Source organism: Methylobacterium terrae, from assembly GCF_003173755.1.
Taxonomy (GTDB): domain Bacteria; phylum Pseudomonadota; class Alphaproteobacteria; order Rhizobiales; family Beijerinckiaceae; genus Methylobacterium; species Methylobacterium terrae.
Map to the genome: position 1 here is coordinate 929,997 of NZ_CP029553.1, position 55,957 is coordinate 985,953.

50 protein-coding genes, 1 tRNA gene and 1 pseudogene (2 of these 52 only partly in view) are annotated in these 55,957 nt (G+C 71.5%); 30 read left to right on the forward strand and 22 right to left on the reverse strand.

Going from position 1 to position 55,957, the window contains the following annotated elements; all coding sequences use genetic code 11:
* Positions 1-1,106, forward strand: the 3' portion of a protein-coding gene (locus tag DK419_RS04165) for an acyl-CoA carboxylase subunit beta (RefSeq protein ID WP_109962117.1). It extends 427 nt beyond the left edge of the window; the window shows 1,106 of its 1,533 coding nt (coding positions 428-1,533); its start codon lies off the left edge, out of view; it ends in the stop codon at positions 1,104-1,106.
* A gap of 162 nt (positions 1,107-1,268) precedes the next feature.
* Here DK419_RS04165 and DK419_RS04170 read toward each other — a convergent pair whose 3' ends face one another.
* Together DK419_RS04170 and DK419_RS04175 are read right to left on the reverse strand one after the other, a co-directional pair.
* Entirely contained in the window at positions 1,269-2,729 is a 1,461-nt protein-coding gene (locus DK419_RS04170; protein WP_109957979.1) for a methyl-accepting chemotaxis protein, read from the reverse strand.
* A 526-nt stretch (positions 2,730-3,255) separates the two neighbouring features.
* Entirely contained in the window at positions 3,256-4,638 is a 1,383-nt protein-coding gene (locus DK419_RS04175) for an aminotransferase (protein WP_109957980.1), read from the reverse strand.
* Positions 4,639-4,793: 155 nt separating this feature from the next.
* On the opposite strand from DK419_RS04175, the gene DK419_RS04180 reads away from it, so the two are divergent.
* Together DK419_RS04180 and DK419_RS04185 are read left to right on the forward strand one after the other, a co-directional pair.
* Positions 4,794-5,330: a hypothetical protein gene (locus tag DK419_RS04180; protein ID WP_109957981.1), complete on the forward strand. Its 537-nt coding sequence runs from the start codon at positions 4,794-4,796 to the stop codon at positions 5,328-5,330.
* Entirely contained in the window at positions 5,327-6,106 is a 780-nt protein-coding gene (locus tag DK419_RS04185) for a FadR/GntR family transcriptional regulator (RefSeq protein WP_245442824.1), read from the forward strand. The genes DK419_RS04180 and DK419_RS04185 overlap by 4 nt, the downstream gene beginning before the upstream one ends.
* A gap of 100 nt (positions 6,107-6,206) precedes the next feature.
* Here DK419_RS04185 and DK419_RS04190 read toward each other — a convergent pair whose 3' ends face one another.
* Together DK419_RS04190 and DK419_RS04195 are read right to left on the reverse strand one after the other, a co-directional pair.
* Positions 6,207-7,334 (reverse strand): aldose epimerase family protein, encoded by a 1,128-nt coding sequence (locus DK419_RS04190; RefSeq protein ID WP_109957982.1) that lies wholly within the window; start codon positions 7,332-7,334, stop codon positions 6,207-6,209.
* 110 nt (positions 7,335-7,444) lie between these two features.
* The gene (locus tag DK419_RS04195; RefSeq protein ID WP_109957983.1) at positions 7,445-7,927 is read right to left on the reverse strand and encodes a MarR family winged helix-turn-helix transcriptional regulator; all 483 of its coding nucleotides are present in this window, start codon (positions 7,925-7,927) and stop codon (positions 7,445-7,447) included.
* A 167-nt stretch (positions 7,928-8,094) separates the two neighbouring features.
* Between DK419_RS04195 and DK419_RS04200 the strand changes: the two genes are divergently transcribed.
* The 3 genes from DK419_RS04200 to DK419_RS04210 all read left to right on the forward strand — a co-directional run bounded on the left by DK419_RS04200 (position 8,095) and on the right by DK419_RS04210 (position 11,016).
* On the forward strand, positions 8,095-9,723 hold the full coding sequence (locus DK419_RS04200) for a long-chain-fatty-acid--CoA ligase (RefSeq protein WP_109957984.1): 1,629 nt from the start codon (positions 8,095-8,097) through the stop codon (positions 9,721-9,723).
* Positions 9,724-9,860: 137 nt separating this feature from the next.
* A complete protein-coding gene (locus DK419_RS04205) occupies positions 9,861-10,247 on the forward strand; it encodes a thiol-disulfide oxidoreductase DCC family protein (RefSeq protein WP_109957985.1) in 387 nt (128 codons plus the stop codon).
* 58 nt (positions 10,248-10,305) lie between these two features.
* On the forward strand, positions 10,306-11,016 hold the full coding sequence (locus DK419_RS04210) for an SDR family NAD(P)-dependent oxidoreductase (protein WP_109957986.1): 711 nt from the start codon (positions 10,306-10,308) through the stop codon (positions 11,014-11,016).
* A 173-nt stretch (positions 11,017-11,189) separates the two neighbouring features.
* Here DK419_RS04210 and DK419_RS04215 read toward each other — a convergent pair whose 3' ends face one another.
* Entirely contained in the window at positions 11,190-11,999 is an 810-nt protein-coding gene (locus DK419_RS04215; protein ID WP_109957987.1) for a sugar phosphate isomerase/epimerase family protein, read from the reverse strand.
* Between the two features lie 112 nt (positions 12,000-12,111).
* Positions 12,112-12,804 carry a GntR family transcriptional regulator gene (locus DK419_RS04220; RefSeq protein ID WP_109962119.1) on the reverse strand — a complete coding sequence of 231 codons (693 nt, stop codon included), beginning with the start codon at positions 12,802-12,804 and terminating at the stop codon, positions 12,112-12,114.
* 431 nt (positions 12,805-13,235) lie between these two features.
* Here DK419_RS04220 and DK419_RS04225 point away from each other — a divergent pair, with 431 nt between their 5' ends.
* The 4 genes from DK419_RS04225 to DK419_RS04240 are packed head-to-tail and all read left to right on the forward strand — an operon-like array spanning position 13,236 to position 17,238.
* Positions 13,236-14,120: a dioxygenase family protein gene (locus DK419_RS04225; RefSeq protein ID WP_109957988.1), complete on the forward strand. Its 885-nt coding sequence runs from the start codon at positions 13,236-13,238 to the stop codon at positions 14,118-14,120.
* 25 nt (positions 14,121-14,145) lie between these two features.
* The gene (gene hpaH, locus DK419_RS04230) at positions 14,146-14,928 is read left to right on the forward strand and encodes a 2-oxo-hept-4-ene-1,7-dioate hydratase (RefSeq protein WP_109957989.1); all 783 of its coding nucleotides are present in this window, start codon (positions 14,146-14,148) and stop codon (positions 14,926-14,928) included.
* Between the two features lie 7 nt (positions 14,929-14,935).
* Positions 14,936-15,703 (forward strand): 4-hydroxy-2-oxoheptanedioate aldolase, encoded by a 768-nt coding sequence (hpaI, locus tag DK419_RS04235; protein ID WP_109957990.1) that lies wholly within the window; start codon positions 14,936-14,938, stop codon positions 15,701-15,703.
* 35 nt (positions 15,704-15,738) lie between these two features.
* Positions 15,739-17,238: a CoA-acylating methylmalonate-semialdehyde dehydrogenase gene (locus DK419_RS04240; protein ID WP_109957991.1), complete on the forward strand. Its 1,500-nt coding sequence runs from the start codon at positions 15,739-15,741 to the stop codon at positions 17,236-17,238.
* A gap of 658 nt (positions 17,239-17,896) precedes the next feature.
* Here DK419_RS04240 and DK419_RS04245 read toward each other — a convergent pair.
* Positions 17,897-19,963, reverse strand: a complete 2,067-nt coding sequence (locus DK419_RS04245; RefSeq protein WP_109957992.1) for a YgiQ family radical SAM protein — start codon at positions 19,961-19,963, stop codon at positions 17,897-17,899.
* 120 nt (positions 19,964-20,083) lie between these two features.
* On the opposite strand from DK419_RS04245, the pseudogene DK419_RS04250 reads away from it, so the two are divergent.
* A pseudogene (locus DK419_RS04250) lies at positions 20,084-20,548 on the forward strand (transposase); the annotation flags it as partial.
* 402 nt (positions 20,549-20,950) lie between these two features.
* Here the strand turns inward: DK419_RS04250 and DK419_RS04255 are convergent.
* The 3 genes from DK419_RS04255 to DK419_RS04265 form a co-directional block, all read right to left on the reverse strand.
* Positions 20,951-21,625: an SGNH/GDSL hydrolase family protein gene (locus DK419_RS04255; RefSeq protein ID WP_162561142.1), complete on the reverse strand. Its 675-nt coding sequence runs from the start codon at positions 21,623-21,625 to the stop codon at positions 20,951-20,953.
* Between the two features lie 360 nt (positions 21,626-21,985).
* Positions 21,986-22,357, reverse strand: a complete 372-nt coding sequence (locus DK419_RS04260) for a hypothetical protein (protein ID WP_208642280.1) — start codon at positions 22,355-22,357, stop codon at positions 21,986-21,988.
* Positions 22,358-22,560: 203 nt separating this feature from the next.
* Positions 22,561-22,635 (reverse strand) — tRNA-Gln (locus DK419_RS04265).
* A gap of 221 nt (positions 22,636-22,856) precedes the next feature.
* Here DK419_RS04265 and DK419_RS04270 point away from each other — a divergent pair.
* Entirely contained in the window at positions 22,857-23,612 is a 756-nt protein-coding gene (locus DK419_RS04270; RefSeq protein ID WP_109957994.1) for an SDR family oxidoreductase, read from the forward strand.
* Positions 23,613-23,770: 158 nt separating this feature from the next.
* On the forward strand, positions 23,771-25,384 hold the full coding sequence (locus DK419_RS04275; RefSeq protein ID WP_109957995.1) for a peptide chain release factor 3: 1,614 nt from the start codon (positions 23,771-23,773) through the stop codon (positions 25,382-25,384).
* A gap of 33 nt (positions 25,385-25,417) precedes the next feature.
* Here DK419_RS04275 and DK419_RS04280 read toward each other — a convergent pair whose 3' ends face one another.
* Positions 25,418-25,870 carry a response regulator gene (locus DK419_RS04280; RefSeq protein WP_109957996.1) on the reverse strand — a complete coding sequence of 151 codons (453 nt, stop codon included), beginning with the start codon at positions 25,868-25,870 and terminating at the stop codon, positions 25,418-25,420.
* A gap of 60 nt (positions 25,871-25,930) precedes the next feature.
* On the reverse strand, positions 25,931-26,401 hold the full coding sequence (locus DK419_RS04285) for a BLUF domain-containing protein (protein WP_109957997.1): 471 nt from the start codon (positions 26,399-26,401) through the stop codon (positions 25,931-25,933).
* A gap of 232 nt (positions 26,402-26,633) precedes the next feature.
* Here DK419_RS04285 and DK419_RS04290 point away from each other — a divergent pair, with 232 nt between their 5' ends.
* The 3 genes from DK419_RS04290 to DK419_RS04300 all read left to right on the forward strand — a co-directional run bounded on the left by DK419_RS04290 (position 26,634) and on the right by DK419_RS04300 (position 31,889).
* Positions 26,634-28,019: a flagellar hook protein FlgE gene (locus DK419_RS04290; protein ID WP_109957998.1), complete on the forward strand. Its 1,386-nt coding sequence runs from the start codon at positions 26,634-26,636 to the stop codon at positions 28,017-28,019.
* Positions 28,020-28,199: 180 nt separating this feature from the next.
* On the forward strand, positions 28,200-30,080 hold the full coding sequence (flgK, locus tag DK419_RS04295; RefSeq protein WP_109957999.1) for a flagellar hook-associated protein FlgK: 1,881 nt from the start codon (positions 28,200-28,202) through the stop codon (positions 30,078-30,080).
* Between the two features lie 15 nt (positions 30,081-30,095).
* Positions 30,096-31,889, forward strand: coding sequence for a hypothetical protein (locus DK419_RS04300; RefSeq protein WP_109958000.1), 1,794 nt, complete (start codon positions 30,096-30,098; stop codon positions 31,887-31,889).
* 88 nt (positions 31,890-31,977) lie between these two features.
* On the opposite strand, the gene DK419_RS04305 is transcribed toward DK419_RS04300, so the two are convergent.
* The 3 genes from DK419_RS04305 to DK419_RS04315 all read right to left on the reverse strand — a co-directional run bounded on the left by DK419_RS04305 (position 31,978) and on the right by DK419_RS04315 (position 34,831).
* A complete protein-coding gene (locus DK419_RS04305; RefSeq protein WP_109958001.1) occupies positions 31,978-32,886 on the reverse strand; it encodes a LysR substrate-binding domain-containing protein in 909 nt (302 codons plus the stop codon).
* Positions 32,887-32,998: 112 nt separating this feature from the next.
* A complete protein-coding gene (locus DK419_RS04310; RefSeq protein WP_109958002.1) occupies positions 32,999-33,589 on the reverse strand; it encodes a glutathione S-transferase family protein in 591 nt (196 codons plus the stop codon).
* 15 nt (positions 33,590-33,604) lie between these two features.
* Positions 33,605-34,831 (reverse strand): ABC transporter substrate-binding protein, encoded by a 1,227-nt coding sequence (locus DK419_RS04315; protein ID WP_109958003.1) that lies wholly within the window; start codon positions 34,829-34,831, stop codon positions 33,605-33,607.
* 306 nt (positions 34,832-35,137) lie between these two features.
* Here DK419_RS04315 and DK419_RS04320 point away from each other — a divergent pair, with 306 nt between their 5' ends.
* Both DK419_RS04320 and DK419_RS04325 read left to right on the forward strand, forming a co-directional pair.
* Entirely contained in the window at positions 35,138-36,343 is a 1,206-nt protein-coding gene (locus DK419_RS04320; RefSeq protein WP_109958004.1) for an iron-containing alcohol dehydrogenase, read from the forward strand.
* 369 nt (positions 36,344-36,712) lie between these two features.
* Positions 36,713-37,051, forward strand: coding sequence for a porin (locus DK419_RS04325; protein ID WP_245442825.1), 339 nt, complete (start codon positions 36,713-36,715; stop codon positions 37,049-37,051).
* Between the two features lie 3 nt (positions 37,052-37,054).
* Here DK419_RS04325 and DK419_RS04330 read toward each other — a convergent pair whose 3' ends face one another.
* The 3 genes from DK419_RS04330 to DK419_RS04340 form a co-directional block, all read right to left on the reverse strand.
* Positions 37,055-37,543 carry a hypothetical protein gene (locus tag DK419_RS04330; protein ID WP_109958006.1) on the reverse strand — a complete coding sequence of 163 codons (489 nt, stop codon included), beginning with the start codon at positions 37,541-37,543 and terminating at the stop codon, positions 37,055-37,057.
* On the reverse strand, positions 37,536-37,874 hold the full coding sequence (locus tag DK419_RS04335; protein ID WP_109958007.1) for a rod-binding protein: 339 nt from the start codon (positions 37,872-37,874) through the stop codon (positions 37,536-37,538). The genes DK419_RS04330 and DK419_RS04335 overlap by 8 nt, the downstream gene beginning before the upstream one ends.
* A 95-nt stretch (positions 37,875-37,969) precedes the next feature.
* Positions 37,970-39,073 (reverse strand): flagellar basal body P-ring protein FlgI, encoded by a 1,104-nt coding sequence (locus tag DK419_RS04340; RefSeq protein WP_109958008.1) that lies wholly within the window; start codon positions 39,071-39,073, stop codon positions 37,970-37,972.
* A 234-nt stretch (positions 39,074-39,307) separates the two neighbouring features.
* Here DK419_RS04340 and DK419_RS04345 point away from each other — a divergent pair, with 234 nt between their 5' ends.
* The 7 genes from DK419_RS04345 to dksA all read left to right on the forward strand — a co-directional run bounded on the left by DK419_RS04345 (position 39,308) and on the right by dksA (position 45,399).
* Positions 39,308-39,724, forward strand: coding sequence for a flagellar assembly protein FliX (locus tag DK419_RS04345; RefSeq protein WP_109958009.1), 417 nt, complete (start codon positions 39,308-39,310; stop codon positions 39,722-39,724).
* Between the two features lie 160 nt (positions 39,725-39,884).
* Positions 39,885-41,564 carry a methyl-accepting chemotaxis protein gene (locus DK419_RS04350; RefSeq protein WP_162561143.1) on the forward strand — a complete coding sequence of 560 codons (1,680 nt, stop codon included), beginning with the start codon at positions 39,885-39,887 and terminating at the stop codon, positions 41,562-41,564.
* A gap of 142 nt (positions 41,565-41,706) precedes the next feature.
* Positions 41,707-41,868, forward strand: a complete 162-nt coding sequence (locus DK419_RS04355; RefSeq protein WP_425352659.1) for a type II toxin-antitoxin system HicA family toxin — start codon at positions 41,707-41,709, stop codon at positions 41,866-41,868.
* A 30-nt stretch (positions 41,869-41,898) separates the two neighbouring features.
* Positions 41,899-42,315, forward strand: a complete 417-nt coding sequence (locus DK419_RS04360) for a type II toxin-antitoxin system HicB family antitoxin (protein ID WP_109958012.1) — start codon at positions 41,899-41,901, stop codon at positions 42,313-42,315.
* An 88-nt stretch (positions 42,316-42,403) separates the two neighbouring features.
* Positions 42,404-43,780: an MBOAT family O-acyltransferase gene (locus DK419_RS04365; protein ID WP_109958013.1), complete on the forward strand. Its 1,377-nt coding sequence runs from the start codon at positions 42,404-42,406 to the stop codon at positions 43,778-43,780.
* A 14-nt stretch (positions 43,781-43,794) separates the two neighbouring features.
* A complete protein-coding gene (locus DK419_RS04370) occupies positions 43,795-44,820 on the forward strand; it encodes a hypothetical protein (protein ID WP_167450826.1) in 1,026 nt (341 codons plus the stop codon).
* A 159-nt stretch (positions 44,821-44,979) separates the two neighbouring features.
* Entirely contained in the window at positions 44,980-45,399 is a 420-nt protein-coding gene (gene dksA / locus DK419_RS04375) for an RNA polymerase-binding protein DksA (RefSeq protein ID WP_048436190.1), read from the forward strand.
* A gap of 550 nt (positions 45,400-45,949) precedes the next feature.
* Here dksA and flgH read toward each other — a convergent pair.
* Genes flgH through flgF form a run of 4 tightly spaced genes read right to left on the reverse strand, consistent with a single transcriptional unit; the run spans position 45,950 to position 49,299 of the window.
* On the reverse strand, positions 45,950-46,687 hold the full coding sequence (flgH, locus tag DK419_RS04380; protein ID WP_109958014.1) for a flagellar basal body L-ring protein FlgH: 738 nt from the start codon (positions 46,685-46,687) through the stop codon (positions 45,950-45,952).
* Between the two features lie 12 nt (positions 46,688-46,699).
* Positions 46,700-47,737: a flagellar basal body P-ring formation chaperone FlgA gene (gene flgA, locus DK419_RS04385; RefSeq protein WP_109958015.1), complete on the reverse strand. Its 1,038-nt coding sequence runs from the start codon at positions 47,735-47,737 to the stop codon at positions 46,700-46,702.
* Between the two features lie 8 nt (positions 47,738-47,745).
* Positions 47,746-48,537 (reverse strand): flagellar basal-body rod protein FlgG, encoded by a 792-nt coding sequence (gene flgG / locus DK419_RS04390; protein WP_109958016.1) that lies wholly within the window; start codon positions 48,535-48,537, stop codon positions 47,746-47,748.
* Between the two features lie 15 nt (positions 48,538-48,552).
* A complete protein-coding gene (gene flgF / locus DK419_RS04395; protein WP_109958017.1) occupies positions 48,553-49,299 on the reverse strand; it encodes a flagellar basal-body rod protein FlgF in 747 nt (248 codons plus the stop codon).
* Positions 49,300-49,578: 279 nt separating this feature from the next.
* On the opposite strand from flgF, the gene fliL reads away from it, so the two are divergent.
* From fliL to DK419_RS04420, 5 genes are all read left to right on the forward strand, one after another.
* Positions 49,579-50,085 (forward strand): flagellar basal body-associated protein FliL, encoded by a 507-nt coding sequence (gene fliL / locus DK419_RS04400; protein ID WP_109958018.1) that lies wholly within the window; start codon positions 49,579-49,581, stop codon positions 50,083-50,085.
* 28 nt (positions 50,086-50,113) lie between these two features.
* Positions 50,114-51,328 carry a flagellar motor switch protein FliM gene (gene fliM, locus DK419_RS04405; protein ID WP_048436196.1) on the forward strand — a complete coding sequence of 405 codons (1,215 nt, stop codon included), beginning with the start codon at positions 50,114-50,116 and terminating at the stop codon, positions 51,326-51,328.
* Positions 51,329-51,369: 41 nt separating this feature from the next.
* On the forward strand, positions 51,370-51,921 hold the full coding sequence (locus DK419_RS04410) for a DUF6468 domain-containing protein (protein ID WP_109958019.1): 552 nt from the start codon (positions 51,370-51,372) through the stop codon (positions 51,919-51,921).
* Positions 51,918-52,937 carry a MotE family protein gene (locus DK419_RS04415; RefSeq protein WP_342587213.1) on the forward strand — a complete coding sequence of 340 codons (1,020 nt, stop codon included), beginning with the start codon at positions 51,918-51,920 and terminating at the stop codon, positions 52,935-52,937. The genes DK419_RS04410 and DK419_RS04415 overlap by 4 nt, the downstream gene beginning before the upstream one ends.
* A gap of 225 nt (positions 52,938-53,162) precedes the next feature.
* Positions 53,163-55,957 carry the 5' portion of a tetratricopeptide repeat protein gene (locus DK419_RS04420; RefSeq protein WP_109958020.1) on the forward strand. The gene runs 457 nt beyond the window's last position, so only the first 2,795 of its 3,252 coding nucleotides appear in the window; its start codon is at positions 53,163-53,165; the stop codon falls past the right edge of the window.

The window sequence follows — 55,957 nt, forward strand, 5'->3', positions numbered from 1 at the left end:
ACGGCGAGGTGTTCAAGCGCAACGTCACGGCGTCCGGCGTGATCCCGCAGATCTCGGTGATCATGGGGCCGTGCGCCGGCGGCGACGTCTACTCGCCGGCGATGACCGACTTCATCTTCATGGTGCGCGACACGAGCTACATGTTCGTGACCGGGCCGGACGTGGTGAAGACGGTCACCAACGAGGTGGTGACGGCCGAAGAGCTCGGCGGCGCCAAGGTCCACACCTCGAAGTCGTCCATCGCCGACGGCTCGTACGAGAACGACGTCGAGGCGCTCCTGCAGATCCGGCGCCTGATGGACTTCCTGCCGGCCAACAACCAGGCCGGCGTGCCGGAACTCGAGAGCTTCGACGATCCCGCCCGCCTCGACCGCAGCCTCGACACCCTGATCCCCGACAACCCGAACAAGCCCTACGACATGGGCGAGCTGATCCGGCGGGTGGTCGACGAGGGCGACTTCTTCGAGATCCAGGCGGCGTATGCCCGCAACATCATCACGGGCTTTGCCCGGATCGAGGGCCGCACCGTCGGCTTCGTCGCCAACCAGCCGATGGTGCTGGCCGGCGTGCTCGATTCGGACGCTTCGCGCAAGGCCGCCCGCTTCGTGCGCTTCTGCGACGCGTTCTCGATCCCGATCTGTACCTTCGTCGACGTGCCGGGCTTCCTGCCGGGCACCGCGCAGGAATACGGCGGGCTGATCAAGCACGGCGCCAAACTCCTCTTCGCCTACAGCCAGGCGACGGTGCCGCTCGTCACCGTCATCACACGCAAGGCCTTCGGCGGCGCCTACGACGTGATGGCCTCCAAGCACGTCGGCGGCGACGTGAACTACGCCTGGCCGACCGCCCAGATCGCCGTGATGGGCGCCAAGGGCGCGGTCGAGATCATCTTCCGCCAGGACCTCGGCGATCCCGACAAGATCGCGGCGCGCACGGCCGAGTACGAGGAGCGCTTCATGTCGCCGTTCGTGGCCGCCGAGCGGGGCTACATCGACGAGGTGATCATGCCCCACTCGACGCGCCGCCGCATCGCCCGGGCGCTCGCCATGCTGCGCACCAAGGAGAGCGAGCAGCCCTGGAAGAAGCACGACAACATCCCGCTGTGAGGGGCGGGGCAGCGCCCTCGTTCGGGTAGTGGGCGAGGGTATCCCCCTCTCCCCGCGGGCGGCAAGGCTGTCCGGGGGAAAGAAATGGTGTGGGCGTTCCCCTCCCCCGCAGAGGGGGAGGGAGCAAGCCCGGGCTTTTCCGCTCTCGGCAAAGCCCGATCGCTACCCCGCCTTCAGGAACTTCTCCACGCTTCCGGTCAGCCCGCTCGAATGCCCGGCGAGGCTCTCCGACACCGCCCGGACGGCCTCGGCGATCCGGCCGGTGGCGCTGGCGGCGTCCGAGACCGCCACGATGTTCGACGACACCTCCTGCGTCGAGGCGGCCTGCTCCTCGACCGCGCTGGCGATGGCGAGCGTCAGCCGCGACAGCTCCGCCACCGCCGCGCTGATCGTGGCGATCGCCGCCACCGCCTCGCCGGTCGCGCCCTGGATGTCGCCGATGCGCTGGGTGATCTCGCCGGTGGCCTTGGCCGTCTGGCCGGCCAGTTCCTTGACCTCGGCGGCCACCACCGCGAAGCCGCGCCCCGCCGCCCCGGCCCGGGCCGCCTCGATCGTGGCGTTGAGCGCGAGCAGGTTGGTCTGGTCGGCGATGGTCGAGATCATGCCGACGACCGAATCGACCTCGCGCGCCTTGGCCGAGAGGGTGCGCACCGTGGCGTCGGTCGCCTCGGCCTGGGCGGCGATCTGCTGGGCGCGGTCGGAGACCCGCCCGACCTGGCCGGCGATCTCCTGGATCGCCGCCGTCATCTCCTCCGAGCCCGCCGCCACCGTGGCGGCGCGCTCGCGCGCCTCATCGGCCGATTGGCCGAGGCCTGTGGCCGAGCGCTGCATCTCGTCCACCGCCGCGCCCATCGCGCTCACCACCTGCGACACGTCGGAGGCCATGGTCGCCTGCGCGGTGACCACGGACCAGGTCAGCATCGGCCCGACATAGGCGCCGTCCGGTCCCATGATCGCCGAGACCTGCAGGTCGAGCACCTCCGGCCCGAGCTTGATCTTGGTCCGGTGCGGCAGCCGGCTCGCATCGGCCAGCATCCGGCGCTGGTGCGACGGGTTCTTGTGGAACACGTCGATCGAGGTGCCGACCATCATCTCCGCCGCGACCGGCAGGTACTGCCCCAGCGGTCCGAGGGTGCGCCGCGACGCGCCGTTCATGTAGTTGATGCGGAAGTCGTCCTGCGGGTCGGCGGTCATCACCGCGACCGGCATGCCCTCGATCATCGTCAGGAGGCGGCTGACCTCGTTCTTCTTCTGCGTGATGTCGGCGGCGAGCTTCACCACCTTGACCGGCTTGCCGGCCGCGTCGAGGACCGGGTTGTAGGTCGCCTCGAGCCAGACGCGCTTGCCGCCCTTGCCGAAGCGCAGGAACTCGTCGGCGAAGAACGCGCCCGCCCGCAGCTTGTCCCAGAACACCGCGTAATCGGGCGAGGCCGCCGCCTCCTCGCCGAGGAACATCCGGTGGTGCTTGCCCGAGATCTCGTCGAGGCGGTAGTCGAGCAGCGCCAGGAAATTGGCATTGGCCTGGATCACCGTGCCGTCGAGATTGAACTCGATGATGGCGAGAGACTTGTTGAGAGCACTCAATGTCGCGTCCGACAGGTTCTCTCGCGCCTTCCGAAACATGCCGCCGATTTCCTTTCGAGCGAATTGCGCTCGAAACTGAAGTAACAAGCTTAAAAAAGCCTGAAGGATCGATCGGACCACGGTTAAGGAGAGGTGCGGAGAGGGAGCGTTCGGCCGAACCGTGGGGGATGCCGCAGGGATGCCGTGCGGCCGGTCTTCCGGGATCGCTCTGATCCGGCAGGCGCTTAGCGGGTTGCCGGACGCCACCGGGGCGTCCCGTGGCTCGGCGGCGCCTAACCGTAAGGTCTGACTGGCCGGTGACACGGGGTGGTCGCGCGGCGTGGCGATGTCGAACGAATGACCTTGGGTCATCTACGCCGGCACGCCGTCCCGCGGTCGGATATTGGGCCGCCGGCGCTCAAGACTGTCACCCCGGAGCCGTCCGGCGTCGCACCGGGCCCTGCCGGCGGAGCCCCATCCGCTCCGACGGCGCGGCGAGGACACGGCACGGGCCGCCTCCTCGCCGCGGGAGGCGAGCGTATGCCCGTCCCCCGATTCCACTCCACTTGCCGGCGCGGCGGCCCGCTCAGGCCGCCGTCAGGCCCTGCTCGCGGATCCAGGCCTGGGTGCGGTCGAGCGCGGTGCCGAGGCGGTCGAACAGGGTGTCGATCTCGTCCGGGCGGATCACCAGCGGCGGGCAGACCGCGACGCGGTCGCCGGTGAGGAAGCGGACGATCAGGCCTTCCTCCTGCGCGAAGGCGACGCAGCGGGCGGCCACGCCCGCCTTCGGGTCGTACTGGCGCTTCGTCGCCTTGTCGGCGACGATCTCGAGGCCGCCGATCAGGCCGAGCCCCTTGGCCTCGCCGACGAGCGGGTGCTCCTCGAGGCCCGAGAGGCGGCGCTGGAAGTGCGGTGCCTTCTCGGCTGCGCCCTCGATGATCTTGTCGCGCTTGTAGATCTCGATGGTCTTCAGCGCCACCGCGCTCGCCACCGGATGGCCCGAATAGGTGGTGCCGTGGCCGAACGTGCCGATCTTGCGGCTCTGGTCCTGCATCGCCTGGTACAGGGTCTCGTCGACCGTGACGCCGCCGAGCGGCATGTAGGCCGAGGTCAGCGCCTTGGCGAAGGACAGGCTGTGGGGCTTCATGCCCAGCGCCTCGGAGCCGAACCACGTGCCGAGCCGGCCGAAGCCGCAGATCACCTCGTCGGCGATCAGCCGCACGTCGTAGCGGGCGAGCACCGGCTCGATCGCGGCAAAGTAGCCCTTCGGCGGCACGATGGCGCCGCCGGCGCCCATCACCGGCTCGGCGATGAAGGCGGCCACGGTGTCGGGGCCCTCGCGCAGGATCATCTCCTCCAGTTCGGCCGCGAGGCGGGCCGAGTACGCCTCCTCGCTCTCGCCGCTTTCAGCCCCGCGGTAATGGTGCGGGCAGGCGGCGTGCAGGAAGCCCGGCAGCGGCAGGTCCCAGTCGGCGTGGTTGGCGGTGAGGCCCGTGAGCGAGGCCGACGCCACGGTGACGCCGTGATAGCCCTTGTGCCGGCCGATGATCTTCTTCTTCTGCGGCCGGCCGAGCGCGTTGTTGAGGTACCAGGTCAGCTTGACCTGGGTGTCGTTGGCCTCCGAGCCCGAGGAGGTGAAGAACACCTTCGAGACCGGGATCGGCGCCAGCTCCTTGATGGTCTCGGCGAGCTCGATCGCCGGGTCGTGGCTGCGGCCGGAGAACAGGTGGGTGAAGGGCAGCCGCGCCATCTGCTCGCGGGCGGCCTCGACCAGCTCCTCGTTGGAATAGCCGAGCGCCGTGCACCACAGGCCCGCCATGCCCTCGAGATAGGGCCGCCCGTCGGTGTCGTAGACCCAGACGCCGTGGCCGCGCTCCAGCACCAGCGGCCCGGTCTGCCGGAAGGCCGCCAGGTTGGTGTAGGGGTGGATCAGGGTTTCGACGTCGCGGGTGGCGAGGTTCGAGAGCATCGTCTCTGTCGCTTTCCTTCATGCGGGAGCCTCGAGGCGGCTCCCGACTGGCCGAGCAGAATTCGCTTGCGCCGTCACACTAGCGGCGCGATGCCGACGCACAACCCGGGCCGCCCTCGCGGCACCCCTGCACATCCCTGGCCAGACCGACGCGCATGCTCGACCCCGCTCAAATCGTCTCGACGCCCGCGCCCGGCCGGGCCTGCGGCGCCTGCACCCTGTGCTGCAAGGTCTACGACGTGCCGGCGGTGGAGAGCGTGGCCGGGGAGTGGTGCCGCCACGCCAAGCCCGGGCGCGGCTGCGGCATCCACGAGACCCGGCCGGGCCATTGCCGCGCCTTCTTCTGCCTCTGGATGACCGAAGGCTGGCTCGGCCCGGAATGGAAGCCCGACAAGGCCAAGATGGTGCTGAGCCTCGATCCCACGACGCGCTTCCTGCACGTCCAGGTCGATCCGAGCCAGCCGAGCGTCTGGCGCCGGGAGCCGTATTACGGCCAGCTCAAGCGCTGGGCCGCGTCGTCGATCCCGCAGCGCCGGCACGTGCTGGTCTTCGTCAACTACAGCGCCACCGTGGTGCTGCCGGACCGCGACGTGCCGCTCGGCGTCTTCCTGCCCGGCGACCGGCTCGTCGCCCGCGAGCGGATGACGCCGAACGGCATCGTCCTCGACGTGGAGAAGCGGACGGTGTCGTGAGCCCCGTGGCGCGGGGCGGCCGGGGACGCGGCGACGGGGGAGGCGGGGCGGCCGGCGATGCCGTCGTGCTCCCGCTCGCCTCGGCCTCGCACCGGCTCCACGGCACGGTGGCGCGCCACCTCGGCATCGCGATCCTGTCCGGGCGCACCCCGCCGGGCACGGTGCTGCCCGGGGAGATCGCCGCCTCCGAGAGCCTGTCCGTCTCGCGCACCGCCTACCGCGAGGCGATCCGCACGCTCAGCGCCAAGGGCCTGGTCGAGAGCCGGCCCAAGGCCGGCACCCGGGTGACCGAGCGCGGCCGCTGGAACCTGCTCGATCCCGACATCCTGGCCTGGGCCTTCGAGACCGAGCCGGGCGAGGCCTTCATCCACGACCTGTTCGAGCTGCGCCAGATCGTCGAGCCGGCCGCGGCCGAGCTCGCGGCCCTGCGCCGCGGCGCGCCGCACCTCGACCGGATGAGGCAGGCCCTCGACGGCATGGCCCGCCACGGCCTCGCCGTCCCGGCCGGACGCGCCGCCGACCAGGCCTTCCACCACGCGATCCTGGAGGCGACCGGCAACGCGCCGCTGATCGCGCTGTCGAGCTCGATCGCCGCCGCGGTCACCTGGACCACGATCTACAAGCAGCGCCGCCGCGCCCTGCCGCGCGACCCCCTGCCGGAGCACCGGGCGCTCTTCGAGGCGATCGCCGCGGGGGAGGGGGCCCTGGCGCGGGCCCGGATGGCGGAGCTGATCCGGCTGGCGCTGGCGGACACGGAATCGTCGATGGTGGAGTGAGCGGCGCTCCCACCCTCTCGCCTCGGGACGAGGTCGAGGACGGGACGGCGTCGCAGGATCGTTCAGGCTCACGCTCGCGGGACGGATCGTCGAGGCATCGCTACTTCGCCGCCCCCGCCGAGAACCGGTACGTGATGACGTTCCGGTATGTCGCCCCCGGATCGAGCCGGGCGCTGCCGAAGGCCGGCTGGTTGGGCGTGTCGGGAAACACCTGCGGCTCCAGCGCCAGCGCGTCCGATTGCCGGTAGGACAGGCCGGACTTGCCCACCGCCGTCGCGTCGAGGAAGTTGCCGGCGTAGAATTGCACGCCGGGCTGGTTGCTCGCCACCTCCATCACCCGGCCCGAGGCCGGGTCCTCGACCCGGGCGACGAGGTGGGCGTCGGCGGTCGGGGCGTTCGTCACCACGTAATTGTGGTCGTAGCCGCGCCCGCGCACGATCTGGGGGTCGCGCCCGTCGCGGATGCGCGCGCCGATCGGCGTGGGTGTGCGGAAGTCGAACGGCGTGCCGGCGACCGCCGCGACCTCGCCGGTCGGGATCAGGGTCGCGTCGACCGGGGTGTAGCGCTCGGCCGGGATCGTCAGGACGTGGTCGAGGATCGTCCGGCCGGAGCCCTCGCCCGCGAGGTTGAAGAAGCTGTGGTTCGTCAGGTTGACGATGGTCGGCGCGTCGGTGGTGGCCCGGTACTCGACCGTCAGGGTGCCGGCCGAATCGAGGGCGTAGGTCGCGCTCGCCGTCAGGGTGCCGGGATAGCCCTCCTCGCCGTCGGGGCTGACGTAGCGCAGCGTGACGGACGGGGTGGCGCCCTCCTTGACCTCGGCGATCGTCCAGAGGCGCTTGTCGAAGCCCTCGCGGCCGCCGTGGAGCGCGTTCGGGCCGTCGTTGCGGGCGAGCGCGTACGCCTTGCCGTCGAGGCTGAAGCGGCCGTCGCGGATGCGGTTGGCGTAGCGCCCGACGCTGACCCCGAAATAGTTCGGTGCCTTCAGGTATCCGGCGAGGTCGCCGTAGCCCAGCACCACGTCGGCGGCCTTGCCCGCGCGGTCCGGCACCTCGAGGCTGCGCAGGAGCGCGCCCCAGGACAGGATCCGGGCGGTGAGGCCGCCGCTGGACAGCGTCACCTCCTCGACCGCGCGCCCGTCGGGCAGGGTGCCGAACGGCGCCTTCCGGGCTTCGCCGGCCGTGGCCGGCACGGCACAGGCGCAAGCGAGCGCCGCGATCCATGCACGCATCCGCGTTCCCTCCGTCGCGCCGCCTCTCGCGGGCGGCCGATCCGGCGCCCCTCGCGCCGGGGGATATACTCATACAAATCGACGGGGCGTGGCAATGCCCCAGCGTGATCCTAGCCGCCGTCGGCCCGGGCGGCGTCGCGCCAGGCGAGCACCACGCGCTCCAGCTCGGCCACGTCGCCGGGGGGCAGCCGGCCGAGGGTGCGGGCGACGTAGGCGGTCTGGGCCGCGATGCCGGCGCGGGCCAGCGCCAGCCCGGCCTCGGTCAGGTGCAGGGCGTGCGAGCGCCGGTCGCCGGGGATCGGGCGGCGCTCGACGAGCCCGGCTTCGACCAGCCGGTCGACCAGCCCCGAGACGTTGCCCTTGGTGACGTAGAGCCGCTCGGCGAGGTCCTGCTGGGTCAGGCCCTCGCGCTCGGACAGGGTCGAGAGCACGTCGAATTGCGGGATCGACAGCCCGAGCGCCCGCAGCTCCGCCGCCACCGCGGCCGAGACGCGCCGGTGCAGGCGGACGAAGCGGAACCAGACCCGCAGCGGGTCGGCCTCGGCCGGGGCGTCGGCTTGAGCCGTGGGATGAGCGCGCGAGGATGCCGTCATGCCGGATAGTTTACATCAGAACTATCTCGGCGCCACGCCCCTCCGCACTCTAGCCGCCCTGCCACCGCTGCCATAAGCTGGCGTCTCAGACCGCGGGCCCGAGAGAGGCTCCGGCGAGCGAGGGCCGCGCCACGCGCGCGGCTCCACCACGGGAAGGACGACACGCCATGCTCGGCCTGATGCAGGACTGGCCCCTGCTGATCCACCGCGTCATCGACTACGCCGCCGTGCAGCACGGCGCCCGCCCGGTCATCTCGCGCTCGGTCGAGGGGCCGATGCACCGGACCACCTATGCCGAGGTGCGCCAGCGCTCCCTGCGCCTGTCGAAGCGCCTCGCCGCCGACGGCATCCGCCTCGGCGACCGTGTCGCGACGCTGGCCTGGAACACCTGGCGCCACCTCGAGACCTGGTACGGCATCACCGGCATCGGGGCGATCTACCACACGGTCAACCCGCGGCTGTTCGAGGACCAGATCGCCTACATCATCAACCACGCCGAGGACCGGATCCTCTTCCTCGACCTGACCTTCGTGTCGCTGGTCGAGCGCCTGGCCGACAAGCTGCCGACGATCGAGCGCTACGTCGTCCTCACCGACGGCGCCCACATGCCGCAGACTTCGCTCCGTAACGCCGTCGCCTACGAGGACTGGCTGGCCGAGGCCGACGACGACTTCGCCTGGGCGAGCTTCGAGGAGAACACGGCGGCGGGCCTCTGCTACACGTCGGGCACCACCGGCCTGCCGAAGGGCGTGCTCTACTCGCACCGCTCGAACGTGCTCCTCGGCCTGATGGTCAACAACCCGGCCTTCATCGGGCTCGCGCCCACCGACATGGCGATGCCGGTGGTGCCGCTGTTTCACGCCAATGCCTGGGGCTTCAGCTTCGCCGCGCCGATGACCGGCGCCGGCCTCGTCATGCCGGGACCGAAGCTCGACGGCGCCTCGGTGCACGAGCTGCTCGAGGAGACCGGCGTCACCGTGACGGCGGCGGTGCCGACCGTCTGGCTCGGCCTGCTGCACTACCTCGACACCACGGGCAAGCGCCTGAGCCACCTGAAGCGCGTCGTGATCGGCGGCTCGGCCTGCCCGCGGGCGATGACCGAACGCTTCGAGCGCGAGTACGGCGTCACCGTGGATCACGCCTGGGGCATGACCGAGATGAGCCCGATCGGCTCCTACTGCTCGCTCAAGCCCGAGGTCGCCGGCCTGGAGGGCGAGGCCCGCCTCGACCTCAAGATGAAGCAGGGCTACGCCCCCTTCGGCGTCGAGTTCCGCCTGACCGACGACGAGGGCCGCGACCTGCCCTGGGACGGCACCACCTTCGGGCGGCTCAAGGTCTCGGGCTTCGCGGTGGCCAAGGCCTATTTCCGCTCGGACGAGCCGATCCTCGACGATCGCGGCTTCTTCGACACCGGCGACGTCGCCACCATCGATCCCCACGGCTACATGGCGATCACCGACCGCTCGAAGGACGTGATCAAGTCCGGCGGCGAGTGGATCTCCTCGATCGACCTCGAGAACCTGGCGGTCGGCCATCCCGACGTGGCCGAGGCCGCGGTGATCGGCGTGCAGCACCCGAAATGGGACGAGCGCCCGCTGCTCATCGTGGTGCCCAAGGAGGGCCGCACCCCCGACAAGGCCGACATCCTGGCCTTCATGGCGCCGCGCATCGCCAAGTGGTGGATGCCCGACGATGTGGTGGTGGTGCAGGCCATCCCCCACACCGCCACCGGCAAGATCCAGAAGACGGCGCTTCGCGACCAGTTCCGGGACTACCGCCTGCCCGGCGCGGCCTGACCCTCGTGGCGGCGGGCGCTCGGGCAGCGCCCGCCGCAGACCCCGCGGCGCGACCTTATCGCGCGTCGGCCCCACGGTGACGAACGACCCCGCGCGCATAGCTGAGGGGACGGCGCGGTATCGTCGGGGCAAGCGGGATGCGGGAGGATCTGACCGTCTACTACGATGGGGCCTGCCCGCTGTGCCGGGCCGAGATCGCGCATTACCGCGGCCGGGCCGGCGCCGGGCGCATCCGCTTCGTCGACCTCGCGGCGGCCGAGGATGCCGCCCTCGGGCCGGATCTCGACCCCGCCGCCGCCAGGGCGCGGTTCCACGTGCGCGAGACGGATGGAGGCCTCGTCTCCGGGGCCGCCGCCTTCGCGCGGCTCTGGCGCCGCTTGCCGGGCTGGCGCTGGCTGTCCCGGCTCGTCGAGTGGCGCGCGTTCGGCCGGCAGCCGGTGCTGCCCGTGGCCGAGGCGGCCTATCGCCTGTCGCTGCCGCTCTGGCCGCGGCTGGCGCGCCTCCTGACGCTGTCCCGCCGATGAGCGGTCGCGCAGGCCGGGCGCCGCTCGGATCGACGAGGCCGAGGGAGCGACGTGCATCATGACGAGCGCCGTCGTCGTCGGAGCCTCGGGCGGGATCGGCCGCGCCCTCGTCGCGGCGGTCGCGGCGGGCGGGGCGTACGAGACCGTCTTCGCCCTGTCGCGCTCGGCCCCGTCCCAGCCGGAGCCGGTGCGGTCCGTCGCCATCGACGTCACCGACGAGGACTCGGTCGCGGCGGCGGCGCGGACCGTCGGAGAGGCCGGGCCGGTCGGGCTGGTGATCGTCGCCAGCGGCCTCCTGCACGCGCCGGGCATCGCGCCCGAGAAGGCGCTCCGGACCCTCGATCCGGCCGCGATGGCGGCTTTGTTCGCCGTCAATGCCCTCGGCCCGGCGCTCGTCGCCAAGCACATGCTGCCGCTGATGCCGCGCAAGGGGCGCAGCCTGTTCGCCGCCCTCTCGGCGCGGGTCGGCTCGATCGGCGACAACCGCCTGGGCGGCTGGTACGCCTACCGGGCCTCGAAGGCGGCGCTGAACCAGGTCCTGCGCACGCTCGCGATCGAGACGGCGCGCACCCACCCGGAGCTCGTCGTCGCCGGCCTGCATCCCGGCACCGTGATGACGGCCCTGTCCCAGCCGTTCCGCCCGGAGCCGGGACCGGGCCTGTTCTCGCCCGAGGAGAGTGCGGCCCACCTCCTGCGGGTGCTGGAGGGCCTGCGAATCGCGGATTCCGGCCAGGTCTTCGCCTGGGACGGGCAGCCGATCCCACCGTGATCCCGAAGGCGCCGTCCTCGCGGGAACCCGATCGCTTCGCGATCGGGCGCCGCTCCCGAACCGGTTTCGCAAAAGTCCGGCAGGGAAGCGGCCCCCTCCCGGCTCGACGCGGCGCGGAACCCGGCCGTGCCCCGCCGCGGATCGGGTGCGATCCGTCGGGCGCGGGCCAGCGTTCAGCCGGCGAGGAGCCGCCGGGCCGCCGCCCGGTTCGCCCGCAGGTGCGCCTCGGGCGTGGCGGTGCCGGTGATCGGCACCTCGATCGACAGGCAGGCGGTCGGCGGCAGCGCCGCGACCAGCGCTGCCAGGGGCAGCGCCCCGCCCCCTGCGGGCAGGCGCCCCGCCCGGGCTTCCTGGATGACGGCGTCCGTCGATCGCGGCGCCTCGGCGGGAGCGTCGCAGAGCTGCGCATGACGGATGAGGCCGGGCGGCACGGCCCGCACGTCCTCGGGCGATCCGCCGGTCCGGGCGAGGTGGAGGGCATCGACGAGGACGCCGCCGTTCGGCCGGCCCGCGGCCTCGACCACCCGGACGGCATCGGGCAGGCTGGCGACCCGGCGCCAGGCCATGCATTCGAGGTCGACGCCCATGCCGAACCGGGCCGCGAGGTCGCACGTCTCGGCGAAGCGTGCGACGAGGCGCCCGCGATCCGGGTCGTCGCCGCACACGCTCAACCGCTGCGCGCCGAGCCCCGCGGCGGCCTCGAGGATGCCGGCGAGCGAGGCCGGCACGAGATCCTCCCCGATGACGACGAATTCGATGTCGTAGACGCGCATCCCCTCGTCGGAGAGCACCCGGCGCATCGCCCGGAAGGCGTCGCTGCCGGGCGGCAGCTCGTAGAACGGCGCCCCCGGGAAGGCCGGATGGAGCCGCAGGCCGACCGACGCGTAGCCGGTTCGCGCCGCGAGCCGGACGAGATCGACGGGCGGCACCCCGATGCAGGTGAAGTGGGCGACGCCCAGCGGCCGGTCGGGAGAGGCGTGCATGGCGGTCGCTCGCAGGGTCGGGATGCGCTCGGCGCGAAGGGGTTCGGGAGGCGCTCGCGCTCGGGGAGGTTGGAGGACGCTGACGCTCGGGGAGGTTCGAGGACGCTGGCGCTCAGGGGCTGAGCTTGTCGGCGAGGTGCCGCTGCAGGTTGGTGCCCGTGCGGTGGATGTGCTCGCGCAAGCGCTCGCAGGCGAAGTCGGCGTCGCGCGCGACCGCTCCTTGCGCGATCTCGCCGTGCTCCTGGGCGACGTTGCGGTCGCCGCCGGGCGTGCGCCGCAGGAACGAGCGGCGGTAGCGGTCGTTCAGGCTGAGCAGCACGCCGCAGAAATTGAGCAGCAGCGGCAAGCGGCAGCCGGCGATCAGCGTGAGATGGAACTCCCGGTGATACGCCTCCCACCGCTCCAGCGTGTCGGGCGTGCCCGGATCGCGCTCGATCCGGTTCATGCGGTGGAGGGCGCGCATCACGTCGCCCTCCCAATCCACGGTGCCGATCGCGATCGCCTGGCGCAGGGCCAGGACCTCGAGCTCCTCGCGCAGCCGCGTGATCTCGGCCAGGTTCGAGAGCGAGACCGGCGCGACGCGGTAGCCGCGATTGTCCTCGAACACCACCAGCCCGTCGGAGATCAGCCGGGCGAGCGCCTCCCGCAGCGGGCTCAGCGAGACCCCGAAGCTCCCGCGAGCGCGCTCCAGGTTGATCTTGCTGCCCGCCTCGAGCTGGCCGGACACGATCGCCTCGCGCAGCCGGTCGACGAGCTGGCTCGCCATCGTGTTCTTGCCGTCGTCGACCAGGGCGAGGCCCGGCATGGCCGATCCGGCATCGCGCCGCGTCCCGTCCCGGTCGCCCGTCGCGCGTCGGATCCTCGCCTCGGTCAAAACGCTTCTCCCATCGACGATGCGGCCGTATTCGCCGTCGACGATCACTATTAAAAACGATTATTTCTGTCAAACGGCGCATCGACGCCGATGGCGATTCGAATCGGAACGGATTCGGGGTGGTCGGACGATCGCCGGAGCCGACCCGGCTCGCATGCATGTCACGAGGTGAGAAACGCATATAGGAATAAAGCTTGCTGCCGGGCCCGACTGGCCCGTGGGTCGGGCAGCACCCTGCCGGGCCCCGTCGCGGAGGCGCCGTGCCGTGCGCCGTTCGGGGATCGACGCCCGCCATAAAAATCGCTTCTTGACGAATAATCGATGATATGGGACCAGGGCCGGGTTCAAGGGAGGCCGGAGCCATGCGCATCGAGCGCCAGCAGGACGTGACGCCCGCGGTTCTGGAGGTCATGGCGCGGACGCGCGACCCGCGCCTGCGCGAGATCATGACCTCGCTCATCACCCACCTGCACGGCTTCGTCCGCGACGTGCGCCTCACCGAGGCCGAGTTCCGCGACGCCACCGCGATCCTCAACGAGATCGGGGCGCTCGCCTCCGACACCCACAACGAGTTCGTGCTGATGGCCGGCTCGCTCGGCGTGTCGTCCCTCGTCTGCCTGCTCAACAACGGCGACCACGGCAACACCGAGACCTCGCAATCGCTGCTCGGGCCGTTCTGGCGCCTCAACGCGCCGTGGGTCGGGAATGGCGGCACCATCGTGCGCTCCGACACGCCGGGCGACCCGCTCTTCGTCACGGCCCGCGTGGTCGACGGCGCGGGGCGGCCGATCGTGGGTGCGGAGGTCGACGTCTGGCACGCCTCGCCGGTCGGTCTCTACGAGAACCAGGATCCCGAGCAGGCCGAGATGAACCTGCGCGGCAAGTTCACCACGGACGAGGCGGGCCGTTTCTGGTTCCGCTCGGTGATGATGATCGGCTATCCGATTCCCACCGACGGGGTCGTCGGGCGGCTGCTCGCGGCGCAAGACCGCCACCCGATGCGCCCGGCCCACCTGCACGCCCTGATCGTCAAGCCCGGCTTCAAGGTGCTGATCTCGCAGGTCTACGACGCGAACGATCCCCACATCGGGTCCGACGTCCAGTTCGGCGTGACGAGGGCGCTGGTCGGCGACTTCGTCCGCCACGACGCGCCGCGCCCGGACGCGCCCGCCCCCTGGTACTCCCTCGACTACACCTACGTCATGGAGCCCGGCGAGGCCGTGCTGCCGCGCCCTCCGATCAAGTGATCCCGACATCCTGGAGCGAACAGCCGTGCTGAGCGACGACGATCACCGCAAGGCCGCCGAGGCCATCCTCAAGGCCGAGCGCGAGCGGGTGCCCTGCCCGCAGCTCTCCAAGACCTTTCCCGGCATGGAGATCGCGGACGCCTACCGCGTCCAGGACCTCTGGGCCGAGGCGCGGATCGCCGCCGGCGCCCGGCTGGCCGGCCACAAGATCGGCCTGACCTCGCGCGCCATGCAGATGGCCTCGAAGATGACCGAGCCGGATTACGGCCGCATCCTCGACGACGCGCTGTTCAACGACGGGGCGCAGATCCGTACCGACCTGTTCATCAAGCCGCGGCTCGAGGTCGAGCTCGCCTTCATCATGGGCGAGGACCTGTCGGGGCCGGGCTGCCGCATCTACGACGTGATGCGGGCGACCGAGTTCGTGGTCCCGGCCCTCGAGATCATCGACTACCGCACCGAGGTGCCCCGCGCGATCGTCGACACCATCGCCGACAACGCCGCGTTCGGGGCCATCGTGGTCGGCGGGCGCACGATCCGGCCCTTCGACGTCGACGTGCGCTGGATCGGCGCGACGCTGTCGCAGAACGGCATCATCGAGGAATCCGGCGTCTCGGCCGCCATCATGGGCCATCCGGCCGCCGGAGTCGCGTGGCTCGTCAACAAGCTCGCGGCGGTCGATGCGGGGTTGAAGAAAAGCCAGATCGTGCTCGGCGGCTCGTTCACCCGCCCCGTCGACATCAGGAAGGGCGACGTGATCCAGGCCGATTACGGCCCGCTCGGCGCCATCGGCGTCTCCTTCGTCTGAGGCGGCGATGATCCTTCCCGGGAACCGCTTCAAGCGCGCGCTGCGCGAGGGGCGCCAGCAGATCGGCCTGTGGTGCAGCCTGCCGGGCTCCTACGCGGCGGAAGCCGTGGCGGGGTCGGGCTACGACTGGCTCTTGTTCGACACCGAGCACTCGCCGGGCGATCCGCTGACCGTGCTGCCCCAGCTCCAGGCGGTGGTGCCCTACGGCGTCTCGGCGGTGGTGCGCCCCGCCGCCAACGACGCGGTGCTGATCAAGCGCTTCCTCGATCTCGGCGCGCAGACCCTGCTGATCCCCACCGTGCAGGACGAGCACGAGGCGCGGGCCGCGGTCGCGGCGACGCGCTACCCGCCCGAGGGCGTGCGCGGCGTCTCCGGCCTGACCCGCGCGACGCGGTTCGGGCGGGTCGCGGACTACGCCGGGCGCGCCGCGGAGGAACTCTGCCTGCTGGTGCAGGTCGAGACCCAGGCCGCCCTCGACCGGCTCGAGGCGATCTGCGCGGTCGAGGGCGTCGACGGCGTCTTCGTCGGGCCGGCGGACCTCGCGGCGAGCCTCGGCCACGCCGGCGAGCCCGGCCACCCGGAGGTGGTCGCGGCGGTGGAGGATGCGGTGCGCCGCATCCGCGCGGCGGGAAAGCCCGCCGGCATCCTGACGCCCGACCCCGCCTTCGCGAAGACCTGCATCGCGATCGGCACCACCTTCACCGCCGTCGCCATCGACGTGGGTGTCCTCGCCCGCGGCACCGAGGCCCTGGCGCGCCAGTTCACGGCGGGCTGAGCCCGCGCCGTCTTCCCCACGGAACAGGACGACCCATGCCGACCGAGATCGCCCACTTCGTCGACGGCGCGCGCACGCCCGGCCGCAGCGGCCGCACCGCCCCCTCGTACAACCCCGCGACCGGCGAGGAGACCGGCCGCGTCCCCCTCGCCAGCAAGGACGAGGTCGATGCCGCCGTGGCGGGCGCCCGGCGCGCCTTCCCGGCCTGGGCCGCGACGCCCCCCTTGCGCCGCGCCCGCATCCTCAACCGCTTCCTGCGCATCCTCGAGGACCGCATCGACGACCTCGCCGCGGTGATCACCGCCGAGCACGGCAAGGTGCTCTCCGACGCCAAGGGCGAGATCCAGCGCGGCATGGAGGTGGTGGAGTTCGCCACCGGTGCGCCCCAGCTCCTCAAGGGCGAGATCACCGAGAACGTCGGCACGCGGGTGGATTCCCACGCCCTGCGCCAGCCGCTCTGGGTGGTGGCCGGCATCACGCCGTTCAACTTCCCCGCCATGGTGCCGATGTGGATGTTCCCCGTCGCGCTCGCCTGCGGCAACTGCTTCGTGCTCAAGCCCTCCGAGCGCGACCCCTCCGCTTCCCTGGTCATGGCGGAGTGGCTGAAGGAAGCGGGGCTGCCCGACGGCGTGTTCCAGGTGGTGCAGGGCGACAAGGAGGCGGTGGACGCGCTCCTCTGCAACCTCGACATCGCGGCCGTATCCTTCGTCGGGTCGACCCCGATCGCCAAGACCATCTACGAGACCGCGGCGCGCACGGGCAAGCGCGCGCAATGCCTCGGCGGGGCCAAGAACCACATGGTGGTGATGCCCGACGCCGACCTGGACCAGGCGGTCGACGCCCTGATGGGCGCCGCCTACGGCTCGGCCGGCGAGCGCTGCATGGCGATCTCGGTCGCGGTGCCGATCGGCGAGGAGACCGCCGACCGGCTGATGGAGAAGCTGGTGCCGAAGGTGCGCGCGCTCAAAGTCGGGCCCGGCACCGACCCGGAGGCCGAGATGGGCCCGCTCGTCACCGCTCAAGCCCGCGACAGGGTGAAGGGCTACATCGACCGCGGCGTGGCCGAGGGCGCCGAGCTGGTGGTCGACGGTCGCGGACTGACGCTGCAGGGCTACGAGGACGGCTACTTCGTCGGCGGCACCCTGTTCGACCGGGTGACGCCCGAGATGACGATCTACAAGGAGGAGATCTTCGGGCCGGTCCTGGCGGTGGCGCGCGCCCCGGACTACGCGACCGCCGCGCGGATGATCAACGAGCACGAGTTCGGCAACGGCACGGCGATCTTCACCCGGGACGGCGACGCGGCCAGGGAATTCGCCCACCAGATCCAGGTCGGGATGGTGGGGATCAACGTGCCGATCCCGGTGCCGATGGCGTTCCACTCCTTCGGCGGCTGGAAGGCGTCCTTGTTCGGCGACCACCACATGCACGGGCCGGAGGGCGTGCGCTTCTACACCCGGCTCAAGACCATCACGACCCGCTGGCCGACCGGAATCCGGGCGGGTGCCGAGTTCGTGATGCCGACCATGCGCTGACCGAGGCGGCGGCGGAGGCGGCAGGACGGGATCTGCTTCGCCGCTCCCGTCCCCGCCGAGACCTGGACCGAGACCTGGACCAGGACCTGGACGTCTCCCCCGTCCGATCCCGAACCGCTCCTCGGCCCCGCCCCGTTCGGCTCGCCGACGGCGCCCTCGTGGCCGGTCCCCTGGCGAACCGGTTCGGCCGGAAGGGCGTTCCGTCGGCTCGGCTGCGCTGTTCGGCAGCCTGACGCTCCTGTCGGCCTTCCATCGACACGAGCGGGTCCGACGGCCCTGCGCTTCCCGACCGGCCTCCGGCTCGCCGCCGCGTGCCTCGGCCGGCAGCCCTTGGTCGGTCTCGTCCAGGGCCGATGCTCCATCGACGCACGCGGTGCCGGCGCCTGAGAGCGGGGGAAACGGCGTTCCATTACGAACGAGATACGCCTCGGCATCGCCAGGCAGCTGCTGGCCGACCCCGCGACGAGCTTCGCGGTGATCTCTGCCGTGCCGAAATTCTCCGAACGGCAAGGGCGGCGGTGCTGGATGTCCGCCGATCTTCCGCGGACCGGCATCTCCCGCACCCCCGGCGAAGGACCGCCGTGGGTCGGAGCAAACCTGGATCAGCGCCCGATCGCGCGCTGGCCTGGACCATCCGCCCGTCGGACGCGCGAGGCCGTCACTTCCTCAGGGGCACGCCCTTCGTGGTGAACCGCTGCCCGCCGCCCGCGTGGCGCACGGGGCGCGGCTGGCCTCGCCCGCTGCCCGGCCCCTTGCCTGTCCCCTTGCCTGTCCCCAGGCCGGTGCCCGGCGGCTGCGAGAACGGCACGAGCTGGTCCGGCCGCGGCCCGATGAGGTCGGCGCGGCCCATCTCCCGCAGCGCCTCGCGCAGCAGGGGCCAGTTCTCGGGGTCGTGGTAGCGCAGGAACGCCTTGTGCAGCCGCCGCTGCCGCAGTCCCTTGATCGCCTCGACCGGCTCGCTCGCGCCGCGCCGCACGCCCCGCAGCGTGTTGACCTCGGTGTGGTACATGGCGGTGGCGGTCGCCATCGGCGACGGCAGGAAGGTCTGCACCTGATCGGCGCGATAGTCGTTCTTCTTGAGCCAGAGCGCGAGGTGCATCATGTCCTCGTCGGTCGTGCCCGGATGCGCCGCGATGAAGTACGGAATCAGGTAGTATTTCTTGCCTGCCTCCTTGGCGGCGGCGTCGAACATCTCCTTGAAGCGGTCGTAGGTGCCGATTCCCGGCTTCATCATCTTGTCGAGCGGGCCGCGCTCGGTGTGCTCGGGCGCGATCTTTAGACGGCCGCCGACGTGATGGGTCACGAGCTCCTTGACGTATTCGGGGCTCCTGACCGCGAGGTCGTAGCGCACGCCCGACGCCACCATCACCTTCTTGACGCCCTTCACCTCGCGGACCTTGCGGTAGAGCCGGATCAGGTCGTCGTGCGAGGTGTTCAGGTTCGGGCAGATGTCCGGGAAGACGCAGGACGGCAACCGGCATGCCGCCTCGATCTTCGGGTCCTTGCAGGCCATCCGGTACATGTTGGCGGTCGGCCCGCCGACATCCGAGATCACGCCGGTGAAGCCCGGGGTCTTGTCGCGGATCCGCTCGATCTCGCGCAGGATCGAGCCCTCGGAGCGGTTCTGGATGACGCGGCCCTCGTGCTCGGTGATCGAGCAGAAGGTGCAGCCGCCGAAGCAGCCGCGCATGATCGTCACCGAGAACTTGATCATGTCCCAGGCGGGGATCTTCGCGTCGCCGTAGGACGGATGGGGGGCGCGGGCGTAGGGAAGGTCGTAGACCGCGTCCATCTCGTCGCTGGAGAGCGGGATCGGCGGCGGGTTCAGCCACAGGTCCCGGTCGCCGTGGCGCTGGACGAGCGGGCGCGCGTTGCCGGGATTGGCCTCCCGGTGCAGCACGCGCGAGGCGCGGGCATAGGCCTCCTTGTCGTCCTTGACCTCGTCGTAGGCGGGGAGCCGGATGACCGTCTCGCCGGCTCTTCGCGCCGCGGCCTCGTCGGCGGAATCGAGATCGTCGGCGGGCAGCTCGGCGTAGTGCTCGGGCACCCGGCGGAACAGGGCGACGCCCCGCACGGAATCGATCTCGTGCGGCGCCTCGCCGGCGGCCATGCGGTTCGCCACCTCGACCACGGCCCGCTCGGCGTTGCCGTAGATGAGCAGGTCGGCCTTGGCGTCCGCCAGGATCGAGCGGCGCACCTTGTCGGACCAGTAATCGTAGTGGGCGATGCGGCGCAGAGACGCCTCGATGCCCCCGAGCACGACCGGCACGTCCTTGTAGGCCTCGCGGCAGCGCTGCGTGTAGACGATGGTGCAGCGGTCCGGGCGCTTTCCGCCCTCGCCGCCGGCCGTGTAGGCGTCGTCGTGGCGCAAGCGCCGGTCCGCGGTGTAGCGGTTCACCATCGAATCGAGGTTGCCGCCGGTGACGCCGAAGAACAGGGTCGGCCGGCCGAGCGCCTTGAACGGCTCCGCCGAATGCCAGTCGGGCTGAGCGATGATGCCGACCCGAAACCCTTGCGCCTCGAGCAGCCGGCCGATGATGGCCATGCCGAAGCTCGGATGATCGACGTAGGCGTCGCCCGTCACCAGCACGATGTCGCAGGCATCCCACCCGAGCGCCGCCATCTCGGCGCGGCTCATCGGCAGGAACGGCGCCGCCCGTCCGGCAGGCGTCAGCTTGCAGGCGAAGGAAGCCAGGGATCGTTCGGTTGAAGCACGGATGTCCATGGGGCCTTGCATAGGCCTCCGGGACCGGGCCGCCAAGACCCGGCCGGCAAGACCCGGCCGGCAAGACCCGGCCGGCAAGACTGCGATCAGCCAGCGCCGGGAGCGGGTCATGTGGAGTAGCGGTGCCGGGTCGGCTTCATGCGCAACGTCCTGGCCCAGGCCGGCCGCTCGGGCCGGCGCGTCGTGTCGGCCTTCATCGCCACCGCCTTCGCCCAGGAGGACGCAGCGGCTGCCCGCCAGCAGTGGCGGCGGGTCGCCGGTCAACTTCGGCCCAAGGTCCCGAAGCCGGCCGCCCTGATGGACGCGGCGGAGACCGACGTCCCGGCCTACATGGGCTTCCCGGCGGCAAACCGAGCCAAGCTGCACTCGATCAATCCGTTGGAGCGCCTCAACGGCGAGATCAAGCGGCGCACCGAGGTCGTCGGCATCTTCCCCGACGAGCGCTCGATCCGCCGCCTGGTCGGTGCGATCCTGCTGGAGCAGAACGACGAGTGGGCCGTGCAGCTTTGCCGCGACATGACCCTGGAAAGCATCGCTCCGGTCGGCGATGATCCCCTCGTCAGCCTGCCCACCCTGGCAGTCTGACCGGTCCGGCCCTGCCGGTCATCGTGGTGGATCAGTCCCAACTACACCACGCCCCGGGACACGATCTGCGCGAGATTTTTCGTCAACGCCCCGCCCTCTTGTTCAGCCGCCTCGCAACCTGCTTCGACCACGCCACCGCCCTCAGGTGCAGGATAGGACCAGGGCGGAGCGAGGGCGAGGCAGGCCGCCACGCTCATTCGAGCGTCGCCAGAAAGATCGCAGTCCTCACCGCGCACCTGCTCCGAGCCGTTCTCCAGCGACGGCAAGGAGCGGCGCGTCGGCCAAGCCCGGCGGCGTCAAACTTGGCTGCGCAGCCCACATTCACTGCCAGAAGCTCTTGCACTGCCAGAAGATCTTGCGCTCAGCTACGAAATTTGGTGCCGGATGCCGACTACTACAGGCTCAAAACCATAATTTGGAATCGAGTATTTTTGACAATTCTGGGCCGATCAAATCTCCGATTTTCTTGCATCCGCGGCCGTTGGGATGAAGTCCATCATAATAAAAAATATCCTTGTCTTGCATCTGCTCCGCAAGATCCACGAAGTATATTCCATTCTGCTCGGCGATATGGCGCGTCGCGTCATTTATTTGTAAAGCTCTCCCGAGCCAATCACAATAATCAGAGCCGAGCGTTTTCACGCCGGCGCAGGTGCGCATACGAGGCGTAAACCCCCACGTCGTCAAAAGAAATGGAATATTGAACTGCGTACAGGTTGAATGAAACAGTTGCAAAATAGAATTTCTAGTTGCATTCAGTCCGTCGTAAGACTCGGCCTCGCCAAGGATATTTGGGCAGTCCAGCGCATCGGCGGGCTCTATAAGACCCTCCCAGAACGATTTGCCGGAACTCATCCTGACGATGTCCATCATTCCGCTCGTCAAGATGATACCCCGCGGACGAAGGGGCAGGCATTTCGCGACGAGAAGCTGATAGAGATCGAGTGTCGTCGCGCCGGTCACACCGGCATTCCGAACTGGTACGGAGTGTCCAGCGTCCCGAAGATACCTTGAAATACAGACCGTAGCGCGCTCATCTTCATCGACGAACATATTCTCGACGACGCTGTCACCCAAGTAAATTATCGGGCGATTGGCTTCTTCATCATCCAATGAACCTATTATGAACCCATTTATATCCGTTCTTATGATATAATCTTGACTTAATATCGTGTTATCACAAGTATTTAAATAAGAAGGGTCCGGCTTGATGGTTGTGTTTTTTCGTGGGGCATGCTCGCGTAATCGAATACATCTTGACATTGTTAGAAATCCTTGATTTTTGCATCGTCTGTAAGAGAAAGCCCCTAGTCGCTAAGGCTGCCCGATTTGCCAGGATCCCAAGGGGTCTGAGAATGCCCGGCAATTATCGACAGGGATGCGGAACAGCATTCGCGCCAATCATAGGAATAGGGTTCGCCTGCCTCGCCGCCGCGGTCATCGCCCATAGCTCCAAATTGGGATCATGCCCAGCTGCTTGATCGGGTGCGGCAGAAACACGCGCAATGGGCCGATCCTTATGAGCTTGTCCGTCACGTCGGCAGCGAGCGGGATGAGTTGACCCTTCCAGTCGCCGCGCACAGCGCCGAACTCGGGGCTGACGCCGAACAGCCACAACGTTTCCCACCCGGCCGAATGAGCTTGCATGCGCCACCGCTTGAAGAGCTCGTCGCTGCGCCGCCGGTCCGTCTTGCACCACTCGTTGGGGCGATGGTCTCGGCAGGGGACGGCGCCGGGCGACAGGCTGGCGAGGCCGCGAGACCAGGCGAGGACGGTGGCGGGGAGGGCAGGGGAGGCGGAAACGCTCATGTTGAGTCGCGTGGCCCCGATCGAGGTGGGCGACGGCCGGCGCCTGTGCCGGGATTGTGCCGATTCTTGTGCCGGCACACCCGTAACGCCTGAAGCGGCACGCCGTCGCCTCAGAGGGGAGACTGCGCCGACTCCCGCGCCCGCAATTCGCGTTCCGTTCCCGGATGTCCGCGGTAGCAAGTACTGGAAATCAAAAGGAAAAATGGCTGGGGCGCCAGGATTCGAACCTGGGAATGGCGGTACCAAAAACCGCTGCCTTACCGCTTGGCGACGCCCCAACGCGCGGCTGGGGCTTCCTTAGCCGGGCGGGGCCGCGCTGGCAACCGGGGCGTGGGCGAGGATCCGTCGGGACGGACTGCCGGTCTCGGCCGCGAGGGGGTGGCCGCGGCGGTTGGAGGGGCTTTCGGGCTCGTGTATGCCGGAACCGCCGACGGCGAGACAACGAAGCGGCAAGGCAACGACGCGGCAAGTCGGTGACGCGGACGGGGAGGAGAGCGAGATGAGCACGCAGAAGGTCGCGCTGGTGACCGGAGCCGGTTCGGGGGTGGGGCGCGCGGTGGCGCTCGGGCTCGCCGAGGCCGGGTACGACGTGGTGCTGTCGGGGCGCCGCCCCGAGCCGCTCCAGGCGGTGGCGGGCGAGATCGAGGCCAAGGGCCGGCGGGCTTTGGCGCAGCCCACCGATATCGGCGACGAGGCCTCGGTGGCCGCGCTGTTCTCCCGCGTCGAGGAGACCTTCGGCCGCCTCGACGTGCTGTTCAACAATGCCGGCATCGGCGCGCCGCCGGTCGAGCTCGACGAGCTGCCCGTCGCGACCTGGAAGGCGGTCGTCGACACCAACCTCACCGGCGCCTTCCTGTGCACCCAGGGCGCGTTCCGGCTGATGAAGAAGCAGCAGCCCCGCGGCGGGCGCATCATCAACAACGGCTCGATCTCGGCCCACGTGCCGCGGCCGTTCTCGGCGCCCTACACCGCCACCAAGCACGCGATCACCGGCCTGACCCGCTCGACCTCCCTCGACGGGCGCGCCCACGACATCGCCTGCGGCCAGGTCGACATCGGCAACGCCGCCACCGACATGACGGTGCGCATGCAGGCGGGCGTGCCCCAGCCCGACGGCTCGACGAGGCCTGAGCCGACCATGGACGCCAGGCACGTCGCCGACGCGGTGGTCTACATGGCGAGCCTGCCCCTCGACGCCAACGTGCAGTTCATGACCGTGATGGCGACCAAGATGCCGTTCATCGGCCGCGGCTGAGGGGCCCCTCTGGCCCTCCGGCGCCGGCTTGGGATAGAGAGGCGGCGCGGGCGCCGACGCGGTGCCCGCGCCTTCCCATATCGGGATGATCCCCCCACCGACGACCGGGCCCCGACGGACCCGCGACAGAACCCCCGGGTCCGGGCTAGACACCTTCCATGCTGATGCAGACAGACGCCCCGCGCGCCCCCGCCGATCCGGTCGCCCGGCGCCGCACCTTCGCGATCATCTCGCACCCGGATGCCGGCAAGACCACGCTGACCGAGAAGCTCCTGCTGTTCGGCGGCGCGATCCAGCTCGCCGGCGAGGTCAAGGCCAAGCGCAACCGCGTCTCGACCCGCTCGGACTGGATGGGCATCGAGAAGGAGCGCGGCATCTCGGTCGTCACCTCGGTGATGACCTTCGAGTATGGCGACTGCGTCTTCAACCTGCTCGACACGCCGGGCCACGAGGACTTCTCGGAGGACACCTACCGGACGCTGACCGCGGTCGATTCCGCCGTGATGGTGATCGATGCGGCCAAGGGCATCGAGGCGCGCACCCGCAAGCTGTTCGAGGTCTGCCGCCTGCGCAACATCCCGATCGTCACCTTCGTCAACAAGCTCGACCGGGAATCCCGCGATCCCTTCGACCTCCTCGACGAGATCGAGAAGACGCTCGCCCTCGACGTGGCCCCGGTCACCTGGCCGATCGGGCGCGGCCGGAGCTTTGCCGGCACCTACGACCTCCTGCGCCGGCGCGTCCGCCGGCTGGATGCTGCCGACGATGCCGGGACGGTGCCGGTCTCAGGCCTCGACGACCCGCTCTTCGACGCCCTGCTGCCGGAAGCGGGTGAGGCCGCGACCTGGCGCGAGGAGGCGGAACTGGCGGAGGGCGGCTGCAAGCCGTTCGACCTCGAGGCCTTCCGCGAAGGCCACCTGACCCCGGTGTTCTTCGGCAGCGCCTTGCGCAATTTCGGCGTGCGCGACCTGATCGACGGGCTCGCCGAGGTGGCGCCGCCGCCGCGCGGCCAGGACGCCGACACCCGCGCGGTCGCACCGACCGAGCCGAAGATGACCGGCTTCGTGTTCAAGATCCAGGCGAACATGGACCCGAACCACCGGGATCGCATCGCCTTCATGCGGGTCTGCTCCGGCAAGCTCAGCCGCGGCATGAAGGCGAGGCTCGTGCGCACCGGCAAGCCGATCTCGCTCTCCTCGCCGCAATTCTTCTTCGCCCAGGACCGCGCCATCGCCGACGAGGCCTATGCGGGCGACGTCGTCGGCATCCCCAACCACGGGACCCTGCGCATCGGCGACACGCTCACGGAAGGCGAGGAGCTGGTCTTCCGCGGCGTGCCGAGCTTCGCGCCCGAACTGCTGCGCCGGATCAAGCTCACGGATGCGATGAAGGCCAAGAAGCTGCGCGAGGCGCTGCAGCAGATGGCGGAAGAAGGGGTGGTCCAGCTCTTCCTGCCGCAGGACGGCTCGGGCGCGATCGTCGGCGTCGTCGGCGCGCTGCAGCTCGACGTGCTGAAGGAGCGGCTCCAGGCGGAGTACGGGCTGCCGATCGACTACGAGCCGACCCGCTTCACGATCTGCCGCTGGATCGAGTCGGAGGACCAGGCCGAGCTCGACAAGTTCGTCGGCTCGCACGGCTCGTCGATGGCGAGCGACCTCGACGGCGCGCCGGTCTTCATGGCGACCACCGGATTCTCGCTGCGCTACGAGGAGGAGAGGGCCCCGGCGATCCGCTTCACCGACATCAAGGACTACCAGAAGCGGCGGGCGTGAGACGGGGTCCCGGCACCGGGACGGCGCCGGGACCTAGAACTTGCCGAGCAGCGGGAAGTCGACGTTGAGGCTCGAGACCGGCCCGATCGGCGTCTCGCGCTTGCGCGGCCGGCCGTTGAGCACCTGCTTCAGCTTGGTCTTCAGGAGCGACAGGTCGAACGGCTTGAGGATGAAGGCATCCGCGCCGGCGAGGTGCGCCACGTTGATGTCCTCGAAGCTGAACGAGGTCTCGGTCAGGATGAACGGCGTGTTCATCAGCACGTCGTCGGCCCGGATCTCGCGCAGGAGCTGGATGCCGTCCATCGGCTCCATGTCGAGGTCGGAGATCACGAGGCCGTAGCGCTTGGCGCGCAGCTGCTCGAGCGCCTGCGGCCCGTCGGTCACGCCTTCGACCTCCGGGAAGCCGAGGCGGTTCATCAGCTCGGTCACCAGGCGGACGAGTTTGACCTGGTCGTCGACGATCAGGATCGGGGGTGCTTCGCTCATCGGAACCAGCCAGCGGGTTTAAGTTTCACGACGGACCGTCGGGGGGCTTCCCGGCGGCTCCTAGACGAAGAGGTGGTCGATGCCCTGCTTGGCCATGGTCTCGGCCTGGAGCGTCTGGGCGAGGGCGTAGATCGTGCTGGCCTTCGGCGTGCCGCGCTGGAGCATCGGCCCCAGATTGGCCTTCTGGAACAGGGCGTCGTTGTTCGCGGTGCGCGGGGCCGTGGCGAACGAGGTCACGAACTCGCGCTTGGCGATCTCCCGCCACTCGACGATGTGCACGTCGCGGTGGCGCGGGTCGCCGCTGATCCGCTGGAACGTCTCCTGCACCGACATCCGCTCGCCCTCGAGGATCTGGATGAAATAGCCCTGATCGACGATCAGCAGGCTGGTGATCACCGAGAACTCGTTCTTCTTCTGCGCGTGCCGGGCGATGTCGTTGATCTGGCGCGCGCGCTCGACCGGGTCGGCGGAGAGCTGCGCCCGTGAGAAGTAGATCAGGTGGATGAGGCTGCTTCGCTTGCTCGTGCGCATATCCCTGGGTCCAGCGCCGTCCAGACATGCAGCTAAGGGCAAGAGGTTCAACAGCGCGTAAACGTCACCCCGTGCGGCGTGCGGCAGATTTTGCCGCGGGAGGCCGGCCGCGCCCGGCGGGTTTTGCCGCGCGACGGGTCGGGCCTCCAATGAAATCAATGACTTGGCCCTGGCACACGGCTTGCGGATCCTCTCCCCGAACGACGTATGGCGGGATGGAGTCCTGGGGAAGATGGACGTTTTCAGCGCGCTGCAGACCTCGGTCTCGGGCCTCAAGGCCCAGGCCTTCAGCCTCGAGAACATCTCGGGCAACATCGCGAACTCGCAGACCGTCGGCTACAAGCGGATCGACACCGACTTCGTCGACATGCTGGCCGAGCAGCCGGCCAAGCAGCAGACCGCCGGCTCGGTCGCGGCCTTCGCGAAACTGACCAACAGCCTGCAGGGCAACGTCGCGGCGACCGGCATCGCCACCAACATGGCGCTCAACGGCGACGGGTTCTTCACGGTCAAGACCAAGGGGGGCGACGCGGGCGGCGCACCGGTCTTCTCGGGCTCCGACCTCTACACCCGCCGCGGCGACTTCTCGGTCGACCGGGACGGCTACCTCGTCAACGGCGCCGGCGCCTACCTCACCGGGCAGAGCCTCGACCCGGCCACCGGCCAGTCGACCGGCACCGGACCGATCCGGGTCTCCGACGCGGGCCTGCCGGCGAAGGCCACGACGGGCATCTCCTACGCGGCGAACCTGCCGAGCAACCCGGCCACCACCTCGGGCACGGCGCTGCTCGGCACCCTCCCGGGCGGCGATCCGCGCGTGCTCACCGGCACCGCGGCGGGCAAGACGGTCGCGGCCTCCGATTCGGCGGCCTTCGTCGGCTCCAGCGTCGCGGGCGGCGAGCTCACGGCCTATTCGGGCACCGGCACCCCGGTGAGCGTGCAGCTGCGCTGGGCCAAGGTGGCGGATGCCGACGCGACCGCCGGCACCGGCGGCACCTGGAACCTGTTCTACGCCAACCAGACCGGCACGGGGACCTCCGCCACGGGGACCTCCGGGACGACCTGGCAGAACGTCGGCAGCGCCTTCACCTTCAACGGCAGCGGCCAGCTGACCGCGCCCACCGGCACCAGCCTCAGCATCCCCGACCTGACGGTGAACGGGACGAAGCTCGGCGCGGTCGCGCTCAATTTCGGCACCGGCGGCCTCACCCAGTACGGCTCGTCCGGCGGCCAGGTCTCGACCACGACCCTGCAGCAGGACGGCTACGCCGCCGGCACCCTCAACTCGCTGGCGGTGACGAACGACGGCAAGCTGACCGGGACCTATTCCAACGGCAACAGCGTGGCGCTCGCCCAGGTCGGGGTGGCACGGTTCAACGCGCCGAACGCCCTCAAGGCGGTCTCGGGCGGCAACTACGCCCAGACCGCGGAATCCGGCGGCCCGCTCACCGGCATGGCCGGCACCACGATCATCGGCGGCAACGTCGAGCAGTCGAACACCGACACGGCGGGCGAGTTCTCGAAGCTCATCGTCACCCAGCAGGCCTACTCGGCCAACACCCGGGTGATGTCGACCGCCCAGCAGATGATGTCCGACCTCATCAACGTGATCCGCTGACGCGGATCGCTCCATCGTTCCCCTGCCGCGATCCGGGCGACCGGATCCGGCCCGTTCTCCCCCTGCCGCGATCCGGGCGACCGGATCCGGCCGACGCACGAGACGCCGGACCGCGCCGCGCCCCGATCCGGGGCGCGGGCGGCACGGCCCGGCCCTCACCCGCCTCCCCGGATCCGACCGATGTCCCTCAACGCCCTCAACACAGCGACCGCCGGCCTGCAGGTGACGCAGGCCGCGATCGGCCTCGTCTCGCAGAACGTCGCCAACGCGGGCAGCGCCGGCTACGTCAAGCGCGTCCTCACCCCGGTGGCGCAGCTCGGCAATTCGGGCGTCGCCACGGGCACGATCAGCCGGACCCTCGACGCGGTCTCGCTCAAGCAATTGCGGCTCGAGACCGCCGGGGCGGCCTTTACCGGGCTCACCGCCAAGGTGCAGGGGCAGCTCGACGCGCTCTACGGCAATCCGGGCAGCGCGGCCGCCCTCGACGGGGTGATGAACGGCTTCACCCAGTCCCTCGTGTCGCTGACGACCGACCCGACCTCCGCCGCCGCGCGGGCGAGCGTCGTGAGCAGCGCCCGGTCCGTCGCCACGACGGTGTCCGGCATCGCGAAGGGCGTGCAGGACCTGCGCACCGGCCTCGAGGGGCAGCTCGGCACCGACGTCGCCGCGGCGAGCGCGCTCCTGACGCAGATCGCCGCGAGCAACACCAAGATCGTCGGCGCGACCGGCAACTCGAGCGGCGACACCAGCATCGCCGAGCTCCTCGACCAGCGCGACCAGCAGATCAACGCGCTGTCGCAGTACCTCGACGTGCAGGTGAGCGAGCAGCACGACGGCTCGGTCACCCTGCTCACCGCCTCCGGCGCGACGCTGGTCGACCACGGCGCGGCGGCGAGCCTGGCCTTCGACGGCCGCGGCACCCTGAGCGCCCAGGCGCAGTACGCGAGCGATCCGGCGGCCCGGGGCGTCGGCACCGTGACGGCGACGACGCCGGCCGGCGCCAGGATCGACCTCGTCGCCACCGGGGCGATCCGCTCCGGCTCGATCGCCGCCGCGATCTCCCTGCGCGACGACACCCTGGTCCAGGCGCAGCGCCAGCTCGACGACCTCGCGGCCGGCCTGTCGCGGGCGGCGAGCGACCGGCCGGCGACCGGCACCGCGGTGTCGGCGAACGGCCTGTCGGGCTTCGACATCGACCTCACCGGGCTCCAGGCCGGCAACGCCGTGACGCTCGGCGTGCGCAACGCCGCGGGCGTCGGCCGCAACCTGATCCTGATGCCGACGAACGGGGCGGCGCCGACGCCGATCGACCCGAGCCTCACCGACGACCCGACCGCGCTCGTGGTGCCGGTCGACATCTCGGGCGGGCCCTCGACCGTCGCGGGCAAGATCGGCGAGGCGCTGGGCGCCGGCTTCACCGTCTCGGCCGCGCCCGGCGGGGCGGCCGGCGGGTTGCGCATCCTGTCGGACCCGGCGCGCCTGACGCTCACCGGCGCCTCCGCCTCGGTCACGGTGCCGACGAGCGCCGCCGACACGAGGACCGGCGCCGGCCAGCTCGCGCTGTTCGTCGATGCCGGGACCGGCAACGGCGTGTTCACCGGCTCGTTCGAGGGCGGCTCGCACCTGACGGGCTTCGCCCAGCGCCTCGCCGTCAACCCGGCGGTCGTCGCCGATTCGTCGACGCTGGTGAACACCACCGACGGCACGAAATCGGGCGACGCGACGCGGCCGCAATACCTCGGCGACGCGCTCACCAACCGCACCCTGACCTTCTCGGCGGCGAGCGGCATCGGCGGCGTCAGCGCACCGCGCTCCGCCACGGTCGTGGGCTTTACCCAGTCGGTGATCGATGCCCGCGGCGCGGCGAGCGCCGAGGCGACGCAGCTCGACGAGGGCCAGACCATCGCCCTGTCCTCGGCCCGGAGCCGCTTCGGCAAGGAATCCGGGGTCAGCGTGGACGAGGAGATGTCCAAGCTGATCCAGCTCCAGACCGCCTACGGCGCCAATGCCCGCGTGCTGACGGCCGCCCGCGACATGCTCGACACCCTGCTCCGGATCTAACGAGGACCGCCCGCGATGACGATCGCCCCCTTCGCGGCCGGCACCGCCGCCGCCGACCTCAACACCCGCCGCCTCGTCGAGATGAAGGCGACGCTCGGCACGCTGTCGAACCAGATCGCCAGCGGCCGGACCGCCGACACCTATGGCGGCCTCGGCGCCGGGCGCACCCAGAGCCTCTCGGCCCGCGCCCAGATCGGGGCGCTCGACAGCTACATCGCGGCGGCCGGCACCGGCGCGACCCGGGTGGCGCTGGCCTCCGCCAGCATGCAGCAGGTCGCGACCCTGACCTCCGCGGCCTGGAACGGCCTCGACAGTGCCGGCACCGGCTCCGGCTCCACCGCCCGCGCCATCCTGCAGCAGAGCGCGCTGGGCCAGCTCGGCGGCGTCCTCGACGCCCTCAACCAGACCACCGGCGGCCAGTACATCATGGGCGGCCGGGTCACCGACCGGGCGCCGGTGGAGAGCGCCGAGCGCATCCTCGACGGCGATTCCGCCGCCGGCCTCGCCGGGGTGCGCCAGGTGATCGCCGAGCGCCAGACCGCCGATCTCGGGGTCGGCTCGCCGAAGACCGGCCGGCTCGACGTCGCGTCCGCGGGGGCGAGCGCGAGCGTGTCGGAGAGCCCCTCGGCCGACGTGCGGGCGAATTTCGGCTTCACCCTCCAGGGCGTCGTCAGTTCGAACCCGGCCGCCCTGTCGGTCGCGCTCACGGCCGGCACGCCGTCCACCGCCACCCTGTCCTTCGCCGGCCAGCCGAAGGACGGCGACGTGGTGCGGGTGACGGTCCAGAACGCGGACGGGAGCCAGAGCCTCCTCGACCTCACCGCCCGGAATGCGGGGAGCGGCGGGGACGGCACCTTCGCGATCGGCGCCGACGCGGCGGCGAGCGCGCAGAACCTCACCGCGGCGCTCGCCGGCAGGGCCGTGGTCGGCGTCCAGAGCGGCAGCCCGCCCGGCGCGACGGCGACGCTCGCCGGCGGCACCCCGGCCTCCGCGACGGTGGCGATCGGGGCCGGCCTCAAGGCGGGCGACAGCGTCCAGGTCACGGTCGGCCTGCGCGACGGCACCAGCCAGACCATCACCCTGTCGGCGACCACCAGCGACTTCACCCCCGGCTTCAAGATCGGGGCGACGCCGGACGAGACCGCCGCCAACCTGTCGGACACCCTGTCGTGGACGCTCGACGCCCTGGCGACCACCAGCCTCGCGGCGGGCTCCGCCTTCCGGGCGGTGGACGACTTCTTCGCCGGCTCGTCCTCGCCGGGCCTGAACCCGCGCCGGGTCGCGTCGGATGCCGCCGGCAACGCCACCGGCTTCCTCGCCGATCCGAGCGGCCGCACCCTGGTCTGGTACAAGGGCGACGACACCTCCGCCGATCCGCGCCAGACCGCGACGGTGCCGGTCTCCCGCGACCAGTCGGTGGCGATCGGGGTCCAGGCCAACGAGCCGGCCCTGCGCTCGGCCCTGAGCGGCCTGGCGATCCTCGCCGTCACCCCCTTCGGCAGCAGCGACCCGTCCGGCGCCCGCTTCGCGCTCTACGCGGACCGGACGAAGGCGCTGCTCCGGCCCGCCGACGGCCAGCCGACCGTGCAGGGCATCGCCACGGACCTGAGCCTGGCCTCGGCCCGGATCGACACCCAGAAGAGCCAGAACGTCGCCACCAAGACCATGCTGCAGAAGACCGTCGACGGCGTCGAGACGGTCTCGACCGAGGAGGCGGCGGCCAAGCTCCTGTCGCTGCAGACGCAGCTCCAGGCGAGCTACCAGGCGACCTCGATGCTGTCGAAGCTGTCGCTGACGAACTACCTCTGAGGGACGGGTCGCTCGACGGGATGACCGCGGGAGGGGGATGAGGCGCGCTACCCCGGCTCCCGGCCTCACCCGGTCCGCCCCGCTCGCCTCAGGGTGCCTCCCCCTCGTTGCGCACCCGCGCCAGGACCAGATCCGTGAAGATCCGCGCATGCGGCATCTCCGGTGCCGGGTGCCGCACCAGGGTCATTGGGGCGACCGGGGCCGGACCGCCGATCGGGCGGTAGCGCACGCCCTCGGTGGCGAGCCGCGCCATCGAGCGCGGCACGATGGCGAGCGCGATGCCGGTGGCGACGAGGTTGACCACCGAGGCGAGCTGCGGCGCGTTCTGGGCGATGCGGGGCGAGAACCCGGCCGCCGCGCAGGCCGCCATGATGCCGTCGTAGAGCGCCCGCCCGTTGCGGCGCGGATAGACGATGAAGCCCTCGGCCGAGAGGTCGGCGAGGCCGACCGGGCCGGTCTCCGCGGCGAGCCGGTGCGTCGCCGGGAGCGCCACCACCATCGGCTCGTCGAAGAGGTGGCGCGCCCAGAAATCGTCGACCTCGCCCTCGTCCGGGCGCATGAAGGCGACGTCGACCCGGTTGCTCCGGAAGGCGGCGAGCAGGCTCGCGGTCGTCTCCTCGAGAAGCTCGACCTGCACGTCCGGATAGGCGCTGCGGTAGTCGCGGATCGCCCCGGTCACCAGGGGGTGGAACGAGGCCGAGGAGGTGAAGCCGATCCGGATCTGGCCGACATCGCCGGTCGCGATACGCAGGGCCCGGCTCTTCGCCGCATCGACGGCGGCGAGCACCGCGCGGGCATCGTCCGCGAAGGCGCGGCCCGGCTCGGTCAGCGCCACCCCGCGCGACAGGCGCTGGAGGAGCGCGGTGCCGATCTCGGTCTCGAGGCTCTTGATCTGGTGGCTCAGCGCCGGCTGCGCGATGTTCAGCCGCTCCGCCGCCCGGGTGATGCTGAGATCGTCGGCCACCGCGACGAAGTAGCGAAGATGGCGAAGCTCCATCGCGCCGGTTCCCCCCTGATCCCCGGCCTTCGCCGCAACCGCCGGATTCCTGTCCGTCAGCCCTACGATAGCCGAGGTTCGGGGGGAGCGCATGGGCGCGCTCGGCGTATGCTTACCCGCGCGGCACGGTATCCCGCACCGACGGCCGATCGGCTTGCGCGTCGCGGAAGGCCGCGATCGTGGGGCAGAGGCTCCGCCAGTCGTGGTCGGGGAAGCGGAACACCAGGTAGTCGAGCGCCGTGATCGCGGCGATCGCCGGCAGGCCGAAGGGCTCCTGGACGCCCTCGAACACCGAATCCAGGCGCCGCAGGCCCTCCCGCATGGTGCGGAAGCGCTTGGTGCCGACGAGGCCGGCATCGAAGTCCGGTGCCGACTTGCGGCCGATGATGACCGCGACCGCGGCGTCGAACACCCCGATCGCGACCCCGGCGGCCGAGAGCGCGGCGGGCCCGCCCGCCAGCACGGCGGGCGTCGACCCGGTCGCGTCGAGATGGGCGAGGATCAAGAGCGCTTCCGTGAGCCGCACGCCGTCGTCGGTGACGAGCGTCGGCACGCGGCCGGCCGGGTTGGCGTCGAGGAAGGCCGCGTCGTCGGCCCAGGCGTCGACGAAGGCCGTGTCGACGCTGTCGTTCAGGCCCTTCTCGATGAGCGCCATGCGGACGATGCGCACGAAGGGCGAGGTCGGGTTGGCGAAGAGCTTCATGGGGGTTGCCTCCGGTCAGCCGGCGGTGGTCAGGGGGCAGCCGCTCTTGTCGGCGGGGGTGAACAGCGTGTTGCCCGGGATCGTCTCGATGACGCGGTAGAGGTCGGCCTTGCTCTTCGACTCCTTCGGGCTCTTCACCTCGACCAGCATCATGTCCATCACCACCCGGCCGTTCGCCTGGATGCGCGGGTTGCCGTAGAAGCCGTCGTCGATCGGCAGTTCCTTCATCGCCTTGTTGACGGCGCCGGCCTCGTCGGTGCCGGCCTTCTCGACCGCCCGCAGGTAGTGGCGCACCGAGGAATAGGCGGCGGCGTGGCCCATGGTCGGCACCACGTTGCCGTTGCGCGCCATCAGGCGCTTGGCCCAGGCGCGGCTGGCGTCGTTGGCGTCCCAGTAGAAGTTCACCGCCATGCGGATGCCCTGCGCCACGTCGAGGCCGAGCGCGACGGTGTTGTTGGTGAAGACCAGCATCGCCACCACCTTCGAGGTGATGCCGAATTCTCGCGCCTGCTTGATGGTGTTGACGAGGTCCGGCCCGGCATTGGCGAGCCCGATGACGTCGGCGCCCGACGACTGGGCCTGGATCAGCTGCGAGGAGATGTCGGTGGCGCCGAGCGGATGGCGGATCTCGCCGACCACCGTGCCGCCGGCGGCCTTGACGGCCTTGCCGGCATCCGCCGCGAGGCCGTGGCCGAACACGTAGTCGGCGGTGATGAAGTACCACTTCTTGCCGCCGCTCTGCACCACGGCGCCCGCCACCGCGTTGGCGAGCTCGCCCGTCGAGGGCACCCATTGCGTGCCGTAGGGCGAGCAGCCCGGGCCGGAGAATTGCGAGGCGTAGCCGCCGGTCACCATCGTGGTGATCTTGCGCTCCTTGGCGTAGGCCTGGACGCCGAGGCCCACCGAGCTGGCGCCGCCGAGCACGAACGCCGTGACGCCGCGCTGGTCGACGAGCTGGCGGGCGAGGCCGGAACCGATATCGGGCTTGTTCTGGTGGTCGACGCCGATCACCTCGATCGTCCGGCCCAGCACCTTGCCGCCGAAATCCTCCGCCGCCATCGTGGCGGCGAGCACCATGTTCGGCCCGCCATTGCCGGAATACATCCCCGACAGGTCCTCGATCACGCCGATGCGCAGAGGCGTCTCGGCGGCGAGGGCAGGGGCGGCGAGCGTCGTGGCGAGGAGGCCGGCGACGGCGGCGCGTCGCGTCCAGCTCGTGCGGGGCCGGGACGAGAAGGGCATGGGCGTTTCCTCGGTAATCGGCACCGGCCGGTCTCGCGCCCGTTCTCGGGCGTCGGGGCGATGCGTGATGGCTGCCGACGGTATCGCGGGTTCGACCGATTGCCGTCCAATAGTTTGCGCACGGCCCCGTCATCGTTTCCCGATATGGCAGGGCGTGACCCCGGGTGCGGCGCCCCGTCATCGTCGCCGGCTATGGCTCGCGCCCGATCTTTGTATTGGACGGGGCGCCGGTCCGTGAGCGACATCCCCGGCATCGTCGCGAGGGCCCGACAGCACAGGCGCCCCGCTCTCCGAGGAGACGCCCGCATGATCACCAGCTTCTACATGCCGACCCGGATCGTCTCGGGGAGCGGCGCGCTCGCCACCATCGGCACGCTCGCCCGCGACCTCAAGATGACCCGGGTGCTGGTCGTGTCCGATCCGGTGATCTCGGCGCAAGGGTTCCATGCCGACGCGCTCGCCGCCCTCGCGGAGGCCGGGATCGCGGTGGCGCGCTTCGACGAGTGCGGGATCGACGCGCGCTGCTCGCACATCGACGACCAGGGCGAGCGGGTGCGCCGCGAGGGGCTCGACGGCGTCGTGTGCCTCGGCGGCGGCTCGGTGATGTGCACCGGCAAGGGCATCGCCATCGTGGCGACGAACCACAAGCCCATGGCGGACTGCACCGGCGTCGGCCAGTTCGACCGCAAGGCGCTGCCGATGATCATGGTGCCGACGACCGCCGGCTCAGGCTCCGAGGTGTCGCAATGGACCATCGTCAAGGACGAGGTCCGCCACCTGAAGCTGCTCGGCGGCGGCCCGTTGAGCTTCCCCGACGCGGCGATCCTCGATCCCGTGACCCTGCGCTCGCTGCCGATGCACGTCGCGGCGCTGCCGGCGGTCGATGCCCTGACCCACGGCGTCGAGGCGTATCTCAGCGGCATCGCCTCGCCGCTCACCGACGCGGTGGCGCTCGCCGCGGTGCGCCTCCAGGCCGCGTCCCTGCGCGCCTCGATCAATTCCGACGACGACCGGGCGCGGGAGGACAACCTAGTGGCCTCCTGCATGGCCAACATCGCCTGCGGCAACGCCCGCCTCGGCCACGGCCACGCTCTCTCGCTTCCGCTGGAGGGCCACCTCGATCTGCCCCATCCCTACGGCGTCGGGGTGCTGCTGCCGCACGTCGTCACATTCAACCTCGCGGTGCTGCCCGCCAAGGTGCGCCCGCTCGCCGAGGCGCTCGAGGTCGAGACCGCCGGCCTGTCGCGCCAGGAAATGATTTCTGCCTGCGCCGACGCGATCCGGGCGCTCTACGCCGATATCGGCTTTCCCACCCGCTTCACCCCCGATCAGCTGCCCCGCGACCGGGTGCGCGAGATGGCGCTCCGCGCGGTCCCGGGCCTCTACGCCGGCATCGCCGCCAAGGATTTCGACCCGGCCACCGCCCACGACCGCACGATCGTCGCGAGCCCCGCGGCGCGCAAGATGACGGTGAGGCAGGCCGAGGAGATCTTCGAGCGTTGCGTCGGGTGAGGCGTTCGCCAGTGCGGTCGGAGTAGTGGAGGACGGCGCTGGATTCCTCCTCTCCCCGCGGGCGGGGAGAGGGCCGCGTTCCCGTCCAGGGAATGCGGCAAGCGGAGGCGAAGCCGGAGCGAGGGTGAGGGGGAGGTGCCGGATGTGGCAATTCCGGGAACACCCCCTCACCCTCGCCCTTCGGGCTTCCTGAGCCCCTTCGGAGCTCAGGCCTCTCCCCGCCCGCGAGGAGAGGGGAAGCCCGCGCTTCATCCGACACCGTCGATGCCGCGTCCTGCGCGAGACCACCCGCGAAACCCTGTGTCCCCCACGCCCTGGCGCGCCGAGCCCCGCCATGTTTCTCTCCATCCCGAACGGGAGGGCAGGCCTTTGCGCACCACATCGATGATCCTGGCCGCCGCCGCCCTCGCCGCGGCGCTCCCGGCCCACGCCCTCGACGTGCGCGACCTGCCCATCGCCAAGGCGCCGGAGGCCTGCCCGCACGAGGGGCCGGGCTTCGTCCGCTTCTCCCGCGGCGGGCCGTGCACGCGGATCAGCGGCCGGGTGCGGGCCGAGGCCGGCACGCCGGTGCCCGCCCGGCCCGGAGCCGGGCTCGACGGGGCGGCGCGGGGCGTGGTCGGCGGCTCCGGCCGGGTCGCGATCGATGCCCGGACGGAGACCGGGTACGGCCCGGCCCGGGCCTATATCCGGCTCGGCACCGGGCACTGAGGCTCACAGGCTGCGCGACAGCACCAGCGGCGCGCTGCGCGCCCGACCGTAGGGGGAGGGGGCCGGATTGCCGCCGTAGCCGGTGCCGTAGCCCTTGGGCTCGCCGCTGCGGGTGATCTCCGCCGAGAGGCTGCGCAGCAGCCCTTCCGAGACCGACCGGGCGGTGGCCAGCACCGCCTGGTTCGCCGCGATCGCCTCCGAGAAGCGGCCATGCGCCTCGCGGAGCGCCGCGATCCCCTCGGGGGCGAAGCGGGCGAGCGCCACGGCGTTGGCCTTCACCGCCTGCAGGCCCTGCAGGTAGGCGCCGGCGAGCGCGGTCTTCCGCTCGGCCTCGGCCAGGCCCTCGGCGAGGCGGCCGACCCGGATGTGGTCGCTCTCGCGCCCGAGGAGGGCCTCGAGGTCGCGCATCGTCGACAGCGTCTCGGTGACCAGGCGCTCGGCGCCGTCGGCGTCGGCGACCCGGATCGGAGCGGGGCGGGCGGCCTCAGCCATTGGCGCCTCCCTGGAGCCGCAGCATCTCGCGCATCACCTGGTCGCCGATGCCGACGCCGCCGCTCTGCACGATCGACTGGGCGTATTCCTTGTTGAGCATCGAGCGGTAGACCCCGCCGCCGGTGCCGTTCTCGCCGAGCGGCCCGTCGGTTCCTTCCGAGCGGTTGAGCACGTCGAGGCTCTGCTCCAGGAACATCGATTCGAAGTCCTTGGCGGTCTTCTGCATCTTGGTCTTGTCGGCGCTCGCCGCCGGGCCGGACGAGACCGCCCCGGCAAGGGCCTGGCCGACCGCCATTCCGGCGGAGGCCGCGAGGGAAGCGAGGGGAAGCATCGTGGACCTCGGGGTGTGAGGGAAGGGCAGGCAAGAGGAAGGGCAGGCGAGCGGAAGGGAGCGGGACGGGTGGGGCGGGACGGCGTCGGGCCGCCTCACATCACCTCGATGTCGGCCTGGAGCGCGCCGGCGGTCTTGATCGCCTGGAGGATCGAGATCAGGTCGCGCGGGCCGATGCCGAGCGCGTTGAGCCCGTCGACCAGCTCGCGCAGGGTCACGCCCTCCTTGACCAGGGCGAGCTTGTTCTTCTCGCCGGCATCGACCTTGAGGGCGGTGCGCGGCACCACCACGGTCTCGCCGTTGGAAAACGGCGCCGGCTGGCTCACCTGCGGCTGCTCGGTGATGGTGACGGTGAGGTTGCCCTGCGCCACCGCGACGGTGGAGACCCGCACGTCGCGGCCCATCACGATGATGCCCGAGCGCTCGTCGATCACCACCCGGGCGGTCTGGTCGGGCTCGACCTTGAGCTGCTCGACCTCGGTGAGCAGCCGGATCATGTTGCCCTGGTAGCGCGGCGGCACCTGCAGGGTGACGGTCGAGGGGTCGGTCGGCTCGGCGGTGTCGGCGCCCATGAAGTCGTTGATCGCCGCGGCGATCCGCTTCGAGGTGGTGAAGTCCGGGTTGCGCAGCGACAGGCGCAGGCACTTCTGCTCGTTGAGCTTGAAGGCGATCTCGCGCTCGATCACCCCGCCGTTGGCGATGCGGCCGTTGGTCGGCACGCCGCGGGTGATCTTGGCCGCGTCGCCCTCGGCCTGGAAGCCCGCGATGGCGAGCGACCCTTGCGCCACCGCGTAGGCCTCGCCGTCGGCGCCCAGCAGCGGCGTGACGAGCAGCGTGCCGCCCTGGAGCGACTTGGCGTCGCCGAGCGACGACACCGTGACGTCGATCCGCGTGCCCTGCGCGGCGAAGGGCGGCAGGTTCGCCGTCACCATCACGGCGGCGAGGTTGGCGGTGCGCATCGTGGCGCCGCGGGTGTTGACCCCGAGCCGCTCCAGCATCGCCTGCACCGACTGCTTGGTGAAGGGCGCGTTGTTCAGCGTGTCGCCGGTGCCGTTGAGCCCGACCACGATGCCGTAGCCGATGAGCTGGTTCGACCGCATCCCCTCGACGCTGGCGAGGTCCTTCACCCGCGACAGGGCGAGCGCCGGGTGGGCCGAGAGGAAAGCGAGGCAGGCAAGGACGAGGAGGCGGAGGCGCATGACGGGGTCCCGAAACTCGACAGACCGGATTGCCAGGACCGTGCCAGCCCGCTCGTGCGGCGTAAGTCTCTGGTAAGGTTACCGCTTCGTTGCGAGGAGTGGGCCCGGGCGGCCGATCCGGGCCCGGTCGTTTTCGCCCCGCGGCAAGTTCTGCCGCCTCGTTTACGGCGCATTCACCATACCCGGGCGAGGTTTGGGTCAGGACCAGCGAACCCGTCACCCGGACCCGATCCCATGCGCGTCGACACCCGCCTCGCGGCCGCCCCCCTGTCGGGGGCCGGACCGCGCTCCCTGCCGGCAGGCGGCGTGTTCACCCTCGGGATGGAGGCGGCGCGCGGGCCCGTCAGCGCCGGCAGCGCGATGCCGCTCGCCAGCCTGAGCGCGATCCTGACCCTGCAGAGCCAGGACGAGATCTCGGCCGACCGCCGCCGCCGGGCGACGAAGCGCGGCCACGACCTCCTCGACGCCCTCGACCGCCTCAAGGCCGCCCTGCTGGGCGGCCGCGTCGCGACCTCGGAGCTGAAGGCCATCGCCGGCCGCCTCGCCGAGCGCAACGGCAGCACCGGCGACCCGCGCCTCGACGACCTTCTGGGCCATATCGAGCTGCGGGCGCAGGTGGAACTGGCCAAGCTCGGGATGGCGGGGGGCTGACCGGGCGTCGTCCGACTGCGGGACATGACCGAGGTGCAACTCCGACGAGCACCGCGCTATACTGGGTTTCATTGTTTCTTCTTGTTTCTGCACAAGTTTTAGGCATTCCTTCAGGGTTCGAGGGCAAGTTCCGGATGCCCTCATGCCGGAGCCAGACTTGATGCGCGCCCTCACATCCATCCGCGGGAGGCTGATCGCGCTTCTCCTGATTCTGGCGGGGCTGATCGCTGCGGCGCTCGGGGGCGGATGGTGGGGCGTCGCCGCGATGCGCGACGCGGTCGACCACATCTACAGCGGCCGCGTCGTGCCCTTGCGCGACCTCAAGGCCGTGGCCGACCTCTACGCCGTCAACATCGTCGACACCTCGCACAAGCGCCGCGCCGGCATCCTGACCTCGGCCGAGGGCCTCAAGAACGTCGAGCAGGCGCTGTCCCAGGTCGGCACCCACTGGTCGGCCTATCGCGGCAAGGCGATGAGCCCGCACGAGGCGCGGATCGCCGGCGAGGTCGAGGGCGCGATGGAGCGGGCAAAGCCGGCGATCGCCCGGCTGGTCGGCCTGCTGCGGGCCGAGGACGCCGCCGGCCTCGCCGCCTTCGTCGGCCGCGACCTCTACCCGGCGATCGACCCGATCTCCGACGCGGTCGGCAAGCTCGTCGAGCTGCAGCTCGACGAGGCCCGGGACGGCAAGGCGGCCGCCGACGCCCTCTACCGCCTGCTGGCCTGGACCCTCGTCGGGGTGGTTCTGGTGGCGGCGCTCGCCCTCGCGGTGGCGGGCCGGATCGTGCTCGCCGGCGTCTCGACGCCGCTCACCCGCATCACCGGCCAGATGCGGGCCCTGTCGGACGGCGACCTGTCCGTGAGCGTGACCGACCGCGACAAGCGCGACGAGATCGGCACGCTCGCCCGCGCCCTGCAGGTGTTCAAGGACGCGCTCGTCGCCAAGCGCGAGGCGGACCGCGCCGCGGCCCTCGAGGCCGACGCCAAGATGCGCCGGGCCGAGCACCTCGACGGCCTGACGCGCGCCTTCGAGACCCGGGTGATGGCGCTCAGCCGCGGCGTCGCCGACGCGGCCTCCGGCATGGAGGCTGCCGCCGGCACCATGGCGGCCACCGCCGAGGCGACCACCGGCCAGTCCGTGACCGTGGCGGCGACCGCCGAGCAGACCTCCGCCAACGTGCAGACGGTGGCGAGCGCGACCGAGGAGCTCGCCGCCTCGGTCCAGGAGATCGCCGCGCAGGTCGGCCAGTCGGCCCGCATGGCCGGCATGGCCCGGGAGGAGACGCAGCGCACCGACGCGGTGGTGCAGTCCCTGGCCACCGGGGTCCGGACGATCGGCGACGTCGTCGGGCTGATCTCGGGGATCGCCGGCCAGACCAACCTCCTGGCCTTGAACGCCACGATCGAGGCGGCGCGGGCCGGCGAGGCGGGCCGCGGCTTCGCGGTCGTCGCCGCGGAGGTCAAGGCGCTCGCCGAGCAGACGACCCGGGCGACCGAGGAGATCGCCCGGCAGATCGGTGCGATCCAGGCCGGCACCGGCGGGGCGGTCGAGGCCATCGCGGCGATCGGCCGGCGGATCGGCGAGATGGACACCATCGCGGCAGGCGTCGCCGCGGCGATGGAGGAGCAGGGCGCCGCGACCCGGGAGATCGCCCGCAACGTCCAGCAGGCCTCCCACGGCACGCACGCGGTCACGGACGCCATCGCGACGGTGCGCGACGGCGCCGGCGAGACCGGCACGGCGGCCGCCCAGGTTCTCGGCGCGGCGCGGGCGATGTCCCGCTCCGCCGAGGAGCTGCAGCGCGAGGTGGTGGGGTTCCTGGGCGATGTGCGGGCGGCATGAGCCGGGCATGCATTGTCATCGATCGATGTTGTGTATAGTTACACAATAGCAGATCGGGTGTCCTCTGCTCCGTCCTCGCTCCCGAGAGGCCGCCTTGTCCCGTCGATCGCGCAGCAACAGGACGCGGGACGTCGTCTCGGCCTTGCGGTCGGAGGGATGGCAGCTGGTACGAAAAGGGCCGGGTGACCATCTGCAGTTCAGGCATCCGACGAAGCCCGGCAAGGTAACGGTCGATTCGGGTGAGCCCGAAATTCCGACCGGAACGCTGCGCAGCATCTATCGCCAGGCCGGCTGGGAATGGTGAACGGGGCTCGATGAGCACAGGAGAGAACGAATGGCTCGCCTCGTCATGCTGATCCACGAGGAGAACGGCGTCTACGGGGCGTCCTTCCCGGATTTTCCCGGCGCCACCACCGTCGCGCAGGATCTCGATACGCTCTATGTGAAGGCCGCCGAGATGCTGGCGTTCCACGTCGCCGGCATGGTCGAGGACGGAGAGGCGGTGCCGCCCGCGCGCACCCTGCGGGAGATGCAGGACGATCCGGCGTTTCGCGAGGATTCGGCCGGTGCGATGATCGGCCTGATCGACGTCGATCTTCCGGGCCGGGCCGTTCGGGTCAACATCTCGGTCGAGGAGACGATCCTGCGCCGGATCGACCGCGCCGCCGCCCTGCGGGGCGAGACCCGCTCCGGCTTCCTGGTGGCGGCCGCCAAGGCGCGTCTTTCGGAGGGCGCGGCCCCCGGCCGTTGACGCCTCACCCCTTCATCTCCCACAACGGCGCCCGTTCGAAGACGGGCGGTCCTGGTGCCGCCGTGAGGTCCGCGTCACCCCGGCCGCGATGCTGTTCAACTCCTTCCCGTTCCTCCTCGGCTTCCTGCCGGTGGCCTTGGGTCTCCACGCGATCGTCGCCCTGCACCGGCCGGGCTGGCGGCTGCCGCTGCTCGTCGGGCTCTCGCTCGTCTTCTACGGGTGGTGGGACCCGCGCTTCGTGCCGCTGCTCGCGGCCTCGATCGGGCTGAACTGGCTCGTCGCCCGCTGGTTCGGGCGCAGCCGCGCAGGCCTGCTGATCCCGCTCGCCATCGCGGTAAACCTCGCGGTCCTGGCGCTGTTCAAGTATGCCGGGTTCCTCGCCGGCCTCGCCGCGCTCCTGCCGGGCCTCCACGACTTGGGCCGCCCGAGCCTTGCGCTCCCGCTCGGCATCTCGTTCTTCACCTTCCACCACGTGATGTACCTGACCGACCTGCGCGCCGGCCGGGCGCCGCAGATGGACCTGACGCGCTACGCCCTCTACATCGCGTTCTTCCCGCAGGTGCTCGCCGGCCCGCTGGTGCGCTGGAGCGAGATCCTCCACCAGTTCGACGAGAAGCCCTATGCCCGGCCCGACGCCGCCGAGCGGATCGGCCGCGGCCTGATGCTGCTCTGCCTCGGGCTCGCCAAGAAGGTCTTCCTCGGCGATCCCCTCGCGGCCTACGCCAACCCGGTGTTCCAGGCCGCCGCGGAGGGCAAGGTGGTGAGCCTCGTCGAGGCCTGGCAGGGCACGCTCGCCTTCACGTTCCAGATCTACTTCGACTTCTCGGGCTACACCGACATGGCGCTCGGCCTGGCGCTGCTGTTCGGGATCGTCCTGCCGCAGAACTTCGACGTGCCCTACCGCGCCACCTCGCTGCAGGATTTCTGGCGGCGCTGGCACATGACCCTGTCGCGCTTCCTGCGCGACTACCTCTACATCCCGTTCGGCGGCAACCGCCGGGGCCTCGCGGTGCAGGTCGCTGCGCTCTTCGCCACCATGACGCTCGGCGGGTTGTGGCACGGGGCCGGCCTCACCTTCGTCGCCTGGGGGGCGGCGCACGGGGCCGGGCTCGGGGCGGGGCTCATGTGGCGCCGCGCCGGCCTGCCGATGCCGGCGCTGCTGGGCTGGGCGCTCACCTTCGCCTTCGTGGCGCTGACCTGGGTGCTGTTTCGCGCCACCAGCTTCGAGGCGGCGCTCGCGGTGTTCAAGGGGCTCATCGGCCTCGCGCCGGTCGGCCACGGCTTCAAGTGGCGGGCCTTCGTGCCCGCCGCCCTGGTGGCGCTGATCGGCCCGACCGCCTGGGCGGCGGTCCACCGCCTGCCGCCGCGGCCGGCGCTGGCGATCGCCTTCGCGGTGCTCCTCGTCGCGGTGCTGCTGCGCATCGGCGACGACGCGAACTACGAGTTCATCTACTTCCAGTTCTGAGGGGAGCCGACCCGATGCGCGCCGACCCCCTGGACCTGGACGCCGCGTGGCGGCGTTTCGCGATCCGCCTCGTGACCGCGGCGGCCTTGCTGCTCGCCGGGTACCTCGCCCTCGCGCTCGCGGTCGATCCCTACGACACCGGCCGTCCGCGGCTCGTCGCCCGCGACGGCGTGCGCCCGCAAGGGCCCCGCACCGCCTCGGCGAGCCGGGGCCGCGATCCCGCCTACGACGCGGCGATCGTCGGCAACTCGCACGTCCAGCTGATCTCGCCCGAGCGCCTGCGGGCCGCGACCGGGATCCCGTTCGTGCAGCTCTCGGTGCCGGGCACCGGCCCGGGCGAGCAGTTTCTGGTCGCCGACTACTTCCTGCGCCACCACCCGCGGGCACGGGCCCTGGTCCTCGGGGCCGACGCGTTCTGGTGCACGGGCGATCCCGCGCTGCCGCCGCAGCGGCCGTTCCCGTCCTGGCTGCTCGCCGCCGACTGGCCGGGCTACCTGCGCGGCCTCCTGCGCATCACCGTCGCCCAGGAGGTCGTCAACCGCCTCGGCTGGGCGATGCGCTCCGCCCCGCGCCGGGCGGCTCCCGACGGCTACTGGGATTACGAGCCGGATTACCTGCGGCTGGGCGATCCCGACATGCCGGCCCGCGTCGCCTCACGGGCGAAGGCGGCCCCGGACGGACCCGATCCCGGCGAGGGCGGGCCCGGCTTCCCCGCCGCCGCCGCCCTGCGCGCGCTCGCCGACCGCTTGGGCCCCGGCACGGCTCTGGTGCTGGTCTTTCCCCCGGTCGCCCCGGCGACGCTGCCGCGGCCGGGCACCCCCCGGGCGGCCGCCGCCGCCGCGTGCCGCGCCGCGCTCGCCGCCGCGGTGGCGCCGCGGGGCCGGGTCGTCGACTGGTCCGGCGACCGGCCCGAACTGCACGGGCCCGACCTGTTCTTCGACGGCTCGCATTACCGCCACCCCGTCGCCCGACGTCTGGAAGCCGACATTGCGGCGGCGCTCGGGGCCCCGGCGGCTGGTGCAGATGGCCTACGACCGTGACACGTTTGCAGCAGAATGCCGCCGTCCCCTGGTCCGGTCCTTGCGTGCGGTGCAGGGACATTGTGATGTCGTGCGGCCTCTATTATAGGGCTGCGCCAAGTGGGCTGCGGCCATGACGTCGGCTGCGGTCAGGACAACATCTGTTTTCCGAGGGGCGCGATGGCGAAGATCGTGATCGAGGAGGGCTATGCCCCCAATGACGCCGAGCCCTTCATGAACGAGCGTCAGCGGGAGTATTTTCGCCGCAAGCTCCAGGGTTGGAAGCAAGACATTCTGCGCGAGGCCCAGGATACCCTGGTGGCGCTGCAGAGCGAGAACGAGAATCACCCCGACCTGACCGACCGCGCCTCGTCGGAGACCGACCGGGCGATCGAGCTCCGGGCCCGCGACCGGCAGCGCAAGCTGATCGCCAAGATCGACTCGGCGCTCGCCCGCATCGAGGACGGCTCCTACGGCTACTGCGAGGAGACCGGCGAGCCGATCTCCCTCAAGCGCCTGGAGGCCCGCCCGATCGCGACCCTGTCCCTCGAGGCCCAGGAGCGCCACGAGCGCCGGGAGCGGGTGTACCGGGACGATTGACCTCGCCGTCCACCCTTCCCCCCGCTGGGCAGGACTGTCCGGGGAAATGAAAAGACGCGAGTCTCCCCTCTCCCCGCGGGCGGGGAGAGGCTTGAGTACCCCTTGTCGGGTGCTCAAGGAGCCCGCAGGGCGAGGGTGAGGGGGTGTTTCCGGAAGAGTCTCACTCGTCGAGACCCCCTCACCCTCGCTCCGGCTCCGCCTGCGCTCCTTTCACCCCCGGCAAGGGGGGCGAAAGCCTCTCCCCGCCCGCGGGGAGAGGAGGGAACCCGTGCCATTCTTTTCCCCGGACAGCCCTGCCCGCTGCGGGGGAGGGTTCGCGCACGGGCCGCGAGATGCGTCTTCATCGAAACGTGACCTGACCTGGGGCGGTGAGGGCCGGATCCCCGGCGAACCGCGTTTCGGCACCTGAAAAGCAAGGGCGGCCCCGGCGGGGAGTGCCGGGGCCGCGCCGCGTCCGAGCGGCTCAAGGGGGAGCGCGCCGCCCGGTGCGGGATCTCTGCGCGGTGCCGTTCGCCGCGAACGGCACCGTTCGCTAGAACGGCACCGTTCGCTAGAACGGCAGCACGACGTCGAGGAATTGCTGGCCGTAGCGCGGCTGCTGCACATCGGTGATCTGGCCGCGGCCGCCATAGGCGATGCGGGCCTGGGCGATCTTGCTCGAATCGATCGTGTTGTCGGACTCGATGTCCTCCGGCCGCACCACGCCGCCGACGATCAGTTCGCGCACCTCGAAGTTGATGCGGATCTCCTGGCGGCCTTCCAGCACCAGGTTTCCGTTCGGCAGCACCTGCGTGACGATCGCCGCGACGTTGGTGGTCACGGTCTCGGCCCGCTGGACCGAGCCGGCGCCGTCGTTGCTGGTGACCGATTCCGTCTTGAGCATCTTCTCCGGATCGATGCCGCCGAGGAGCTTCGTCTTCGTCTCGAGCCCGAAGGCGTTCGGGAGCCCGAACGACTCGCTGTTGGCGCGCGAGCGCTTGGTCTCGTTGTTGAGGTTGGCCTTGTCGGTGACGTTGATCTTCACCGTGACGAGGTCGCCGACCTTGGCGGCGCGCTGGTCCTTGAAGAAGGCGCGCGAGCCGGTGCGCCAGAGCGAGTTCGAGGCGTAGGAGACCGGCTGGACGTCCGGCATCGGCAGCCGCACCGGGCGGTAGCCCGCCTGGGCGGTCGGGTCCTCGATCGCCGAGAGCGCCGGCGTCGCGCCGATGTTGGAGAGCCGGTCGACGGTGTTGCAGCCGGCGAGGAGCGTGCCCGCGAGGCAGGCGAGGGCGAGGCGGGAGGCGGTCATCTCAGGGCCTCCTCACGGCCGGGCCGAGGCGAGGCGGCCGGGAGCGGCCGCCGTCACCGGCACGATCGGCGCCACGGTGACGCGGCCGGGGCCGATCACGGTGGCCTGGATCACCTTCTTGGAGACCGGGTTGATCACCCCGATCACCGCCCCGAGGGGGCCGCCCTCGCGGGCCTGGCCGCGAAGCGCCAGGGCCACGCCGGGGGTCTCGTACACGATGGTCACCGCCTCGCCGCGGGCGACGAGGTCCGGCCGGCCGAGCTCGCCGGCGCGCAAGGCCGTGCCGGCGCCGAGCGGCTTCTGGGCTACCTGGCCGACGAAGGCGGCGGCGTCCGCCGCGGTGTCGGCCGGCAGGCCCTCGCGCGGGCGCCGTTCGACCGCGATGTCGGGGACCGACAGCGTCTCGCCGCGGTTGATCGCGCGGGTCAGCACCGCGACGTCGGCCATCTCGACTACCTGGCCCGACACCCGCAGCGACGCCTGGCGCTCGCCCACCACCACGAGGGCGGTGACGCGGCGGCTGCGGGGATCGTAGGTCACCTCCTGGGCGGTCGCCGCGGCGACGAGGTCCGGCGGCACGGTCAGCACCGGCGTCTCGCCCTCGAAGGCGATCGACGTGAAGCTCGCATCGAGGCCGCGGAGCTTGGCGAGCGCCGCCTTGACGGCGCCCTCGATCTCCGGCGCGGCGATGCGGCGGGCCGCCCGCTGCACCGAGATCTGCAGCCGGCCGCCGCTCTCCGGCGCGTCGAGCCCGAGCCCGGCCGTCGCCTCGACGATGCGCCGGACCTGGATCGTGCCGGAGGTGCCCAGCGCCGGGGCCCGGAACAGGGCCTTCTGGGCGAGCGCCGGCGGCGCCCCGGCGACGAGGTCGCCGAGCGTGATGACGTCGCGCTCGGCGGTGATGTCGCCCTTGAGCGCGAGGCGCTCGCCGGCGAGCACCGGCAGGGTGAGCAGGCCGAAGGCGAGCAGCGTCAGCGCGGTGCGCGACAGGATGCCGGGGCCGAGCAGCGCGCGGCGCGCCTCCGGCGCCGGGAGGGCGGGACGGGTCATCGGGGCGCTCATCCGCGGAACATCTGCGAGGTGGTGGAGAGCATCTGGTCGGCGGCGGTCACGACCTTCGAGTTCATCTCGTAGGCGCGCTGCGCGGCGATCAGCGAGGAGATCTCCGAGACCGCGTTGACGTTGGCCTCTTCGAGGTAGCTCTGCTGCAGGTTGCCGAACCCGTCGGTGCCGGGAACGCCGGTGATCGGCGGTCCCGAGGCCAGGGTCTCGGTGAACAAGTTGTCGCCGATCGATTCGAGGCCGACCTTGTTGACGAACCGGGCCATCTGGATCTGGCCGAGGTTCTGCGGCGCGGTCTGGCCCGGAATCTGCGCCTGCACGATGCCCGAGGCGCTGATCGTGACGCCGGTCGCGTTGTTCGGCACCGTGATGTTCGGGTTCATCAGGTAGCCTTCGCGGGTGACGATCTGCCCCTGCGCATCGAGGTCGAACGAGCCGTCGCGGGTGTAGGACGTGCGCCCGTCGGGCATCGTGACCTGGAAGAAGCCCTCGCCGCGCACGGCGATGTCGTAGGTCTTCTCGGTCGAGGTGAGCGTGCCCTGCGACATCACCCGGGCGGTCGAGGTGGTCTTCACGCCCGAGCCGAGGGCGAGGCCCGCCGGCAGCTGGTTGTTCTGGTCCGAGGTCGCGGTGCCGGCCCGGCGCAGGTTCTGGTAGAGCAGGTCCTGGAAATGCGCCTGCTGGCGCTTGTAGCCGGTGGTGCGCAGGTTCGCGATGTTGTTCGAGATGACCTGGACGTTGAGTTCCTGGGCCGCCATGCCGGTGGCGGCGGCGTAGAGCGCGCGCATCGTCGTTGGCTCCGTTTACGCGTTGCCGACGTCGGCGAGGCGCTGGATCGCCGTGCCGCGCAACGAATCGAGCCGCGAGACCGTGTCGGAGACGAGCTGGTAGGTGCGGTTCACCTCCAGCATCCGGGTCATCGCCAGCACCGGGCGGACGTTCGAGCGCTCGAGGGCGCCGGGCTCGATCCGCCCCTGGGGGCCCGCCGGCTGGGGCGGCGTGGTCGAGGAATAGAGGTTCCCGCCGGCATTGGTCAGGCCCTGCGGGTTGGCGAAGGTGACGAGGCGCAGCTTGCCGCGGGTGCCCTGGTTCGTCGAGATCGTGCCGTCCGGCCCGAGCGCGAGCCCGGTCTCCTGCTGGCCGATCTGGATCGGGCCGCCCTCGCCGAGGACGGGGTTGCCGTCGCTCGTGACGATCTGCCCCTGCGCGTTGAGCTCGAAGGCGCCGTTGCGGGTGTAGCGCTCGCCCTGAGGCGTCTGCACGGCGAAGAACGCGTCGCCGCGGATCGCCGCGTTGAGCGGGTTGCCGGTCGCCTCGATCGGGCCTTGCGTGAGATCGAGCGGCGTGCCCGAGTCGATCACGTAGGACAGCTTGCGGTCGGGGCGCTGGAAGTTCTCCGCGCTCGCCTTCGGCATCAGGTATTCCTGGAAGCGCGTCGTGCGCGCCTTGAAGCCCGTCGTGGTGACGTTGGCCATGTTGTTGGCGATGACCTCGAGCTCGCGCCCGAGCGCCATCTGGGACGAGAGCCCGATCAACTGAGCATTCTGCACCGGCTACTCCCCGACGATGCGTGACGGTCGGGCCACCCCGCTCCCCAGCGGCGGGCCCGCCCCGACGATCGCAGGGGCCGTGCCAAGCCGGCGCGCCCGGATTTTTGCTGTCATGGCAAATGCTTGGTTAATCGCAGGCCGCGACGGCCCGGGTCGTTTCGTGCCGACCCGGCAGGATCGACCGGGCAGAATTTGCCGCCTTAACGGGGCGTTAACCGTCTTCGCACACAGTGCGGACACGTCCCGGCGACGGGTTTTCAAGGATTTGGACGGCGGGCGATGGCCAAGAAGCCGAAGAAGGCACCGGCTCCGGAGGCCGAGGGCGAGGAGGGCGCGGCCCCCGCCGGCGGGGCCAGGAAGAAGCTGATCGTCATCGGCGCCGCGCTGCTGCTGGCGGCGGGCGGCGGCGGCGGCTTCCTGCTGATGCGCAGCCGCGCGGCGCACGCCGAGAAGCCGGCGCCCGAGCAGAAGCTGCCGGTCGCGTTCATGGACGTGCGCGAGATGACCATGAACCTGATGCCCGAGCCGGGGCAGACCCAGCCGCGCTTCGTGCGCCTGAAGGTCGCCCTCGAGGTGCGGGATTCCAAGGTGGTGACCGAGATCCAGCCGCTGATGCCGCGGGTCGAGGACACCTTCCAGGGCTTCGTGCGCGAATTGCGCGTCGGCGACTTCGAGGCGGCGGGCGGGACCTACCGCCTGCGGGAGGAGCTGCTGCGGCGGGTCAACGTGGCGGTCTACCCCGCCAAGGTCGACGCCGTGCTCTTCAAGGACTTCACCATCCAGTAGTGATCCTCGAGCGGGATTTGGTGCTTCCGTGGCCGGACCTGACGACACCATCGACGAAGACGACTGGGCCGCGGCCCTGATCGAGCAGGGCGGCGGCGGCGACGCCTCGCTCGCCGAGGAATGGGGCGCGGCGCTGGCGGAGCAGGGCACCGCCACCCAGGCGAGCGACATGGCGGCCGAGTGGGCCAACATGATCGACGAGGGCGAGGCCGAGAACCTCCCCGAGCTCGCCGGCAACGACCGCATCCTGAACCAGGAGGAGATCGACCAGGTCCTCGGGTTCTCGCTGCGCGAGCTCTCGGCCTCGGGCGCAGGCGGCATCCGGGCCATCGTCGATTCGGGCGTCGTCTCGTACGAGCGCCTGCCGATGCTCGAGATCGTCTTCGACCGGATGATCCGGTTGCTGTCGACCTCGTTGCGCAACTTCTTCCAGGACAACGTCGAGGTCACCCTCGACAACATCACCTCGGTGCGCTTCGGCGACTACCTGAACGCGATCCCGCTGCCGACGCTGCTCGGCGTGTTCCGGGCCGATGCCTGGGAGAATTCGGGGCTCGTCACGGTCGAGTCGAACCTCGCCTACTCGACCCTCGACCTGCTCCTCGGCGGCAAGCGCGGCGGCACCAGCATCCGGCTGGACGGCCGGCCGTTCACGCCGATCGAGATGCAGCTGGTGCGCCGGATGGTCGAGATCATCCTGGGCGACCTCGAGGCCTCGTTCCAGCCGCTCTCGCCGGTGCGCTTCCTCATCGACCGGATCGAGACCAACCCGCGCTTCGCCACCATCACCCGGCCGGCCAACGCCGCGATCCTGATCGACCTCAAGCTCGACATGGAGGGCCGCGGCGGCCTCCTCCAGATCCTGTTTCCCTACGCCACGATCGAGCCGATCCGCGACCTGCTGCTGCAGAGCTTCATGGGCGAGAAGCTCGGCCGCGACCACATCTGGGAAGGGCACCTCGCCACCGAGATCTTCCAGGCCGACGTCGCGGTCGAGGCGGTCCTGCACGAGATGTCGCTTCCGCTGCGCCGGGTGCTGTCGCTCGAGGTCGGCGACACCATCATGTTCGACGCCAAGCCCGCCGACCTCATCACGCTTCGCTGCGGCGACTGGGCGATGACGCAGGGGCGGATCGGCCGCCTCGACGACAGCATCGCCGTGCAGGTGACGCGCCCGCTGCGGCGCGCCCGCACCACCTTCGCGGCCTTCGAGGCCTCGATGCAGAACCGCAAGGACGGGTAGAGCCGCATGTCCCCCTCCCAAACCCGCAGCGAGGCCGCGTCGTGAGCCTGATCGTCAGCATCCTGGCCGACCTGCTGGTGGCGGTCCTGCTCGTCGCCTGCATCGGTACCTCGGTGAGCCTCGGGCGCCGCATCACCCGCCTCAAGGGCGACGAGGCGGCGATGCGCCAGACCATCGGCGACCTGATGGTGGCGACCGAATCGGCCGAGCGCGCCATCACGGGCCTGCGCACCACGCTCGCCGAGTGCGACCGCACGCTGGCCGAGCGCCTGCGCCTGGCCGAGCGCACCAACGCCGACCTCGCCGCCCAGCTCCAGGCCGGCGACGAGGTGCTCTCGCGCATCGGCCGCATCGTGGCCCAGGCCCGGGCGGCGGTGCCCGGCGAGGTGGCGGGCCTCGCGCCGGCGCCCGAGGCGCAGGCCCCCGCGGCTTTCGTCGCGCCGGCTCCGGTCGCGCCCCAGGTCGCCCCCGTGCCGCCGCCCGCGCCCGAGCCGCGGCCGGTCTCCACCGGCGAGCGCCTCGGCGCCGCCGCCGCCGCCGCCCGTGCGCTGAGCGAGCGGGCCCTGAGCCGCCTGCAGGCCCAGGCCGCATGACCCTCGCGCTGCTCCTGCGCCGCTTCGCCGGGCTGCCGCCGGCCGCACTCCCGGCCGGCGCCGCGCCCGGTGGCGCCCCCCCGGCGGCGGCCGGAGCCGGCGCGACCAGCCCCGCGACCCGGAAGCCCGCCGCCCAGAAGCCCGCCGCCAATCCCGCGGCTCCCAAGCCGGCCGCGCGGCCTGCCGCCGGCACGCTGCCGGCCAAGCTCCCGCAGGCGCCCGCCTCCGTCGCCGTCCTGGTGCAGCGCCTCCTCGCGACGCCGGCCTGGCGCGGGCCGATGATCCGCCTGCGCCTCGTCGACGCGGTGGCGGTGGCGGCCTCGGGTCTGCTGCTCCTGAAGGTGCTCGCCGTGCTCGATGCCGGGCCCTCGACCGGGGCGCGCTTCGCCGAGCTCCTGGTCCATGCCCGCTCCGGCTACGAGCCCCTCGACCCGACGATCACCGGCTCGCTCGCGGCGAAGGAGGCGCCCAAGGACGCCTCCAAGGAGCCGGCCGCTGCCGCGCGCCCGCCCGAGCCGTCGCGGCCGGCCGCCGAGCCGGCCTCGCCCTCCGAACGGGCGATCCTCGAGAAGCTCGGCGCCCGCCGCGACGCGCTCCAGCAGCGCTCGCGCGACCTCGAGACCCGCGAGCAGCTGATCGAGAACGCCGAGCGCAAGCTCGAGACCCGCATCAACGACCTCAAGACCCTGGAGCAGAAGGGCGACGACGCGGCGGCCAAGCGCGCGGAAGCCGAGGCCGCGGGGCTCAAGTCCCTGGTCACGATGTACGAGACGATGAAGCCCAAGGAGGCCGCCCGGGTCTTCGACCGGCTGAAGCTCGACGTGCTGGTGCCAGTGGTGGTCGGCATGAACCCGCGCAAGATGGCCGAGGTGCTGGCGGTGATGCAGCCCGACGCGGCCGAGCGCCTGACCGTGGCGCTCGCCCAGCGCGCCCGCGGCGCCGGCAGCCCGAAATCCGCGGCGGCCGCTCCGGGCCTGCCCCCCGGCGAGCTGCCGGCGATCGACGGGACGCGCTAGAGCGGCCCGGTTTAAGCCCTCGTTAGCCGTGTGGCGGCATGGTGCCGGCTCGGGATTTTCGGGCGGACACCATGGGATCGACGGGCAGGAGCCGCCGCGCGGCGGCGCTGATGGCGCTGGCGGCGTTGGCCCGGGGCCGGCGCGGCCGAGGCGGCGCAGCTCGTCGCGATCCAGGGCAGCGAGCAGAAGAATTTCGGGCGCATCGCCCTCACCTTCGACCACGGCGTGAAGGTGGCCGCCAAGGTCACCGGCGGCGTGCTGGTGGTGACGTTCCGCGAACCGGTGACCGGCCAGCGCGACCGCCTGGCCGCCGAGATGCCGGCCTACGTGGCGCAGGTCCGCCGCGACCCCGACGGCGCCGGCATGCGCGTCGCGCTCCAGGCGCCCTACCGGATCAACGTGCTGGAGGCCGGCGAGCGGGTCTTCATCGACCTGATGCCCGAGGGCTGGACCGGCCTGCCGCCGGGCCTGCCGCCGGAGGTCCTGGCCGACCTCAACCGGCGGGCCGAGGAGCTGAGCGAGCGCCTGCGCCGCGAGGCCGCCCAGAAGGCCCGGCGCGCGGTGCCGCTGCGCCTCGAGGCGGCGAACCTGCCGACCCTGTCCCGCCTCTCGGTGCGCCTGCCGCGGGACACCGAGGTGGGCCTGGAGCGCGCCGGCTCCGAGATCCGCCTGCGCATCCCCGGCACCTACACGGTCGACGCCGCGGAGGCCCGTGCCGCCCTGGTGAGCGCCGTGGCGAAGTTCGGCGTCGAGGCCGGGCCTGAGGCGGCCCGGCTGACCCTGAAGCTCGCCGAGGGCTACACCGCGGACGGCTACCGCGAGGAGGACGCGTACGTCCTCGACCTCGTCAGGCCGGGCGCCAAGGCTGCCGGGGAGAAGGCTGCCGGGGAGAAGGCGGCGGGCGCCAAGCCGCCGGCATCCGAGGCCCCGCAGGCGGAGCCGCCCGCTCCGCCCGCCGCCTCCGCGCCGCCGCCTCAGGTCCAGGCCCGGGCCGAATTCCGTCCGCCGGCCGAGGCGCCCGCCCCCGCCCCGGCCGAGCCGCCGGCGGCCGCCGGCCCGGTCCAGGCCCGCATCGTCCGGTCCGGCCCGGCCTTCCGGATCGCCTTCCCGTTCGCGGCCCGGCCGCCCGCGGCCCTGTTCGAGCGCGGCGGCATCGCCACCCTGGTCTTCGAGACCTCCGGCACGGTCGGCCTGCCGGCGCTGCCGGCGGGCGCGCCGGCGAGCCTCGCCGAGGGGCCGTGGGTGGAGGGCGCGTTCACGGCGATGCGCCTGCGGCTCGATCCCGGCATCCTCGCCCAGCTCGCGGCGGGGGAGGGGCAGGGCTGGGATCTGGTGCTCGGCGACGGCAGCGCGCCGGGCGGCGACCTCCTGGCGCCGCAGCGCAGCGCCGATCCCTCCGGCAAGCCCGCGGTCACGGTGCCGCTTGCCCGCCCCGGCGGCGCGCTGTGGCTGGAGCGCGACGGCGAGCGCATCGCCGTGGTGACCGCCCGCGGCCCCCGCATCGCCGGAGTGCCGAAGCGCGGCCGCTTCGTCGAGTTCGAGATCCTGCCGAGTCGCCAGGGCGTGGCCGTGCTGGCGGCGGCGGACGACCTCGCGGTGCGCCCCGGCCTCAACGACGTGACGATCACCCGCTCGGGCGGCCTGTCGGTCTCGCCGGCGGTGGCGGAGGCGCCGGAGGCGGGCGCCCACGCCGCCGCCCTGATGGTGCAGCCGGAGCGCTGGCGCGAGGACCAGCGCGGCGACGTGCGCGCCCGCATCCGCGCCGCCGAGGCCGCCGCGGCCGCGGCCGAGCGGCCGGCCCGCTCCGCCGCCCGCCTCGACCTCGCCCGGGTGCTCCTCGCCAACGGCTTCTCGTCCGAGGCCTCCGGCGTCCTCGCCTACGCCGCCCGGGAGGATGCGGCCCTCGCCGCGGAGCGGCCGGCGCGGCTCCTCTCGGCGATCGCCGCCCTGCGCATGGGGCAGGACGCCCGGGCGGCCGGGTTCCTCGGCCCCGACGCCAGGCAGGGCCTGGACCCCGAGACGCGGGTGTGGCGCGGGCTCCTCGATGCCCGGGGCCGGCGCAGCGGCCCGGCGCTCGCCGCCTTCAAGGCCGGCCTGCCGGTGATCGAGGCCTATCCGGACGACCTGCAGCTGCCGCTCTACCTCGCGGCCGCCGAGGTCGCCCTCGACGCCAAGGACCCGGCTTTCGCCCAGCGGGCGCTCACCGCCGTGACGCCGCTCGCCGATGGCGCGCTCCCGCGCGACCGGCTCGCCTTCCTCAAGGCGCGCTTCGCCGAGGCGATCGGCCAGGACGGCGAGGCCCGCCGCGGCTACCAGCAGCTCGCCGAGACCGGCGCGCCGCCGGTCGCCGCCGACGCGACCCTGCGGGTCGTCGATCTCGGGCGGGCCACCGGCACGATGACCCCCGAGGCCGCGATCGACCGCCTCGAGCGCCTGACCCTGACCTGGCACGGCGAGGCCGAGGCCGAGGCCTTCGCCCGGCTCGGCCGGCTCTATGCCGGGGCCGGGCGCTGGCGCGACGCCTTCGCGACCGCGCGCAAGGCCAACCGCCTCTATCCCGACCACCCGGCGACCCGCGGCCTGCACGACGAGACGGTGTCGCTGTTCTCGGCCCTGTTCCTGTCGGACCGGGGCGCGAGCCTCGGGCGCATCGAGGCCCTGGCGCTGTTCTACGACTTCAAGGAGTTCACGCCGGTCGGCCGCCAGGGCGACGAGATCGTGCGGCGCCTGGCCGACCGCCTCGTCGCCCTCGACCTCCTGGACGCCGCGGGCGACCTCCTCCAGCACCAGGTCGACAACCGCCTCGCCGGCGCGGCGCGGGCGAGCGTCGCGGCCAGGCTCGCCACAGTCCGGCTGATGGAGGGCGAGCCGCTCAAGGCGCTCAAGGTCCTGCAGAACACCCGCCTGCCGGAGCTGCCGGCCCAGATCCGCGACGCGCGCCTGCTGCTCGAGGCCCGCGCCCTGTCCGACCTGTCGCGCACCGACCTCGCGCTCGAACTGCTCGAGGGCACGGCCGGCCC

Excerpts from the sequence above, each read along its gene's own strand:
- dksA (WP_048436190.1), top strand. The coding sequence starts at position 44,980 with ATGGCGAAGATCGTGATCGAGGAGGGCTATGCCCCCAATGACGCCGAG.
- DK419_RS04330 (WP_109958006.1), bottom strand. The coding sequence starts at position 37,543 with ATGGCTGAGGCCGCCCGCCCCGCTCCGATCCGGGTCGCCGACGCCGAC.
- DK419_RS04205 (WP_109957985.1), top strand. The coding sequence starts at position 9,861 with ATGCGGGAGGATCTGACCGTCTACTACGATGGGGCCTGCCCGCTGTGC.
- DK419_RS04365 (WP_109958013.1), top strand. The coding sequence starts at position 42,404 with ATGCTGTTCAACTCCTTCCCGTTCCTCCTCGGCTTCCTGCCGGTGGCC.
- DK419_RS04260 (WP_208642280.1), bottom strand. The coding sequence starts at position 22,357 with ATGAGCGTTTCCGCCTCCCCTGCCCTCCCCGCCACCGTCCTCGCCTGG.
- DK419_RS04175 (WP_109957980.1), bottom strand. The coding sequence starts at position 4,638 with ATGCTCTCGAACCTCGCCACCCGCGACGTCGAAACCCTGATCCACCCC.
- flgA (WP_109958015.1), bottom strand. The coding sequence starts at position 47,737 with ATGACCCGTCCCGCCCTCCCGGCGCCGGAGGCGCGCCGCGCGCTGCTC.
- flgG (WP_109958016.1), bottom strand. The coding sequence starts at position 48,537 with ATGCGCGCGCTCTACGCCGCCGCCACCGGCATGGCGGCCCAGGAACTC.
- DK419_RS04195 (WP_109957983.1), bottom strand. The coding sequence starts at position 7,927 with ATGACGGCATCCTCGCGCGCTCATCCCACGGCTCAAGCCGACGCCCCG.
- DK419_RS04335 (WP_109958007.1), bottom strand. The coding sequence starts at position 37,874 with ATGCTTCCCCTCGCTTCCCTCGCGGCCTCCGCCGGAATGGCGGTCGGC.
- flgH (WP_109958014.1), bottom strand. The coding sequence starts at position 46,687 with ATGACCGCCTCCCGCCTCGCCCTCGCCTGCCTCGCGGGCACGCTCCTC.
- DK419_RS04415 (WP_342587213.1), top strand. The coding sequence starts at position 51,918 with ATGACCCTCGCGCTGCTCCTGCGCCGCTTCGCCGGGCTGCCGCCGGCC.
- hpaI (WP_109957990.1), top strand. The coding sequence starts at position 14,936 with ATGATCCTTCCCGGGAACCGCTTCAAGCGCGCGCTGCGCGAGGGGCGC.
- DK419_RS04190 (WP_109957982.1), bottom strand. The coding sequence starts at position 7,334 with ATGCGTGCATGGATCGCGGCGCTCGCTTGCGCCTGTGCCGTGCCGGCC.
- DK419_RS04280 (WP_109957996.1), bottom strand. The coding sequence starts at position 25,870 with ATGAGCGAAGCACCCCCGATCCTGATCGTCGACGACCAGGTCAAACTC.
- DK419_RS04305 (WP_109958001.1), bottom strand. The coding sequence starts at position 32,886 with ATGGAGCTTCGCCATCTTCGCTACTTCGTCGCGGTGGCCGACGATCTC.
- DK419_RS04370 (WP_167450826.1), top strand. The coding sequence starts at position 43,795 with ATGCGCGCCGACCCCCTGGACCTGGACGCCGCGTGGCGGCGTTTCGCG.
- DK419_RS04345 (WP_109958009.1), top strand. The coding sequence starts at position 39,308 with ATGCGCGTCGACACCCGCCTCGCGGCCGCCCCCCTGTCGGGGGCCGGA.
- DK419_RS04340 (WP_109958008.1), bottom strand. The coding sequence starts at position 39,073 with ATGCGCCTCCGCCTCCTCGTCCTTGCCTGCCTCGCTTTCCTCTCGGCC.
- DK419_RS04215 (WP_109957987.1), bottom strand. The coding sequence starts at position 11,999 with ATGCACGCCTCTCCCGACCGGCCGCTGGGCGTCGCCCACTTCACCTGC.
- DK419_RS04300 (WP_109958000.1), top strand. The coding sequence starts at position 30,096 with ATGACGATCGCCCCCTTCGCGGCCGGCACCGCCGCCGCCGACCTCAAC.
- DK419_RS04270 (WP_109957994.1), top strand. The coding sequence starts at position 22,857 with ATGAGCACGCAGAAGGTCGCGCTGGTGACCGGAGCCGGTTCGGGGGTG.
- DK419_RS04225 (WP_109957988.1), top strand. The coding sequence starts at position 13,236 with ATGCGCATCGAGCGCCAGCAGGACGTGACGCCCGCGGTTCTGGAGGTC.
- DK419_RS04200 (WP_109957984.1), top strand. The coding sequence starts at position 8,095 with ATGCTCGGCCTGATGCAGGACTGGCCCCTGCTGATCCACCGCGTCATC.
- DK419_RS04210 (WP_109957986.1), top strand. The coding sequence starts at position 10,306 with ATGACGAGCGCCGTCGTCGTCGGAGCCTCGGGCGGGATCGGCCGCGCC.
- DK419_RS04240 (WP_109957991.1), top strand. The coding sequence starts at position 15,739 with ATGCCGACCGAGATCGCCCACTTCGTCGACGGCGCGCGCACGCCCGGC.
- DK419_RS04170 (WP_109957979.1), bottom strand. The coding sequence starts at position 2,729 with ATGTTTCGGAAGGCGCGAGAGAACCTGTCGGACGCGACATTGAGTGCT.
- DK419_RS04220 (WP_109962119.1), bottom strand. The coding sequence starts at position 12,804 with ATGCCGGGCCTCGCCCTGGTCGACGACGGCAAGAACACGATGGCGAGC.
- DK419_RS04285 (WP_109957997.1), bottom strand. The coding sequence starts at position 26,401 with ATGCGCACGAGCAAGCGAAGCAGCCTCATCCACCTGATCTACTTCTCA.
- DK419_RS04310 (WP_109958002.1), bottom strand. The coding sequence starts at position 33,589 with ATGAAGCTCTTCGCCAACCCGACCTCGCCCTTCGTGCGCATCGTCCGC.
- fliL (WP_109958018.1), top strand. The coding sequence starts at position 49,579 with ATGGCCAAGAAGCCGAAGAAGGCACCGGCTCCGGAGGCCGAGGGCGAG.
- DK419_RS04290 (WP_109957998.1), top strand. The coding sequence starts at position 26,634 with ATGGACGTTTTCAGCGCGCTGCAGACCTCGGTCTCGGGCCTCAAGGCC.
- DK419_RS04275 (WP_109957995.1), top strand. The coding sequence starts at position 23,771 with ATGCTGATGCAGACAGACGCCCCGCGCGCCCCCGCCGATCCGGTCGCC.
- DK419_RS04350 (WP_162561143.1), top strand. The coding sequence starts at position 39,885 with ATGCGCGCCCTCACATCCATCCGCGGGAGGCTGATCGCGCTTCTCCTG.
- DK419_RS04320 (WP_109958004.1), top strand. The coding sequence starts at position 35,138 with ATGATCACCAGCTTCTACATGCCGACCCGGATCGTCTCGGGGAGCGGC.
- DK419_RS04315 (WP_109958003.1), bottom strand. The coding sequence starts at position 34,831 with ATGCCCTTCTCGTCCCGGCCCCGCACGAGCTGGACGCGACGCGCCGCC.
- DK419_RS04245 (WP_109957992.1), bottom strand. The coding sequence starts at position 19,963 with ATGGACATCCGTGCTTCAACCGAACGATCCCTGGCTTCCTTCGCCTGC.
- flgK (WP_109957999.1), top strand. The coding sequence starts at position 28,200 with ATGTCCCTCAACGCCCTCAACACAGCGACCGCCGGCCTGCAGGTGACG.
- DK419_RS04180 (WP_109957981.1), top strand. The coding sequence starts at position 4,794 with ATGCTCGACCCCGCTCAAATCGTCTCGACGCCCGCGCCCGGCCGGGCC.
- DK419_RS04360 (WP_109958012.1), top strand. The coding sequence starts at position 41,899 with ATGGCTCGCCTCGTCATGCTGATCCACGAGGAGAACGGCGTCTACGGG.